Source organism: Pyxidicoccus trucidator (assembly GCF_010894435.1).
GTDB lineage: Bacteria > Myxococcota > Myxococcia > Myxococcales > Myxococcaceae > Myxococcus > Myxococcus trucidator.
Genome location: NZ_JAAIXZ010000017.1, coordinates 57,672 through 114,703, shown reverse-complemented (window position 1 = coordinate 114,703; position 57,032 = coordinate 57,672). Strand labels below are relative to the sequence as shown.

At 70.8% G+C, this 57,032-nt stretch carries 48 protein-coding genes (2 of these 48 cut by a window edge); 23 read left to right on the top strand and 25 right to left on the bottom strand.

What is annotated here, in order from left to right; all coding sequences use genetic code 11:
• Positions 1-584: the 5' portion of an ankyrin repeat domain-containing protein gene (locus G4D85_RS36595; protein WP_164018741.1), read on the bottom strand. 37 nt of this gene lie to the left of the window's left edge; only the first 584 of its 621 coding nucleotides appear in the window; it begins with the start codon at positions 582-584; the stop codon falls past the left edge of the window.
• A gap of 112 nt (positions 585-696) precedes the next feature.
• A complete protein-coding gene (locus tag G4D85_RS36590; RefSeq protein WP_164018740.1) occupies positions 697-2,232 on the bottom strand; it encodes a catalase in 1,536 nt (511 codons plus the stop codon).
• 263 nt (positions 2,233-2,495) lie between these two features.
• Here G4D85_RS36590 and kamD point away from each other — a divergent pair, with 263 nt between their 5' ends.
• From kamD to G4D85_RS36550, 8 genes are all read left to right on the top strand, one after another.
• The gene (gene kamD / locus G4D85_RS36585) at positions 2,496-4,046 is read left to right on the top strand and encodes a lysine 5,6-aminomutase subunit alpha (RefSeq protein WP_164018739.1); all 1,551 of its coding nucleotides are present in this window, start codon (positions 2,496-2,498) and stop codon (positions 4,044-4,046) included.
• Positions 4,043-4,519, top strand: a complete 477-nt coding sequence (locus tag G4D85_RS36580) for a hypothetical protein (protein ID WP_164018738.1) — start codon at positions 4,043-4,045, stop codon at positions 4,517-4,519. The genes kamD and G4D85_RS36580 overlap by 4 nt, the downstream gene beginning before the upstream one ends.
• Before the next feature lie 4 nt (positions 4,520-4,523).
• Entirely contained in the window at positions 4,524-5,309 is a 786-nt protein-coding gene (kamE, locus tag G4D85_RS36575) for a lysine 5,6-aminomutase subunit beta (RefSeq protein ID WP_164018737.1), read from the top strand.
• Positions 5,306-5,704, top strand: a complete 399-nt coding sequence (gene kal / locus G4D85_RS36570; protein ID WP_205525860.1) for a 3-aminobutyryl-CoA ammonia lyase — start codon at positions 5,306-5,308, stop codon at positions 5,702-5,704. The genes kamE and kal overlap by 4 nt, the downstream gene beginning before the upstream one ends.
• Positions 5,701-6,528, top strand: a complete 828-nt coding sequence (gene kce, locus G4D85_RS36565; protein WP_164018736.1) for a 3-keto-5-aminohexanoate cleavage enzyme — start codon at positions 5,701-5,703, stop codon at positions 6,526-6,528. The genes kal and kce overlap by 4 nt, the downstream gene beginning before the upstream one ends.
• A gap of 162 nt (positions 6,529-6,690) precedes the next feature.
• Positions 6,691-7,467 (top strand): SDR family NAD(P)-dependent oxidoreductase, encoded by a 777-nt coding sequence (locus G4D85_RS36560; RefSeq protein WP_164018735.1) that lies wholly within the window; start codon positions 6,691-6,693, stop codon positions 7,465-7,467.
• Positions 7,457-8,242 (top strand): class I SAM-dependent methyltransferase, encoded by a 786-nt coding sequence (locus G4D85_RS36555; RefSeq protein WP_164018734.1) that lies wholly within the window; start codon positions 7,457-7,459, stop codon positions 8,240-8,242. Before G4D85_RS36560 ends, G4D85_RS36555 begins: the two co-directional genes overlap by 11 nt.
• A gap of 167 nt (positions 8,243-8,409) precedes the next feature.
• A complete protein-coding gene (locus G4D85_RS36550) occupies positions 8,410-8,802 on the top strand; it encodes a hypothetical protein (protein WP_164018733.1) in 393 nt (130 codons plus the stop codon).
• A 54-nt stretch (positions 8,803-8,856) separates the two neighbouring features.
• Here G4D85_RS36550 and G4D85_RS36545 read toward each other — a convergent pair whose 3' ends face one another.
• The 3 genes from G4D85_RS36545 to G4D85_RS36535 form a co-directional block, all read right to left on the bottom strand.
• Positions 8,857-10,449, bottom strand: coding sequence for a ChaN family lipoprotein (locus G4D85_RS36545; protein ID WP_164018732.1), 1,593 nt, complete (start codon positions 10,447-10,449; stop codon positions 8,857-8,859).
• Positions 10,450-10,597: 148 nt separating this feature from the next.
• Positions 10,598-10,873, bottom strand: coding sequence for a TIGR04563 family protein (locus G4D85_RS36540; RefSeq protein WP_164018731.1), 276 nt, complete (start codon positions 10,871-10,873; stop codon positions 10,598-10,600).
• 7 nt (positions 10,874-10,880) lie between these two features.
• Entirely contained in the window at positions 10,881-11,084 is a 204-nt protein-coding gene (locus G4D85_RS36535) for a TIGR04563 family protein (RefSeq protein ID WP_002638649.1), read from the bottom strand.
• Positions 11,085-11,538: 454 nt separating this feature from the next.
• On the opposite strand from G4D85_RS36535, the gene tilS reads away from it, so the two are divergent.
• Complete coding sequence (tilS, locus tag G4D85_RS36530; protein ID WP_164018730.1) at positions 11,539-12,894, top strand: tRNA lysidine(34) synthetase TilS; 1,356 nt, start codon at positions 11,539-11,541, stop codon at positions 12,892-12,894.
• 180 nt (positions 12,895-13,074) lie between these two features.
• A complete protein-coding gene (ftsH, locus tag G4D85_RS36525; RefSeq protein ID WP_164018729.1) occupies positions 13,075-14,991 on the top strand; it encodes an ATP-dependent zinc metalloprotease FtsH in 1,917 nt (638 codons plus the stop codon).
• A gap of 85 nt (positions 14,992-15,076) precedes the next feature.
• Here ftsH and G4D85_RS36520 read toward each other — a convergent pair whose 3' ends face one another.
• On the bottom strand, positions 15,077-15,772 hold the full coding sequence (locus G4D85_RS36520) for a pirin family protein (RefSeq protein WP_164018728.1): 696 nt from the start codon (positions 15,770-15,772) through the stop codon (positions 15,077-15,079).
• 179 nt (positions 15,773-15,951) lie between these two features.
• Between G4D85_RS36520 and folP the strand changes: the two genes are divergently transcribed.
• The 6 genes from folP (at position 15,952) to tsaE (ending at position 22,122) form a co-directional block, all read left to right on the top strand.
• On the top strand, positions 15,952-17,190 hold the full coding sequence (folP, locus tag G4D85_RS36515; RefSeq protein WP_164018727.1) for a dihydropteroate synthase: 1,239 nt from the start codon (positions 15,952-15,954) through the stop codon (positions 17,188-17,190).
• 296 nt (positions 17,191-17,486) lie between these two features.
• Positions 17,487-18,881 (top strand): phosphoglucosamine mutase, encoded by a 1,395-nt coding sequence (gene glmM / locus G4D85_RS36510; protein ID WP_164018726.1) that lies wholly within the window; start codon positions 17,487-17,489, stop codon positions 18,879-18,881.
• A gap of 106 nt (positions 18,882-18,987) precedes the next feature.
• Positions 18,988-19,713: a pyridoxine 5'-phosphate synthase gene (locus G4D85_RS36505; RefSeq protein ID WP_164018725.1), complete on the top strand. Its 726-nt coding sequence runs from the start codon at positions 18,988-18,990 to the stop codon at positions 19,711-19,713.
• Positions 19,714-19,719: 6 nt separating this feature from the next.
• Positions 19,720-20,100: a holo-ACP synthase gene (gene acpS, locus G4D85_RS36500; protein ID WP_164018724.1), complete on the top strand. Its 381-nt coding sequence runs from the start codon at positions 19,720-19,722 to the stop codon at positions 20,098-20,100.
• Between the two features lie 4 nt (positions 20,101-20,104).
• On the top strand, positions 20,105-21,640 hold the full coding sequence (locus G4D85_RS36495; protein WP_164018723.1) for an NAD(P)H-hydrate dehydratase: 1,536 nt from the start codon (positions 20,105-20,107) through the stop codon (positions 21,638-21,640).
• On the top strand, positions 21,637-22,122 hold the full coding sequence (tsaE, locus tag G4D85_RS36490) for a tRNA (adenosine(37)-N6)-threonylcarbamoyltransferase complex ATPase subunit type 1 TsaE (protein ID WP_164018722.1): 486 nt from the start codon (positions 21,637-21,639) through the stop codon (positions 22,120-22,122). Before G4D85_RS36495 ends, tsaE begins: the two co-directional genes overlap by 4 nt.
• Before the next feature lies 1 nt (position 22,123).
• Here tsaE and G4D85_RS36485 read toward each other — a convergent pair whose 3' ends face one another.
• The 6 genes from G4D85_RS36485 to G4D85_RS36460 all read right to left on the bottom strand — a co-directional run bounded on the left by G4D85_RS36485 (position 22,124) and on the right by G4D85_RS36460 (position 29,346).
• Positions 22,124-23,284 carry a pentapeptide repeat-containing protein gene (locus tag G4D85_RS36485; RefSeq protein ID WP_164018721.1) on the bottom strand — a complete coding sequence of 387 codons (1,161 nt, stop codon included), beginning with the start codon at positions 23,282-23,284 and terminating at the stop codon, positions 22,124-22,126.
• A gap of 96 nt (positions 23,285-23,380) precedes the next feature.
• Positions 23,381-24,244 carry a class II glutamine amidotransferase gene (locus tag G4D85_RS36480; RefSeq protein ID WP_164018720.1) on the bottom strand — a complete coding sequence of 288 codons (864 nt, stop codon included), beginning with the start codon at positions 24,242-24,244 and terminating at the stop codon, positions 23,381-23,383.
• A gap of 88 nt (positions 24,245-24,332) precedes the next feature.
• Complete coding sequence (hutI, locus tag G4D85_RS36475; protein WP_164018719.1) at positions 24,333-25,598, bottom strand: imidazolonepropionase; 1,266 nt, start codon at positions 25,596-25,598, stop codon at positions 24,333-24,335.
• A gap of 3 nt (positions 25,599-25,601) precedes the next feature.
• Positions 25,602-26,336 carry a hypothetical protein gene (locus tag G4D85_RS36470; RefSeq protein WP_205525859.1) on the bottom strand — a complete coding sequence of 245 codons (735 nt, stop codon included), beginning with the start codon at positions 26,334-26,336 and terminating at the stop codon, positions 25,602-25,604.
• A 14-nt stretch (positions 26,337-26,350) separates the two neighbouring features.
• Complete coding sequence (hutU, locus tag G4D85_RS36465) at positions 26,351-28,006, bottom strand: urocanate hydratase (RefSeq protein WP_164018718.1); 1,656 nt, start codon at positions 28,004-28,006, stop codon at positions 26,351-26,353.
• A 173-nt stretch (positions 28,007-28,179) separates the two neighbouring features.
• A complete protein-coding gene (locus tag G4D85_RS36460; RefSeq protein WP_164018717.1) occupies positions 28,180-29,346 on the bottom strand; it encodes a BON domain-containing protein in 1,167 nt (388 codons plus the stop codon).
• A 267-nt stretch (positions 29,347-29,613) separates the two neighbouring features.
• On the opposite strand from G4D85_RS36460, the gene G4D85_RS36455 reads away from it, so the two are divergent.
• Both G4D85_RS36455 and G4D85_RS36450 read left to right on the top strand, forming a co-directional pair.
• Complete coding sequence (locus G4D85_RS36455; RefSeq protein WP_164018716.1) at positions 29,614-31,989, top strand: FdhF/YdeP family oxidoreductase; 2,376 nt, start codon at positions 29,614-29,616, stop codon at positions 31,987-31,989.
• Between the two features lie 15 nt (positions 31,990-32,004).
• Positions 32,005-34,311, top strand: a complete 2,307-nt coding sequence (locus G4D85_RS36450) for a hypothetical protein (protein ID WP_164018715.1) — start codon at positions 32,005-32,007, stop codon at positions 34,309-34,311.
• A gap of 26 nt (positions 34,312-34,337) precedes the next feature.
• Here the strand turns inward: G4D85_RS36450 and G4D85_RS36445 are convergent, their stop codons facing one another.
• The 3 genes from G4D85_RS36445 to G4D85_RS36435 form a co-directional block, all read right to left on the bottom strand.
• On the bottom strand, positions 34,338-35,147 hold the full coding sequence (locus G4D85_RS36445) for a pilus assembly protein PilP (protein WP_164018714.1): 810 nt from the start codon (positions 35,145-35,147) through the stop codon (positions 34,338-34,340).
• A gap of 167 nt (positions 35,148-35,314) precedes the next feature.
• On the bottom strand, positions 35,315-37,069 hold the full coding sequence (locus G4D85_RS36440; protein ID WP_164018713.1) for a choice-of-anchor X domain-containing protein: 1,755 nt from the start codon (positions 37,067-37,069) through the stop codon (positions 35,315-35,317).
• A 38-nt stretch (positions 37,070-37,107) separates the two neighbouring features.
• Positions 37,108-39,993 (bottom strand): SBBP repeat-containing protein, encoded by a 2,886-nt coding sequence (locus G4D85_RS36435; protein WP_240359715.1) that lies wholly within the window; start codon positions 39,991-39,993, stop codon positions 37,108-37,110.
• Positions 39,994-40,258: 265 nt separating this feature from the next.
• Between G4D85_RS36435 and G4D85_RS36430 the strand changes: the two genes are divergently transcribed.
• Positions 40,259-40,606, top strand: a complete 348-nt coding sequence (locus G4D85_RS36430) for a hypothetical protein (protein WP_164018712.1) — start codon at positions 40,259-40,261, stop codon at positions 40,604-40,606.
• Positions 40,607-40,624: 18 nt separating this feature from the next.
• On the opposite strand, the gene G4D85_RS36425 is transcribed toward G4D85_RS36430, so the two are convergent.
• Positions 40,625-41,263 carry a glutathione S-transferase family protein gene (locus G4D85_RS36425; RefSeq protein ID WP_164018711.1) on the bottom strand — a complete coding sequence of 213 codons (639 nt, stop codon included), beginning with the start codon at positions 41,261-41,263 and terminating at the stop codon, positions 40,625-40,627.
• 46 nt (positions 41,264-41,309) lie between these two features.
• The gene (locus tag G4D85_RS36420) at positions 41,310-45,830 is read right to left on the bottom strand and encodes a hypothetical protein (protein WP_205525858.1); all 4,521 of its coding nucleotides are present in this window, start codon (positions 45,828-45,830) and stop codon (positions 41,310-41,312) included.
• A 223-nt stretch (positions 45,831-46,053) separates the two neighbouring features.
• Here G4D85_RS36420 and G4D85_RS36415 point away from each other — a divergent pair, with 223 nt between their 5' ends.
• Positions 46,054-46,584 carry an RNA polymerase sigma factor gene (locus tag G4D85_RS36415; RefSeq protein WP_164018709.1) on the top strand — a complete coding sequence of 177 codons (531 nt, stop codon included), beginning with the start codon at positions 46,054-46,056 and terminating at the stop codon, positions 46,582-46,584.
• A gap of 31 nt (positions 46,585-46,615) precedes the next feature.
• Here G4D85_RS36415 and G4D85_RS36410 read toward each other — a convergent pair whose 3' ends face one another.
• The 5 genes from G4D85_RS36410 to G4D85_RS49875 all read right to left on the bottom strand — a co-directional run bounded on the left by G4D85_RS36410 (position 46,616) and on the right by G4D85_RS49875 (position 49,089).
• Entirely contained in the window at positions 46,616-47,233 is a 618-nt protein-coding gene (locus tag G4D85_RS36410) for a DUF417 family protein (protein WP_164018708.1), read from the bottom strand.
• A 208-nt stretch (positions 47,234-47,441) separates the two neighbouring features.
• Entirely contained in the window at positions 47,442-48,350 is a 909-nt protein-coding gene (locus G4D85_RS50435; protein WP_164018707.1) for a peptidoglycan-binding protein, read from the bottom strand.
• Positions 48,351-48,446: 96 nt separating this feature from the next.
• A complete protein-coding gene (locus G4D85_RS49885) occupies positions 48,447-48,626 on the bottom strand; it encodes an MBL fold metallo-hydrolase RNA specificity domain-containing protein (RefSeq protein ID WP_240359714.1) in 180 nt (59 codons plus the stop codon).
• A complete protein-coding gene (locus G4D85_RS49880; protein ID WP_338052929.1) occupies positions 48,623-48,745 on the bottom strand; it encodes a hypothetical protein in 123 nt (40 codons plus the stop codon). Before G4D85_RS49880 ends, G4D85_RS49885 begins: the two co-directional genes overlap by 4 nt.
• 26 nt (positions 48,746-48,771) lie before the next feature.
• Complete coding sequence (locus G4D85_RS49875) at positions 48,772-49,089, bottom strand: MBL fold metallo-hydrolase (RefSeq protein ID WP_240359712.1); 318 nt, start codon at positions 49,087-49,089, stop codon at positions 48,772-48,774.
• Positions 49,090-49,123: 34 nt separating this feature from the next.
• Between G4D85_RS49875 and G4D85_RS36395 the strand changes: the two genes are divergently transcribed.
• Positions 49,124-50,503 (top strand): sigma 54-interacting transcriptional regulator, encoded by a 1,380-nt coding sequence (locus tag G4D85_RS36395; protein ID WP_164018706.1) that lies wholly within the window; start codon positions 49,124-49,126, stop codon positions 50,501-50,503.
• A 45-nt stretch (positions 50,504-50,548) separates the two neighbouring features.
• On the opposite strand, the gene G4D85_RS36390 is transcribed toward G4D85_RS36395, so the two are convergent.
• From G4D85_RS36390 to G4D85_RS36380, 3 genes are all read right to left on the bottom strand, one after another.
• Positions 50,549-51,895 (bottom strand): serine/threonine-protein kinase, encoded by a 1,347-nt coding sequence (locus G4D85_RS36390; RefSeq protein ID WP_164018705.1) that lies wholly within the window; start codon positions 51,893-51,895, stop codon positions 50,549-50,551.
• Between the two features lie 51 nt (positions 51,896-51,946).
• Positions 51,947-55,780, bottom strand: coding sequence for a serine/threonine-protein kinase (locus tag G4D85_RS36385; RefSeq protein WP_164018704.1), 3,834 nt, complete (start codon positions 55,778-55,780; stop codon positions 51,947-51,949).
• Positions 55,781-55,951: 171 nt separating this feature from the next.
• The gene (locus G4D85_RS36380) at positions 55,952-56,188 is read right to left on the bottom strand and encodes a helix-turn-helix domain-containing protein (protein ID WP_164018703.1); all 237 of its coding nucleotides are present in this window, start codon (positions 56,186-56,188) and stop codon (positions 55,952-55,954) included.
• Between the two features lie 259 nt (positions 56,189-56,447).
• Here G4D85_RS36380 and G4D85_RS36375 point away from each other — a divergent pair, with 259 nt between their 5' ends.
• Both G4D85_RS36375 and G4D85_RS36370 read left to right on the top strand, forming a co-directional pair.
• Entirely contained in the window at positions 56,448-56,855 is a 408-nt protein-coding gene (locus tag G4D85_RS36375) for a (deoxy)nucleoside triphosphate pyrophosphohydrolase (protein WP_164018702.1), read from the top strand.
• 2 nt (positions 56,856-56,857) lie between these two features.
• Positions 56,858-57,032, top strand: partial view of a hypothetical protein gene (locus G4D85_RS36370; RefSeq protein ID WP_164018701.1) — the start only. It continues 755 nt past the right edge of the window; only the first 175 of its 930 coding nucleotides appear in the window; it begins with the start codon at positions 56,858-56,860; the stop codon falls past the right edge of the window.

Genomic DNA, 57,032 nt, shown 5'->3' with positions numbered 1-57,032 from the left:
GCCACGGGAGCCACGGGCGCGGCCGGTGCCTGCGTGGCCGCCCAGTCCTGGGCGGAGCGGCCACTCGCATCGCGAACCTCGGGCGAGGCGCCCTGCTTGCGCAGTTGCTCCACCACCTCCGTGCGGCCGAAGAGGGAGGCGAACATCAGCGCCGTCTGACCGAGGCCATTGGCCTGGTCCACGGCGCAGGGCTGCTGGTTGAGCAGCCCGACGATGTCCGCGTAGCCCTTGAAGGCCGCACCCATCAGCGCGGTGTTGCCCCGGTTGTCACCCGCGCAGGCATCCGCGCCAGCAGCGAGCAGCGCGCGCACTGCGTCGGTGTGGCCGTGGTACGCGGCAAGGATGAGGGGCGAGAAGCCCCGCGCGTCACGGGCCTCCACGGGGGTGCCGGCCTTGATGAGACCAGTCACGACCTCCACGTCGCCCGCGCGAGCAGCGGCGAGCAGGTAGCGCTCGGCCTCGCTCGTCGCGAGCAGTCGGCCCGCGGGCGCGGGCGCTGCGCGAAGCGACAGCCACGCGGCGGTGAGCAGCGCGCCGACCAGCATCAGCAGACCGAACGTTCCGAGCAGCAGCTTGCGAACCATGAGTCCTCCGGGTTTCCGCCCACTTCCCACCCCGGCCCTCTCTCGGACGGAGAGGCGGGAAACAGCGGGCCCCGGCCAGCGACAGCGCCGGGGCCCGGTACGACGGGGTGCTTCAGCGCGTCGCCAGCGGAGCCACGGCCGCCTTGGCGTCGTCCACCTTCACGCCCACCAGCTTCGCCAGGCGCGTGCCGTAGTCGGCGTTGGCCATGTAGAAGTGCCCCACGATGCGGGCCTTCACGCGGGCGTCACGCACCTGGCCCAGGTCCGCGGCGATGTTCTTCACCAGTCGCTCCTTCGCCCCGGCGTCGAGCGCGACATAGAAGGCGCCCGCCTGGGAGAAGTTGTCCGTCTTCTCGATGGCCCGCTGCTGCGTGGTGCCGCTCAGCGGGGCGCTCGACAGCAGGTAGGCCGGGACGTCCTGCGTCTCACGGGTGACGCTCGGCTCGTAGTTCACGTCCGACTTCGTGTTGGCGATGTTCATGGAGCCGGCCTGGCTGTTGCTGTTCACCGGGGCCTTGGCGCGGTTGACGGGCAGCGACTGGTAGTTGGCGCCGATGCGGTAGCGCTGCGTGTCCGCGTAGGAGAACAGGCGGCCCTGCAGCAGCCGGTCCTCGGAGGGCTCGATGCCCGGGGGCACCACGCCGGGGGAGAACGCGACCTGCTCGGTCTCCTCGAAGAAGTTGTCCGGCATCTTGTTCAGGGTGAACCTGCCCAGCTTGACGGACGGCGCCTTGTCCTCGGGCCACACCTTCGTCGCGTCGAGCGGGTCGAAGCTGAACTTGTCCAGCTCCTTCGGGTCCAGCACCTGCACCGACAGCTCCCACGACGGGAGCTTGCCCGCGCCGATGGAGGCGTACAGGTCCGTGGTGGCGTGCTGGAAGTCCGCCGCGACGGTGCGGGCGACCTCGTCAGGGGTGTTGAGGCCCTTCACGCCCTGCTGCGAGGCCCAGTTGAACTTGACGTACTTGTACTCGCCCTTCGCGTTGACGAACTTGAACGAGTGCACGCCGTGCCCGTTCATCTGCCGGTGGTTCGCGGGGATGCCCAGGTCCGAGTAGACCTGCGTGAGCATGTGCGTCGACTCGGGCTGGTGCGAGAAGAAGTCGAAGAAGCGGTTCGGGTCCTGCTTGTTCGTGATCGGCGACGGCTTGAGCGAGTGCACCATGTCCGGGAACTTGATGGCGTCCCGGATGAAGAAGATGGGCAGGTTGTTGCCGACCAGGTCCCAGTTGCCCTCGTCCGTGTAGAACTTCAGCGCGAAGCCGCGCGGGTCCCGCAGCGTCTCCGGCGAGCCGGACGGGTGGATGACCGTGGAGAAGCGCACGAACATCGGCGTCTTCTTGCCCTTGGCGGAGAAGATGGACGCGCGGGTGAGGCTGGAGAAGTTGTCGTAGCTCTCGAAGGTGCCGTGGGCGCCGGTGCCACGCGCGTGGACGACGCGCTCGGGGATGCGCTCACGGTCGAACCGCGCCAGCTTCTCGATGAGGTGGAAGTCCTCCAGCAGCACGCCACCTCGGGGGCCGGCCGTCTTGGAGCTCTGGTTGGTCCCCACCGGGGAGCCAGTGTCGGTGGTGAGAGGGGGCGGAGTCTCGGCCAGGGCCGGACCGCCAAGGAGCAGTGCGGACAGAAGCAAGGAGCGGAATTGCACGGGGGTCTTCCTCGTCTTTCGGGGGTGAGACGCCGCGCTCCAAAGCACGGCCCGTGCCGCAGTCCTGGGCTGAGTGTTATCAATGGCTTATGAAGTCCTATCAGCCCGCATCACCGAAATGCCGGTGTATTCACCGGCCAGGCGGTGACATTCCGCACCGTTGGGTCGGTGTGAAGTGCGGGGAACCGATAATGCGGTGCGCCAACGCCAGGTGGGTACGCTTCACCGCTTCCGACTGGCGTTTTGGCGGGTAAGGTGCGCGCATGCCAGGCCCGTTCATTGAAGACGCGCAGATTGCTCACGCGCGCAAGCTGGCGGAGGAGATCGTCAACCCGATCTTCGACCTCATCCGCCGCAACACCACTGTATCCACCGAGCGCACCGTGTTGCGCTTCTTCGGCATCTCCGGAGCCGGGGCGCGTGGCGTCCCGCTCGCCAACCTGATGGTCGACAAGCTCAAGGCCTCCGGGGTGCTCAACAAGGGCGCCGCCTACTGGTACGGCCGCGCGCTGCACCTGGGCGCCAAGAGCCCGCTGGAGGCCGTGGAGCGCCTGACGGCGCTGCCCACGGACAAGCTGGGGGCGCTGCCCCCCGAGCAGGAGCAGAACCTGAGGGAAGAGGTCCGCGCCGAGGCCCGCGCGGCCATGGAGGACATGAAGGCCCGCATCGCCCAGCGGGAGGCGCTCCGGAAGGAGTTCCCCATGTCCCCCGCACCCCACAAGTACGTGATTGTCGCCACGGGTAACATCTATGACGACGTGGACCAGGCCCGGGCCGCCGCCCAGGCCGGCGCGGACGTCATCGCCGTCATCCGGTCCACGGCCCAGTCCCTGCTGGACTACGTGCCCCACGGCGCCACCACCGAGGGCTACGGCGGCACGTACGCCACCCAGGAGAACTTCCGCATCATGCGCGAGGCCCTGGACGAGGAGAGCCGCAAGCTCAAGCGCTACATCCAGCTCACCAACTACTCGTCCGGCCTGTGCATGTCGGAGATCGCCTTCTGCGCGGCCTACGAGAAGCTGGACATGCTGCTCAACGACGCGATGTACGGAATCCTCTTCCGTGACATCAACATGCGGCGCACCTTCATCGACCAGTACTTCAGCCGCCGCATCTGCGCCATGGCCGGCATCATCATCAACACCGGCGAGGACAACTACATCACCACGGCGGACGCGTACGACGCGGCCCACACCGTCATCGCCAGCCAGTTCATCAACGAGTGCTTCGCCAAGCGCGCGGGCCTCAAGGACTGGCAATTGGGCATCGGCCACTCGTACGAAATCGACCCGTACCGTGACGACACGCTGCTGCTGGAGCTGTCGCAGGCCATGCTGGTGCGCCGCTGCTTCCCGGACGCGCCGCTGAAGTACATGCCGCCCACCAAGCACAAGGAGACGGACATCTTCTTCAGCCACGCGTACGACGTGATGGCGGACCTGGTGGCCATCTGGACGCGGCAGGGCATCCAACTGCTGGGCATGATGACCGAGGCCATGCACACGCCGCTGCTGGCGGACCGCTACGTGGCGCTCAAGTCCGCGTCGTACATCCACCGCGCGGCGCGCGGCATCGACGAGGAGTTCACCGTCCGCGAGGACGGGAAGATCGCCAACCGGGCCCGCGAGGTGTTCGGCCAGGCGATGAAGCTCCTCCAGGAGTGCCGCGACGAGGGCATGGTGGCGGCCATTGGCAAGGGTCACTTCGGCGACGTGAAGCGCGAAGAGACTGGCGGCAAGGGCCTGGATGGTGTGCTGGAGAAGGCGCCGGATTACTTCAACCCGTTCCTGGAACTCCTGGAGGCAGCGTGATGCTCGGTACGATTCTCGCCGTGGTGGTGGCCGCTGGTGGCTCGGCCGATGCGCTGGCGCAGTTCCAGGTGAAGAACGTGTCCCTCCAGGTGCCGGCGGCCTGGTCCCGCTCGGCGGAGGATGGGACCGCCAGGTTCACCGCGCCCAGCGGCGACGCCTACTTCCTGGTGGACGTGGGCTCGGTGCAGACGGCGGGCATGAAGGCCCAGACGTGCGTGGACAAGATTGTCGCCTCCATCGGCGGCGCCAACTGGGCGCGCATCAAGGTGGGCGGGCAGCCGGCGGCGAAGCGGCTGGACTCGGACAATGCGCCCAACGGCGGCGTGGTGGACACGGTGACGTACGTGGGGTGCGACGGGAAGACCACCTGGTCCATCGTCTTCCACCTCGAGCAGGGCAAGAAGGAGCGCTTCGCTCCTCTGGCCGAGAAGGTGGGCACCAGCGTGAAGCTGCAGCGGGGCGGGGGGAGATGAGCCGATGGTGAAGCCGAGCAAGCAGATCATCCGTCCCTACGGCGACCGGCGCGACGACGGCGTGGTGCAGATTTCGTTCACACTGCCGGTGCCGCTGTCGGAGAAGGCCAAGGAAGCCGCCGCCGTCTTCACGAAGAAGATGGGGTTCTCCGACGTGAAGGTCGCCGCCGCCGAGCGCGCCGCGGACAACTACACGTTCTTCGTCGTCTACGCCCGCTCGGGCATGTACCTGGACTACGCCGAAATCGACGTGCCCGAGGTCATCGTCAAGAAGATGTCCTTCGACGACCTCAACGCCTTCATCAAGGAGAAGGTGGGCCGGCGCATCGTCGTGTTCGGCGCGTGCACCGGCACGGACACGCACACGGTGGGCATCGACGCCATCCTGAACATGAAGGGCTACGCGGGCGACTACGGCCTGGAGCGCTACCCGGGCTTCGAGGCGTACAACCTGGGCAGCCAGGTGCCCAACGAGGACCTCATCAAGAAGGCGTTGGCGAAGAACGCCGACGCGATTCTCGTGAGCCAGGTCGTCACCCAGCGCGACGTGCACAAGGACAACTCGCGCCAGTTCATCGACGCGGCCAAGGCTGCGGGCATCCACGGCAAGGTCCAGCTGCTGCTGGGCGGGCCGCGCGTGGACCACAAGCTGGCGCTGGAGCTGGGCTTCGACGCGGGCTTCGGTCCGGGCACCAAGCCGTCGGACGTGGCCAACTACATCGTCCATGCGCTCCTGAAGAAGGAAGGCAAGGAGCCGCAGGGCATGCACTACCAGGGAGAGCCCACGTGAGCACCGGAACGAAGGCCGTCATCCGCCTGCGCATGAGCAGCCATGACGCGCACTACGGCGGCAACCTCGTGGACGGCGCGCGCATGCTGGGCCTCTTCGGCGACGTGGCCACGGAGCTGTGCATCCGCAGCGACGGGGACGAGGGGCTGTTCCGCGCCTACGACTCGGTGGAGTTCCTCGCGCCCGTGTACGCCGGGGACTTCATCGAGGCGGAAGGGGAGATTGTCAGCGCGGGCAACACGTCGCGGAAGATGCGCTTCGAGGCGCGCAAGGTCATCCGCCCGCGCCCGGACGTGAACGATTCGGCGGCGGACCTGTTGCAGGAGCCGGTGGTGGTGTGCCGTGCTTCGGGGACCTGCGTGGTTCCGAAGGACAAGCAGCGAGGTCAAAAATGAGCACGCCCATGGTCATCACCGCGGCGATGGTCGGCGCCGAGACGACGCGCGAGCAGACGCCGCACCTGCCGATCTCCGCCGAGGAGATCGCCGAGGACGCGGTGCGCTGCCGTGAGGCCGGCGCGGCGATGGTGCACCTGCACGTGCGCACGGCGGACGGCAAGCCCTCCCAGGACGCGGAGCTGTTCCGCGCCGCCATCCGCGCCATCCGCAAGCGCACGGACGTGCTCATCCAGACGTCCACCGGCGGCGCGGTGGGCATGAGCGTGGACGAGCGCTGTGGCCCGCTGACGCTCACGGGCTCGGACCGGCCGGACATGGCCACGCTCACCACGGGCACGGTGAACTTCGGCGAGGAGGTCTTCTGGAATCCCCGCCCGCTCGTCCGGGACATCGCGAAGCGCATCCGCGGCATCGGCCTTCGGCCGGAGCTGGAGTGCTTCGACGTGGGCATGATTGACGAGGCCCGCTACCTCGCGAAGGAGGGGCTGGTGGACCTGCCGGCGCACTTCGACTTCGTGCTCGGGGTGCCGGGCACGCTGCAGCCCCGGCCCGAGGTGCTGGACTTCATGATTGCCGCGCTGCCGGAGGGCTCCACCTGGACGGTCGCGGGCGTGGGCCGGCACCAGCTGCCCTACGTGGACGAGGCGGCGAAGCGGGGCGGCAACGCGCGCGTGGGCCTGGAGGACAACATCTACGTGTCCAAGGGCGTGCTCGCGAAGGGCAACTGGGAGCTGGTCGCCGAGGCCGCGAAGCGCGCGCGGGCCAACGGCCGTGAGCCGGCCACGCCGGAGCAGGCCCGGAAGCTGCTGCGCCTGAGCTGAGCGGCCAGGGCGGCACCCAGGGGTGGGACGCCGCCGGGCCTCGGCTGGAGGCTCGGCGGCATGCAGGTGTTCTCGGAAACGGGGTCCCCGCTGTCGGAGCCGCCGGACGCCACCAGTGTGCCCGGTCTCCGAGGACGGCTGGCCCCGGGAAGGAAGCCACGGATGGACACGGAGCTGAAGGGCAGGGGCGTCCTCGTCACGGGCGGCGCGGGTGGCATCGGCACGGCGCTGACTCGCGCGTTCTTCGAGGAGGGCGCGAAGGTGGCGGTGCACTACCACTCCAACGCGCAGGGGGCGGAGACGCTGGCGCGCGAGGTGGGTGGCGCGGCGGTGCGCGCGGACCTGACGGTGGAGGCGGACGTGGACGCGCTGGTGCCCGCGGCCGTGTCGGCGCTGGGCCGGCTGGACGTGCTGGTGTGCAATGCGGGCGTGTGGCCCGCGCCCGACGCCCCGGTGTGGCAGATGTCCCTGGAGCGCTGGCGCCGCACGCTGGCGGAGAACCTGGACAGCGTGTTCCTGTGCTGCCGTGCCTTCCTTCGGCACGTGGCCACCACGGGCACGGGCAACATCGTCATCATCAGCTCCACGGCGGGGCTGTTCGGCGAGGCGGGGCACTCGGACTACGCGGCGGCCAAGGGCGCGCTGGCGGGGGGCTTCGTCAAGAGCCTGAAGAACGAGCTGGGCCGTATCGCCCCCCTGGGCCGCGTCAACGTGGTGTGCCCAGGCTGGACGGCGGTGGACCGGCACCGCGACAAGCTGGACGACCCGGGCTTCGTGAAGCGCGTGACGCGCACCATGCCGCTCCGGAAGGTCGGTCAGCCGGAGGACGTGGCACGCGTCGTGGTGTCACTCGCCTCGGACCGCATCTCCGGCCACGTGACGGGCGAGGTCATCACCGTGGCGGGAGGGATGGAAGGACGGGTGCTTCATGACACTTGATGCCGACGTACGACGTTACAACCGCGAGGCGTGGGACCGGCAGGTGGCGAAGGGAGACCGGTGGACGCTGCCGGTGGGCCCGGAGGTCATCGCCGCAGCGCGACGCGGGGAGTGGAGCGTGGTGCTCACCCCCAACAAGCCGGTGCCGCGCGAGTGGTTCGGCGACCTGGCGGGCAAGGACGTGCTGTGCCTGGCGGGCGCGGGCGGGCAGCAGGCGCCAGTCTTCGCCGCGGCGGGGGCGCGGGTGACGGTGCTGGACAACTCGCCCGCCCAGCTCGGGCAGGACCGCAAGGTGGCCGAGCGTGACGGCCTGGAGCTGCGGCTGGTGGAGGGCGACATGCGCGACCTGTCCGCCTTCCCCGACGGCAGCTTCGACCTCGTCTTCCACCCGTGCTCCAACTGCTTCGTGGACACCATCCGCCCCGTGTGGCGCGAGGCGTACCGCGTGCTGCGTCCGGGCGGCGCGCTGCTGGCGGGCTTCAGCAACCCCGTCATCTTCCTGTTCGATCCGAAGCTGGAGCAGCAGGGAGTGATGCAGCTCAAGTACAAGATGCCGTACTCGGACTTCACCAGCCTCACGGACGAGGAGCGCGCGCGCTACGGGGACGAGCCCCTGTGCTACGCGCACTCGCTGGAGGATCAGCTCGGCGGGCAGACGGACGCGGGCTTCGCCATCACCGGCTTCTTCGAGGACAAGCACGTTCCCGGGGACAAGCTGTCCGAGTACCTCTCCGGCTTCATCGCCACGCGCGCCGTGAAGCCCATGGCGCGGTAGGACTTGGGGCAGGGGGCTGGCTCGCGAGGCCGGCACCCTGCCCGCGTCAGAGGGGTTTCCACCCCCGGATGCGGGCGGATTTAACCTTTTGGCGCGCGCGGGGTTCTCTCAGGCAGAAGACGACGCGACACCAGGTCGCGTCGCCATGAGCCGAGGAGAAGTCCACCATGCGTCTGACGTCCGCCCTGCGGTCCGCTGTCGTTGCGTCGCTGCTGTTCGCCACCCCGATGCTGGCCGCCGAGGCCACTCCCACGCCGGCCCCCGCGCCCACGCCGGAGCAGGGCCACCACGAGGGCAAGCATCACAAGCGCGGCAAGCACGGGGGGAGGATGTTCCGCCTGGAGCACCGCCTCGACCGCGCGGTGGCCGAGGGGCGCATCACCCAGGCCCAGGCCGACCTCTTCAAGACCGAGGGGCGCCAGCTCCGCGAGGAGATGAAGGCCCAGCGCGAGGCGGCGGGCGGTCAGCTCTCCGAGGATCAGCGCATGAAGTTCAAGGAGCGGATGCGCGAGTTCCGCACGAAGGTGAAGGGCGCCGTCAAGCCGAAGGACGCCCAGTAGGACGTCGTGCCCCGGAGCCCGGCAGCTCGGGCCGGCGACGACGGTGCCCGCCGCTCAGCCCTGCGTGACGGCGGACATCCTGCTCGGGGCGCCCAGGCGCTCCGTCCACGTGAAGTACGCGCCCCGCGGGTCCTCGAATGGATCGCGGAAGAGCGCCTGCACTTCCGCCTTCGCCACGCTGCCCTCGTCGAAGGCCTGGTAGAGCCTGTCGCCCAGCAGGTAGCCCAGGGCGTGGCTGACGCCGTGGAAGAGCCGGTCCTTGCGAAGGGGCAGCAGCTTCACGGCCTCCTCGGGGCCCTCGGTCTCCGCGGCCTTGTGCGCCAGCACGAAGGCGGCAATCTGCCGCTCCACGCCCCGGCCCTCGCCGAAGCGCTTCGCCCACTCGGCCAGCCCCGGGCACGTGCGGCGCGGGTTCACCAGCTTCGAGCCGAAGAAGCCGAGCGCCTCCTCCATGCAGCGCGCGTAGAACGCCTCGGACGCGCGGCGCGGCGCCTCCATGGCGTCGCCCACCGCGCAGTGCCGGACGAAGTGCGCCGCCTCCTCCGCCGCGTGGTTCAGCGAGAGTGACGCGAGGTACGCCGTGCGCGCCCGGGGGATGTAGCCGCTCTCCCGCGAGAGGATGTGCCGCCTCAGCTGTGTCAGCTCCGAGTGCGTGAAGCGCCCGCGCTGCTGGATGCGCGCCAGCACGTCGCCGTCCGCCGCCGTCGTCACCTCCACCGAGTCCAGCGCGCGCAGCACCGGCACTCCGGCCAGGCGGCCAATCAGCGCCGACATCTCCCGGAACCGCTCCGCCGCGCTCCGGTCCGCGTCCACCAGCGGCGCGTCCCCGGCCTCCGCCTCCAGGTAGTCGAGGAAGCTCTGCTGGCACACGACGGGGGAGGCGTTGAGGAGGCACAGCGCGCCGTCCGCCAACTCCACCGCCTCCGCCGCGCCCACGCGTCCCTCGCGCGCCAGCCGCCACCAGACGCCTTCCGCGTTCTGGTACACCACGAGCCCCCGCCGCGCGTCCGCGCCGAGCGCGCGCTCCACCTGCGCGGGCAGGTGGCAGGGCGCCACGTGGTACTGGCCCACCAGCACCATGACCAGCGGCCGGTCCTCCGCGCGCGCCGCGCGGGCGATGCGCTCGGCCGCGTAGGCGTCCCGCAGCGCCAGCGAGCGCTCACCCTGGGCGCGCCGGTCGATGCCCACCACCTCCAGCCGCTGCCGCCGCGCGAAGGAGAGCAGGGCGCGAACGCCCGTCCCGGCACTGAAGCCCGAGGCGCTGGCCGCGACGCCCAGCCGCTCCAGCAGCGCGCGCTCCGGCAGCCGGCCCGCGAGCCACGCGTCCAGCGCGGACTGGTGACGGCCCTCCACGCACTCGAGCGCGAGGACGACGCGGCGGCCCGACGCGAGCGCGCGCTCCACCAGGGCGAGGTACGTCTGCTGCGCGAGCGGGAGCGTGTGGTAGTCGCCCACGTACACGACGTCCGCGGCCTGCACCTGCTGGTGCACCGCGGGCAGCGTCACGATGCGCCGGTAGCCGGCGGTACGCCGCCGGTAGCGGGCCTCGTAGGCACGAAAGGCGTCGGTGTGGCCGTCCACCACGCGGGCAATCTGCGCCCTCTGGCGGCGGAACAGTGCGAGGTGCAAGGCCAGCGAGTCGCGCATGGAGTGCGCAGATCCCTCGCACGGCGCAGGAGGCCCGGCAAAAAAACGACCCTCCCGGAGGAGCCGGAAAGCGCGTTGGGGCCGCGCGCTTGTGCCCGCGCGGCCCACCGGCAGGAGTGCCGGAGGGCCGTGCGCGGGAGCCGGGGGACTACTTGGACTCGTCCGAGGACGAGGCCGCGGCTACCACCGGCACTGCGGCCGTGGGAGCCACCGCCGCGGCGACGGGCGCCGGCGCGGGACGGGGCGGCGGGCTCAGCACGTCATTCACGGAAGGCATCTTCCGGATGTCGCCGCGCGCCACCTTCCACGCCTGCTGCACGATCCACGAGAGCGAGCGGTCCTGCCGCGTCGCCTCACGCTGGATCTCCTCCAGCATGTCCTCGGGGAAGTAGAGACTCTGCTTGCGATGGTCGGTCGTGGCCATGCCCTCGCTACTCCTCCCGTGGGTCCTGGCGCTCGTCGCCAGTCACGTCGTTCACGGCGGGGAACGACTTGATGCGCTCACGGGCGATCTTCCACGCCTGCTGAACGACCCACGACAGGGAGCGGTCCTGGCGGGTCGCTTCCTCCTGGATCTCCTTCAGCATCTCCTCGGGGAAGTACAGCGACTGCTTGCGCTTGTCAGTGCCTGCCATACCTGGGTCTCCGGGGCGGATTCGAGGTGACGACCTGAACACACCAGGGTCGTTATCCGACAGACTCACAAGTGGGTCAACGGTTTCAAAGGACTGATTCCGCGTCCGCATGGTCCACACCCGGGCTCGTGCAGTCGCACGTGACGTGTGCAGCAGGGCGCGAAAAAGGAAACGCCCCGGACCTCAAGCGAGGAAGTCCGGGGCGCTTCGGAAAGAGGGACCGCCGGGAGTGGATCTCCTGGCGGACCCGTGGGCCCAGAGGGGGAGGGGGGGGACCCCTAGGCCCAACACCTTGAAATTCGACCGTCCGCTCAACAATCCCAACGAAAGCGACTATTTCCGCTTCCGCGACCACGCCCATCCGGTGTGACGATCATAAGAACCGACCCCCCTACCTTCAACCGCATGCGCCTCTGTAACCCAGCCATTCGACAATCCATTCCGCCCCTGTCAGATGCCCCGCATTGACCTCCCACCGCAGCCTCTGACGAAGACCTTGGAGGCGGCCTACAAGCGCCTCGGCCTCGAGGGGCGCTCGGTGCTGCTCGCCGTCTCAGGAGGCGCTGACTCCACCGCACTGCTGGTCGGCACCGTGCGCGTGGCGCCCCGCCTGGGGCTGCGCGTGGAGGCCGCCACGCTGGACCATGGCCTGAGGCCCGGGGCCGAGGCAGAGGTGCGGGCAGTCGAGGGCCTGGCCGCCCGCCTGGGCGTGCCGTGCCATGCGCGGGTGCTGGAGGTGGGCGCGGGCACGGGCCTCGAGGCGAGGGCGCGCGAGGCCCGCTACGCGATGCTGGAGACGGTGCGGCGCGAGCGTGGGCTGGACGTGGTGGCCACCGCTCACACGGCGAGCGACCAGGCGGAGACGCTGCTGATGCGGCTCGCGCGCGGCACGGCGCTGCGGGGCGCGGGTGGAATCCACGCCTCGCGTCCGGGGCTCGTCCGTCCGCTCCTGGACCGTACGCGCGACGAGGTGGTCGCCTTCCTGGAGGCGGAGGGTGTCGGCTTCTGGACAGACCCGATGAACTCGGACCCGCTCTTCTTCCGGACGCGCATCCGGGAGGACGTGCTGCCGGCCCTGTCGCGCGCCGCGGGCTACCGCGTGGAGGCGCGGCTGGCGGCCTTCGCCCGGCATGCGGCGGAGGACGACGCGCTGCTGACGCGCCTGGCGGAGGAGGCGTGGCGGCGGCTGCTGCTGCACGACGAAAGCCTGGATGCCGTGGGGGTGCGCGCGCTGGAGCCGCCGCTGCGGCGGCGGGTGCTCGTCCGCCTGCTCGAGAGGGACGGCCTGCCAGTGGATGACGCCACGCTGCTGCGCGTGCTGAGCGCGGTGGAGCGGGGGCGCAACACCCCGCTGGGGCAGGGCTACGAGCTGCGCGCCGTCGGCGGGCGGGTCCGCACCTTCCGTCCCCGCCCGCCCGTGGCCCCGGCGGAGCTGCACCTGGAGGGTGAGGGCGCGCGGGGAGCGCTGGACGGAACGGGCTGGCGCTTCTCCGTGGCGCGCGGACCGCCGCCGACGGGCATGCACGGGCTTGTGCTCGCCGAGGGGACGCTGTGGCCGCTCACCGTGCGGACACGCCAACCGGGCGACCGCCTCCGGATGGCGGCGGGACAACGAAAGCTCCAGGACCTGTTGGTGGACCTTCGGGTGCCGGAGGAAACGCGCGGTACGTGGCCGGTGGTGGTGGACGCCGGGGGGCAGGTGCTGTGGCTCCCCGGGTTGTGGGCACCCGCGTCAACAGGAGTTCCTTCCGGACACTCCCTGTGGGCGGCACCTCCGGGTGCGAGCATTCAGCGGCCCCCTTCGTTATAGAGTGGAACAGTGCAGAGTGAGGGGATGGCCGCGGCCCCCTAAATAGTTGAGGGCTTTTTGCTGTTGCTGATACGGTCCGACGTTGGGTTGCTCGCCTGGTGTCGGCCAAATGATGGAAATAGCTGGGGTTCTTCCCAGCGCGGCCCTCATCCCGCCGAGTACCGAAAGGGCAGCTGACACGTGCGTTCGACCTACAAGACCATCGGGCTCTGGGTCATCCTGATCGTCCTCTTCGTCGCCTTCTACAACTTCTTCTCCCAGGGCAATGACCAGGTCCAGGAGCCATCCTTCACGCAGCTGCTGTCGAAGGTGGAGGAGAAGAAGGTCAAGGAAGTCGCCGTCAAGGGCAACACCTACTCCGGCAAGTTCGTCGATACGAGTGAGAAGTTCCGTACGACGGGCCCCGCGCCGGACGCGGCCATGCTCAACCAGCTCCGCGCCAACGGCGTGGACGTGAAGTACGAGCGGGAGGAGCAGAACAGCCTCTGGCTCACCATCCTCGGCCAGTGGATGCCGGTGGTCTTCCTGTTCCTCTTCTTCATCTTCTTCATGCGCCAGCTGCAGGGTGGTAGCGGCAAGGCCATGACCTTCGGCAAGTCGAAGGCGAAGCTCCTCAGCGAGAGCCACAACAAGGTCACCTTCGCGGACGTGGCCGGCGTGGACGAGTGCAAGGAGGAGCTGGAGGAGATTGTCGCCTTCCTCAAGGACCCGAAGAAGTTCACCAAGCTGGGCGGTCGCATCCCCAAGGGCGTGCTGATGATGGGCCCCCCGGGAACGGGCAAGACGCTGCTCGCCCGAGCGGTGGCCGGTGAGGCCGGTGTTCCGTTCTTCTCCATCTCCGGCTCGGACTTCGTGGAGATGTTCGTGGGCGTCGGCGCCAGCCGTGTCCGGGACTTGTTCGAGCAGGGCAAGAAGAACGCCCCCTGCATCATCTTCATCGACGAGATCGACGCCGTCGGCCGCCACCGTGGCGCCGGCCTGGGCGGCGGTCACGACGAGCGCGAGCAGACGCTCAACCAGCTGCTCGTGGAGATGGACGGCTTCGAGTCCAACGACGGCGTCATCCTGATTGCCGCCACCAACCGTCCGGACGTGCTGGACCCTGCCCTGCAGCGTCCCGGCCGCTTCGACCGGCGCATCGTGGTGCCGCGCCCCGACCTGAAGGGCCGCCTGGGCGTCCTCAAGGTGCACACCCGGCGCGTGCCGCTGGCTCCGGAAGTGGAGCTCGAGGTCATCGCCCGCGGTACGCCGGGCATGACGGGCGCGGACCTGGAGAACCTGGTGAACGAGTCGGCGCTCATGGCCGCGCGGCAGAACAAGGAGCGCGTGGACCTGAGCGACTTCGAGGCCGCCAAGGACAAGGTGTTCATGGGCCCGGAGCGCCGGTCCATGATCATGACCGAGAAGGAGAAGCGGAACACCGCCGTCCACGAGGCGGGCCACGCGCTGCTGGCCAAGCTCCTCCCGGGTTGTGACCCGCTCCACAAGGTCACCATCATCCCGCGCGGCCAGGCCCTGGGCGTCACCTGGAGCCTGCCCACCGAGGACAAGATCAACGGCTACAAGAAGCAGATGCTCGACCAGATCTCCATGGCCATGGGCGGCCGCATCGCCGAAGAGCTCATGTTCAACGAGATGAGCAGCGGCGCGGCGAACGACATCGAGCGCGCCACCGAGACGGCGCGCGCCATGGTGTGCCGCTGGGGCATGAGCGAGAAGATGGGCCCGCTGGCGTTCGGCAAGAGCGACGGTGAGGTGTTCATGGGCCGCGACTTCAACTCGTCCAAGGACTACTCCGAGGACACCGCGCGGCAGATCGACATGGAGGTCCGCTCCATCGTCGTGGGCTGCTACGACAACGGCAAGCGCCTGCTGACCGAGAACCTCGAGGCCCTCAAGCGCGTCGCCGAGGCGCTGGTGGAGTACGAGACGCTGGACGCCGAGGACGTGAACATCCTCCTCCAGGGCGGCCAGCTCACCCGTGAGCGTCCGCCTCCGCGCGTCAACGCTCCGCCGAAGGCGACGGAGAAGAAGGACAAGCGGAAGATCCTCGACGCGCTCGATGCGATTCCGACGATGGAGCCGAAGAAGGCGTAGTCCCACCGTCACCGTGGAAATGACGAAGGCCCTTCCCAGCACACCGGGAAGGGCCTTCTGCTTTGCGGGCCTCATGCCCGGCCGCTCAGGCCAGGTCGAAGAGCAGCGCCTCGACGGGCTCGGTGGCGGTGAGGACCAGCCGAGACTCCTCGGACACGGCCACGCCGTCACCGGCCTTCAGCTCCAGGCCGTTGAGCGTGCCCTTGCCGCGGGCCAGCTGCAGCCAGGCGTGGCGGCCGGGGGCCAGCGTGTACTCGGCCTGCTCGCCCACGCCCAGGAGCGTGCTGTGCAGCGACACGTCCTGGTGCACGGTGAGGCTGCCCTCGCGCGCGTCGGGGCTGGCCACCACGCGCCAGCGTCCCTGCCGCTCGGACTCCGGAAACGCCTTCTGCTCGTAGCCGGGCTTCAGGCCGCGCCGCTCGGGGATGATCCAGATCTGCAGGAAGTGCAGGTCCTGGTCCGAGCCGTTCATCTCGCTGTGCATGACACCGGTGCCGGCCGTCATCCGCTGCACCTCACCCGCGCGCAGCAGCCCGTCGCCGCCCGTGCTGTCACGGTGGGCAATGGCCCCGCTGAGGGGGTAGGTGATGATTTCCATGTCGCGGTGGGGGTGCGTGTCGAAGCCCTCGCCGGCCGTGACACGGTCCTCGTTGATGACGCGCAGGGCGCGGAAGCCCATGTTGTCGGGGGCGTAGTAGCTCCCGAACGAGAAGGTGTGGTGGGAGTCCAGCCAGCCGTGGTTGGCATGTCCGCGGGCTTCAGAGGGTCGAACGGTCATCATGGAGTGCTCCTTTTCTTCCGGGGGCGGCGGCCCTCAGGGCCTTCCGTCCTCCGCACTCAATATGCGCCCCCGAACCGTCACCACCAGCCGCGAGGGATGGGACGCATTGTTCTACCCATGGGACGAAGGGCGGAGCGGGCGGTAGGGTGCGCGAACCGCGCCGCAGGAGCCGCCTCCCCATGCCTCGTGCCCGTCCGATTGTCGCCGACCGTCCGGAGGATCTGCTGCTCGCCTTCCGGCGGCTGGGGCTGCCCCCGTCCGCCCGCGAGTACCTGCTGGAGAAGCTCCCCCACGCCCAGCTGCTCCTCACAGGGCTGGCGAAGGAGGAGGGGCACTTCCTCCAGTCCCTCCACGCCACCGCCACGGCGCCCGGGCTGGAGGAGTACCCCGCCTGGATTCCCGGTGACGCGAAGGCGCGGCCAGGCACGGGGCTGCTCACGGGGCGCAAGGAGCAGTTCGACCGGCTGCTGGCCACGGCACGCTTGGAGTCGCCCCCGCTGACGGCACTGGCCGCCACGGTGGAGCGGGCACTGGAGGCGGGGAAGGCCTCTGGCGCGCTGGAGCTGGGTGGGCGCACCTTCGCGTGGGGCACGCGCACCTACGTCATGGGCGTGGTGAACGTGACGCCGGACAGCTTCTCCGACGGCGGGCGCTTCTTCGACGCGGAGGCCGCCATTGCCCACGGCGTGGCGCTGGCGGAGGCGGGCGCGGATCTGCTCGATGTAGGTGGAGAGTCCACCCGTCCCGGCTCCCAGCCGGTGGACGCGGAGGAGGAGGTGGCGCGGGTGCTGCCCGTCATCCAGGGCCTGCGGGCGCGGACCTCCGTGCCCCTGTCGGTGGACACCACCAAGGCGGCCGTCGCCCGCGAGGTGCTGAAGGCGGGCGCGCACCTCATCAACGACATCACCGGCTTCCGCTCCGACCCCGACTTGCCGCGCGTGGTGGCCGAGGCGGGGGCGGCCTGCTGTCTCATGCACATCCAGGGCACTCCGGCCACCATGCAGCAGTCGCCGCGCTACGACGACGTGGTGGACGAGGTGCTGGCCTTCCTGGAGGACGCCCTGGCGCGGGCGGAGGCGGCGGGGGTGCCACGCGGGCGCATCCTCCTGGACCCGGGCATCGGCTTCGGGAAGACGGTCGACCACAACCTCTTCCTGCTGCGCCGCCTGGGCGAATTGCGCGTGCTGGGGCTGCCGCTGCTGGTGGGCACCAGCCGGAAGGGCTTCCTCGGCAAGCTGACGGGGGGCAAGCCAGCCACCGAGCGGCTGGCGGCGACGCTGGGCTCCGTGGCCGCCATGGCCGCCCTGGGGGGCGCTGACGTGGTCCGGGTGCACGACGTGGTGGAGGCCCGGGACGCCCTGGTCGTGGCGGATGCGATCCGGCAAGGAATGGAGGGTGGCCTGCTGTACGGGCGGTAATTTGGTGTGGCTTTCAGTCCTCGCTGTGTGGACTGCCGGGCACCGCCGGGGGGCAGCCAGGGAGGCACTGTGCGGCGCCCATCGCTCTCATGGGACTCGTGGCGCGATGCATCCGAGACCCTCCGGCGGCGTTGGTACTGATTTCGCAATCTCGTTGAGGCTGATAAGCCTGCACGCCTGGGAGGTTGCCCAGGGAACACCGGGTCCGTCACTTCGGGCCCGTACTGAGGGCGGGGTATAAGCCCCGACGTCGAAGGCCGGCGCAGGCCCGGCGTGGGAAAGGTGGAGCGGCACACATGGCGTACAGGATGAACATGCCTCCGAAGGAGGAGCGGGCGTCGCAGAAGCTGTTCGGCACGGACGGCGTGCGCGGCAAGGCGAACGTCTACCCGATGACGGCCGAGGTGGCGATGCAGCTCGGGCGTGCGCTCGCGTTCCTCATCCGCAACGGGCCGCACCGGCACCGCGTCATCATCGGCAAGGACACGCGGCTGTCGGGCTACATGCTCGAGCAGGCGCTGGCCGCCGGCATCATCTCCATGGGCGTGGACGTGGAGCTCGTGGGCCCGCTGCCGACGCCGGGCATCTCCAACCTCACCACCTCCATGCGGGCGGACGCGGGCGCGGTCATCTCCGCTTCCCACAACCCGTACGAGGACAACGGCATCAAGTTCTTCTGGCGCGACGGCTTCAAGCTGCCGGACGAGACGGAGGGGAAGATTGAAGAGCTGGTGTCCAGCGGCTCCATCGACTCCATCCGCCCCACGGCCACGAAGATTGGCCGGGCGTTCCGCATGGAGGACGCGCGCGGCCGCTACATCGTGTTCCTCAAGGCCACCTTCCCGCGCGAGCTGACCCTGGAGGGGATGACCGTCGTCGTGGACTGCGCCAACGGCGCGGCCTACAAGACGGCGCCCGCCGTGCTGGAGGAGCTGGGCGCCAAGGTGATTACCCTCGGCGTGAACCCGGACGGCAAGAACATCAACCACAAGTGCGGCGCGCTCCACCCGGAGGGCCTGGCTCGCGCGGTGGTGAAGCACGGTGCCCACATCGGCATCGCGCTGGACGGCGACGCGGACCGCCTCATCGTCGTGGACGAGAAGGGCAAGGTGGTGGACGGCGACGCCATCATGGCCATCTGCACGGACGAGCTGGTGGCCCGCAAGCTGCTCAAGAAGAAGACGCTCGTGACGACGGTGATGAGCAACATCGGCCTGGAGCGCGCGGTGTCCAAGCTGGGCGTCAAGGTGGCCCGCACCCGCGTGGGCGACCGCTACGTCGTCGATGAGATGCGCCGCAACGGCTACAACCTGGGCGGCGAGCAGAGCGGTCACCTCATCTTCCTGGACCACACCACCACCGGCGACGGCACCCTGGCGGCGCTGCAGTTGCTGGCGGTCATGTGCCGCTCGGGCAAGCCGCTGAGCGAGCTGTCCTCCATCTTCGAGCCGGTGCCCCAGACGCTGCTCAACGTGGTGGTGAAGCAGAAGAAGGAGCTCGGCGAGATGCCGGAGGTGATGAAGGCCATCAAGAGCGTGGAGCAGCGGCTGGGCAATGCCGGCCGCGTGCTGGTGCGCTTCTCCGGCACGGAGCCCAAGGTGCGCGTGCTCATCGAGGGCGAGGACGCCGTCCGCAACGAGGCGTACGCCAGGGAGATCGCCGCGGCGCTCTCCAAGACACTCAACGGCTGAGTCACCGCTCACGGCGGTTGACTTCCGGACGCCGGCCGCGAAAAGAAGGGCCGGCGCGTCCCGGGGCCATCGACAATCCCGTGCCCGCGCAAGCGAGGTGCGGTCGATGGGACAGCGACTGGGTGTCAACGTGGACCATGTGGCGACGCTGCGGCAGGCGCGGCGAACCACGTACCCGGATCCGGTGACGGCGGCGGCCATGGCCGAGCTGGCCGGCGCGCAGCAGATCACCATCCACCTGCGCGAGGACCGGCGCCACATCCAGGACCGCGATTTGCGCATCCTCCGCGAGACGGTGCAGACGCTGCTCAATCTCGAGATGGCGGCCACCGCGGAGATGGTGAAGATCGCCTACGAGCACAAGCCGGACGTGGTGACGCTGGTGCCCGAGCGGCGCGAGGAGCTCACCACCGAGGGTGGCCTGGAAGTCGCGGGCCAGCGCGAGCACGTCGCGAAGATCATCAAGAACCTCAAGGACGGGGAGATTGTCGTCTCGCTGTTCATCGACCCGGACCTGGACCAGGTGCGGGCGTCGCACAAGGTGAACGCGGACCGCATCGAGCTGCACACCGGCCGCTACTGCGAGGCGCGCAACGAGAAGGAGCGTGCGCGGGAGCTGGCGCGAATCGTGGACGCGGCCAAGGCGGGCACGAAGCTGGGCATGGGCGTGGCCGCGGGCCACGGGCTCAACTACGACAACGTGCAGGCCATTGCCCGAATCGCTGAAATCGACGAGCTGAACATCGGCCACGCGATTGTGGGGCGCGCGGTGCTGGTGGGCTTCGACCGCGCGGTGCGGGAGATGTTGGACCTGATGCGCAACCCGGGGTAGCGCGGCATGGGAATCGTCGGCCTCGGCCTGGACATCTGCTCCATCTCCCGCATCCAGCGCATCATGGAGGGGCCGCGCGCGGAGGCCTTCCTGAACCGCGTGTACACGGCGGAGGAGCGGGCGCTGTGCGGCCAGCGGCATGACGCGGCCAGCGCGTACGCGGCGCGCTGGGCGGCCAAGGAGGCCCTGGTGAAGGCCCTGGGCGCGCCTCCGGGCATCCGCTGGAAGGACATGGAGGTGCGGCGGGACGGTGGCCCGCCGTACTTCGCGCTGTCCGGGGTGGCGTTGGAGGTGATGGAGGCGCGGGGGTTGGAGGCCTTCCTCGCGCTGTCGCATGACGCCGGCGTGGCGGCAGCCACGGTGGTGCTCCAGAAGAAGGGGGAGTGAGCGCATGTTGCGAGTCCTCACCGCGGCCCAGATGCGTCAGGCCGAGCTGGATGCGGAAGAGCATCACGGGATGCCCTCCGCGCTGCTGATGGAGAACGCGGGGCGGGGGCTCGCCGAGGTGGCCCGGAGCGTGGCCGGCCCGGAGGGGCGCGTCACCGTGCTGTGCGGCCCTGGGAACAACGGCGGGGACGGGCTGGTCGCGGCGCGCTTCCTCCAGGAGGGTGGGGCGCGCGTGCTCGTGGCGCTGGTGGGGGACGCGGCGAAGCTGACCGTGGAGTCGAAGCGGAATCTCGCGGCGCTGAAGGGCTTCGGCGTGGTGCCCCGCTCGCTGGCGTCGCTGCCGGAGTTGGGGCACGGCGACGTGGTGGTGGATGCGCTGTTCGGCACGGGGCTGAGCCGTGCGCCGGCCGGGGAGTTCGCCGAGGCGATTGGCGCGATTTCCCGCTGGCGGTTCGCGGGGGCGAAGGTGGTGGCGGCGGACGTGCCCTCGGGCCTGCAGAGCGACACGGGCGAGCCCTTCTCGCCGTGCGTGGAGGCGGATGTCACGGTGGCCTTCGGCTTCCTCAAGCCGGGGCAGGTGCTGGAGCCCGGGGCCTCGCTGTGCGGGCGGGTGCGGCGGGTGGACATCGGCATGGGCGGCGAGGCCTCGAAGGACCTGTCCGGGCCGAAGCTGCTGGTGGTGGAGGAGGCGGACGCGCGCGCCACGCTGCCGGTGCGCCGGGCGGACTCGCACAAGGGCACCTTCGGGCACGTGCTGGTGGTGGCGGGGAGCCGGGGGAAGACGGGCGCGGCGGCGCTGGTGGCGAAGTCGGCGCTGCGCTCGGGCGCGGGGCTCGTCACGGTGGCGGCGCGCGGGGATGCGCTGGACACGATTCAGTCGCACTCGGCGGAAATCATGGGCACGCCCCTGGACGGCACAGGGCCGCTGGGGCTGAGCGACCTGAACGCGCTGCTGGCGGCGGCCGAGGGCAAGGATGCGCTCGTCATGGGGCCCGGGATTCCGCGCGGCCCGGAGACGGGAGCGCTGATTGGCGAGCTGCTGTCGCGGCTGGAGCTGCCGGCGGTGCTGGATGCGGACGCACTCAACGCGGTGGCCACGGACCTGTCGGTGCTGCGGAAGGCGAAGGGGCCGGTGGTGCTCACGCCGCACCCGGGAGAGATGGCGCGGCTGACGGGGAAGCCGACGAAGGAGGTCCAGACGCGGCGGCTGGAGCTGGTGAAGCAGCTGTCCTCGGGGCTCGGGGTGACGGTGGTGCTGAAGGGTGACAGGACGCTGACGGCCCATCCGGATGGGCGCGTGTTCATCAACACCACGGGGAACCCGGGCATGGCCACGGGAGGCTCGGGGGACGTGCTGTCGGGCCTGTGCGGTGCGTTCCTGGCCCAGGGCTTTCCGATGCCGGACGCGGTGTGGACGGCGGTGTATGCGCATGGGCTCGCTGGTGATATGGCGGCGGCACGGCGCGGGCAGCTGGGGCTGATTGCCGGAGACCTGGTGGAGCAGGGGCTGTGTGATTTGTGGGTCCGGTGGGGCCGATGAGCAGCGAGACCGCGACGCGAGTGAAGACGCTGCGCCTGGAGTCTCCCGAGGAGACGCATGCGCTGGGCGTGCGGCTGGGCAAGCTGCTACGGCCGGGTGACTTCGTGGGGCTGATTGGCGAGCTGGGCGCGGGGAAGACACACCTGGCGCGCGGCGTGGCCGAGGGCGCGGAAGTGCCTCGCTCGGAGGTGGCCAGTCCCACGTTTGCGATTGTGTATCCGTACTCGGGAAGAATTCCGCTGTACCACGCGGACCTGTACCGGCTGGCGAACTACGACGACCTGTACTCCACCGGCTTCCTGGACATGGTGGAGAGCGGGGACGGGGCCTCGTTGGTGGAGTGGCTGGACCGGATTCCGGCGGCTGCGCCCCGTGAGTTCCTGCGCGTGACGTTGCGGCACACAGGCGGCGATGCGCGCGAGCTCACGGCTGAGGCCTTCGGGGCACGGCCGGCAGTGTTGCTCGACGCGTGGATGTCTTGAATCACTCCGCCGCTGAATGAGGCGTTGAATGCCACTGCGCCTGGATGCGCGGGTCCACCTGTTCGTGGAGGCGCACGAGCCAGCGATGGGCGTGCTCCACCGACCCGCGCAGGCCGAGCGTCGGCAGGTGAGTGGCGGTCGTCCGCAGATGGAGTCCCCACACGAGACAGGCCCGCACCTCGCTCATGTCCGGGGTGCCAGCCTTCTCTGGGCGGGTCGGGCTGGCGGCGTGCATCCGGGCTCGCACGCGCTCCTCGAAGTCAGGGTCTCTCAGGAGTAACGCCACCGTGAGCTGAGGATGGGCCCAGCTCCACCGGTCCAGGACGTCCCACAGGGCCGCCAGGGTGTGCTCGTTCGCGCCCCCCAGCACAACGGCCGCCGCCGCGACCATGTGCATGCGCCAGTTCCGTTCCTTCAAGATCGAGCTCACTTCCGCATCCAGGTCGGAGCTGGCGTCCACCCCCGCCTCGATGTGCAGGAGGGCTCGCCGGTTCGTGAGGCGGAGGAGCCCAGCACCTCCCTGAAGCATCAGGATGGGCTCGATGAAGGACGGGTAGCCCGCCCTCCGCGCCTCACGCACGAAGTCCCGGGCCGAATACGGATACACCCGCTCCGGCTCCCACCGCGCGCACGTGAGGAGCGCGTCCTCCAGGTCGCAGAAGTACAGGCTCGTGTCCCGCAGGTCCGCGTTGCGGAGGTCCGCGAGCTGCAACGTGGCCTTGTCGAACCGGGCATCTCGCAGCTGTGCACGGCGGAAGGAGCTGCGCGTCAGGTTGGACGCCGTGAGCACCGCGCCCTCCAGGAACGCGTCGTCCCAGCTCGCGCCCAGGGCCACACACGCCGTCAGGTTCGCGCGCTCCATCCGGGCATGGCGCAGCGAGGCCCCTGACAGCGTCGCAAGCTCCAGCCGCGCGTCCTGGAGCCCGCAGTCCTCCAGCACCGCGCCCTCCAGCCGCGCCCTCACGAGGTCCGCGCCGCTCAGCTCCTGCTGCGTCAGGTCGATGCCCCGGAGTCCTCCGAGGTTGCCCCCCAGCGCCTCCGTGCCGGGGAAGCCGACCAGCACCTCTCGCCAGGGACCTCGCAGGCCCATGGCGATGAGTTGCTCGCGTCGGCGCTGGCCGTCAGGGGTGTTCCAGCGCGCGGCGAGTGCATCCGCGCGCATCACGAGAGCGGCCTCCAGCGCGCGAGGAACCTGAAGCGCATCAGGGACGCTCCCTCGCGTGTGCGGCGCTCAAGAGAGAAGCGCCACACCCGGCGCTTACGCCGCGTTTTGCGGAGCGCCCGGATTCACGGGCGGAAACAAATCCCCCCCGGCCAGCTCGGGCACGCGCCAGCGGTGGAACACGAGGCGCGCGTCCACTCCGATGACGTCCTCCTCGTCCACCGTGCCCCAGTACGGCCCACCGCACAGCGACTCGCTGGCGACGACGAACTGCGGCACCTGCGTGCCCACCGGAGGCAGCCCCGCCACCCCACCGCAGCTCGGCCCCGTGGACAGGAGGAGCGGACGGTTGCGGCGCGAGGCCACCATCACCTCGCCGTTCGTCACCAGGAAGTTCATCGCCGAGCGGTTCGGGTCCCCGGGCTGGTCCGTAATCGCCGCCACCAGCGACATCGTCTCCGCCACCGCGCGGGCCACGGACTCCACAGGGACCGGGTGCTCGAGCGAGTGCCTGGCCGACAGCCGGGTAAGGAACAGGTAGAAGCAGCGCTCGCTGTCCGTCGTCCCCTTGATGTTGGGGCGGAAGCTCGGGCTGATGAGCGCTTCCACGGCGGGCCGGTGCCTCGCGAACTCGCGCACCGTCCCGTTGTGCCCGAAGGACCAGCGGCCATGGTGGAAGGGGTGCGAGTTGCGCAGCTCCACCGCGCCCACGGACGCGAGGCGGATGTGCGCCACCACCGTGTGAGACGACACCCGGCTGCTCACGCGCTCGAAGTCAGGGTCGCTGTGCGCGGGCCCCACACCGTGGGCGACGAGAGGCAGAGGCTCCGCACCGTAGGCGGCAATGCCCCACCCGTCCTTGTGCTCACGCGACTGGATGAGCAGCGAGTTCTTCTCCGTCACCAGCGAAGGGTGAACGGCTGCGGGCGTCGATGAACGGAATCCAAAGAGTCGGCACATGGCAAGCGGCAGGTATCTATACAGCCCGGCCCCGACGAGAAGTTCTCGTGTCTCACCGGAATACGTCGCCTGTCAAAGCGACGCCACTTCACGCGCAGGAATTCATCTCCTGCCGGACGACGACACGTCCGGTCTTCACCACCACCCGCGCGTGACCTACTCCTAGATGGTAGGGCAGATGCCGGTACGAAGCACAGCTGAAGACCACCAGGTCGCCCGGGTCTCCCACGGACAGGCGCCCATGTGTTTGCAGCCCCAACGAGAGCGCGGCGCCTCGGGTAGCGGCCCAGTAGGCTTCGGCCGCGCTGAGCCCGTTCTCCAGACACGCCAGCCCCAGCGCCAAGGCCAGGTTTTCACTCATGGCCGAGCCAGGATTCACGTTTGAACCCAAAGCAACGTTGATGCCCGCATCACGCAACCTGCGCCCGGGGGCATAGGGACGCATGCGCAGGAACAGTGTGGAGGTGGGCACGAGTACGGCGGTGACGTTCGCCTCGGCCAGCGCACGCAGGCCCGACTCCGTCAGCTGCTCCAGGTGGTCGGCCGTTGCGGCTCCAAGTTCCGCCGCGAGCTCCGAGGCGCCGCAGGCGGTGAGCTGGTCCGCGTGCAGCCGGGGAATCATTCCCAGGGCGCGGGCGGTGGTGAGGATGCGGCGGGCCTCGTCCACGGTGAAGGCGCTCTCCTCCACGAAGACGTCGCAGAAGCGCGCCAGGCCCTCCTGCGCCACGGCGGGGAGGATTTCGTTGATGCACAGCCGCACGTAGTCCTCGCGCCGCCCCCGGTACTCCTCGGGCACCGCGTGCGCGCACAGCAGCGTGGGCACCAGCTCCACCGGCGTCAGCCCGTTCAGCCGGCGCACCACGCGCAGCATCTTCAGCTCGTTCTCCAAGTCGAGCCCGTAGCCGCTCTTCACCTCCGCCACCGTCACGCCATGCGCCAGCAGACGCTGGAGGCGGGGCAGGGCGAGCTTCACCAGCTCGTCCTCGCTGGCGGCGCGCGTGGCCCGCACCGTGCTGACGATGCCGCCGCCCGCCTTGGCGATTTCCAGGTACGTGGCGCCCTGGTTGCGCAAATCAAACTCCGCGGAGCGCTCCCCCGCGAAGACGAGGTGCGTGTGCGGGTCCACGAAGGCAGGGCCCACGAAGCCGCCCCGGGCGTCCACCAGCTCGGTGCTGGCGTCCACCGCGCCGTCGGGCAGCTCCGACTCCGGCCCCACATACGCGACGCGGCCCGAGCGCAGACCCACGCAGGCGCCAGGATAAGGGGTGAGGGCGTGCTCCGCCTTCTCGCGGTGCGTGCCCTCCACCTTGAGCACTTCGGAGGTGTTGCGGACCAGCAGCTCCAGCGCGTCCATGTGTCAGCGACCTCCTCGCACGCCCATGATGGGGACGTTCCAGCTCGCCCCGCTTCCGGCCTTCGCCCGGCCAAAGCCGCCGGACAGCTCCACGTTGTCCAGCCAGCCCCAGGTGAAGCGCGCCGCCACCACGCCGCCGTAGTACACCGCCGTGTCCGAGGCCTCACGCGAGCCCATGACGTGCCACGCGAAGAAAGGCACCAGGCCCAGCGACACGTTCTTCTCCGGCTGGAGCGTGAAGGCGCACGACGCCTCCGCGCCGAACATGCTCCCCGGGCCGCCCCGGGTGTTGAGCCCGAAGTCCGTGGCCCCGCGCAGCGCCATCGCGGGGGCCAGTCCCAGCCGCTCGGAGCCCACGTAGTACGAGGCCCCCGCGTAGAGCCCGTAGCCGGGGAGGGGCAGGGGGAGGAAGAACTCCCCCTGGATGCCGGTGTGGAGGTGCAGCCGCTCGGACAGGGGCCACGTTATCGCCGCGTCGAGCGCCATGCCCCACTGCTGCGTGGAGAAGCTGGCGTCGTCACCCCGGAACTGGTCTCCCTCGCCGAGGAACGGCTGGGCACCGGCGAGGGGGGCGCTGAGCCGGGGGCCCGTACGCACCCCCAGCTGGCCGAGGTTCTTGTCCGGAAACCCGGGCCCCAGGCGCATCACCATGGGGCCCATGGCCGTGGGGGCACAGCCCGCCAGCGCGGCGAGCGCGGCGATCAGCACCAGGAGGGACCTCGAGCGCGTGCGGTGCATGGCGGCCTCCAGGCTCAGACGGTGATGCCGGGAATCTTCACGCCGCGCTGCTTCGCCACCTCGATGGCTTCCGGGTAGCCCGCGTCCGCGTGGCGCAGCACGCCCATGCCGGGGTCGCTGGTGAGCACGCGCTCGATGCGGCGCGCGGCCTCGGGCGTGCCGTCCGCGACGATGACCTGGCCGGCGTGCAGCGAGTAGCCCATGCCCACGCCGCCGCCGTGGTGGAAGGACACCCACGAGGCGCCATTCACGGCGTTCACCAGCGCGTTGAGGATGGGCCAGTCCGCCACCGCGTCCGTGCCGTCCTTCATCGCCTCCGTCTCACGGTTGGGCGACGCCACCGAGCCGCAGTCCAGGTGGTCCCGGCCAATGACGATGGGGGCCTTCACCTCGCCCTTGCGCACCATCTCGTTGAAGGCGAGGCCCGCCTTCGCGCGCTCGCCGTAGCCGAGCCAGCAGATGCGCGCCGGCAGGCCCTGGAACGCGATGCGGTCTCCCGCCATGTCCAGCCAGCGCTGGAGCGACGCCTTCTGGGGGAACAGCTGGCGCACCACGCGGTCCGTGGCGCGGATGTCCTCCGGGTCTCCGGAGAGGGCCACCCAGCGGAACGGGCCCATGCCCTCGCAGAAGAGCGGGCGGATGTACGCGGGGACGAAGCCGGGGAACTCGAAGGCGTTCTCCATGCCGCCGAGCTTCGCCTGGCCGCGCAGGTTGTTGCCGTAGTCGAACACGTGGCTGCCGGCGCGCTGGAAGTCGTTCATCGCCTCCACGTGCATGATCATCGACTCGCGAGCGCGGCGGACGTAGCCCTCCGGGTCGCGAGTGCGCAGCTCGGCGGCGGCCTGCAGCGACAGGTCCGTGGGGATGTAGCCATTGAGCGGGTCGTGCGCGCTCGTCTGGTCCGTGACGAGGTCCGGCTTGATTCCACGGCGGTACAGCTCGCGGAACACCGAGGCCGCGTTGCCGATGATGGCGATGGAGCGGCCGATGCGCTTCTGCTGGGCGTCCTTCGCCAGCGCGAGCGCCTCGTCCAGGTCCTTGGCGACGACGTCCAGGTAGCGCGTCTCCACGCGGCGCTGGGCGCGGGTGGGGTCGATCTCCACGCCGAGGAAGACGGCGTTGTTCATGGTGGCGGCCAGCGGCTGCGCGCCGCCCATGCCACCCAGGCCGCCGGAGAGGATGAGGCGGCCGCCCAGGTCCTCGCTGCCGAAGTGGAAGCGGCCGGCGGCGGCGAACGTCTCGTAGGTGCCCTGGAGGATGCCCTGCGTGCCGATGTAGATCCACGAGCCTGCGGTCATCTGGCCGTACATCATCAGGCCCTTCTTCTCCAGCTCGTTGAAGTGCTCCCAGTTGGCCCAGTGGCCCACGAGGTTGGAGTTGGCGATGAGCACGCGCGGCGCGTCCGGGTGCGTGCGCATGACGCCCACGGGCTTGCCGGACTGGACGAGCAGCGTCTCCTCGTCACCGAGGCTCTGCAGGCTCGACACGATGCGGTCGAACGACGGCCAGTCGCGGGCGGCCTTGCCGGTGCCGCCGTAGACGACGAGGTCCTCGGGGCGCTCGGCGACGTCCGGGTCGAGGTTGTTCATCAACATCCGGAGCGCGGCCTCCTGGACCCAGCCCTTGCACGAGAGGGTGGAACCACGGGTGGCACGGATGACGCGGGACATGTACAGGCTCCTGGGGTGTGGCTGGCGGAAAGGCCCGGCACACTACCCGAACCCGCGCGGCGGGGGCACAGCGCGGTGAGGCCTGTTCGCGGGGTGTCTTCCGGCGCGCGGACACACCCCCCCGGGAGGGCGGCGGCGATGTGGCGCCCTCTCCGGGGAGGTGGGACTTCACGTCACGAGTGCAGCCCGCGGTCGTCACCCGTGTCCGCGCCGGGCTGCTGCACCGGTTCCTGGGAGGCCTGATGACGCAGGGCGCCCTCGGCCCGGTTGATGCGGAGGTTGTTGATGACCTCCTTCACTCCGAGCACTTCCTCGGCCGCGTCCTCGATGGCGCGCTTCTCGTCGCGGCCGCGCACCGTGCCGGACAGCGTCACCTCGCCGTCCTTCACCTTCACGTCCACATCCGAGGAGTCCATCCACCCCTGCATCAGGCGGTCGCACAGGTCCGCGCGGAGGCGGTCGTCCCCCCGTTGGTAGTTCCTGGGGCCCCGGCCGGGGGAGGAGGGGCGCGTGTGGGCCTCCTGGCGGGAGCGGTAGGTGCCACCCAGGAAGCCGCCGTGGCCCATCTCATGGTCGTCCTGGCGGGACGGGCTGGTGCCGTAGCCCACCCGGGGCGGCGCCATGTTCTCGATGCCCGGTCCATGGCCCCCGGGTTGTCGGCCACCGTAGCGCGCGTCGTCCTCGGAGAAGCGGTCGGTGCCGCCCCGGAAACCGCGCTCGCTGAAGCGGAAGTCCCGCCCGACGGGGCGCCGGGACTCCCGCTCATCCCGTCCTACGGGGCCACGCGGGCCGGAGCCATACCGCCCGCGCTCGGGACTGCTCCGGACCCCTTCGTCTCCGTAGCGGCGGGGACGCTCACGCTCCGCTCGCGGCTCGTCCTGGTAGGCGCGGTAGTTGCCGCTCGGGCTGTACTCGGGCCGGCGGGAGATGCGCTCGGGGTCGAACTCGCGCGCGCGGCGGTCCAGCTCGCGGTCGCGGTTGAAGTCCCGGCCCGGCTCTCGCGCACGGTCCAGCTCCCGGGCCGCGCGGCCGAAGTCCCGGTCCTGCTCGTAGTCGCGCCGGTCCCTGTCACCCTCCAGCGAGCGGAAGTCCCGGTCGCGGTCGAAGTCGCGGGAGGGGTGCTCGTAGTCGAGCTCCTCGTCCCAGTCCGCGCGCACCGTGTCACGGTCATCCAGGCCCAGTCGCTCGGGGCCGCGCTCGTACCCGTGCTCGTCCCAGTCCCGCTGGCGCTCCCTGTCGTCGTACCCGCGCCGGCCTGCCTGGTATTCCACCTGCTGGCCCCTGCGCAGCTCCCTCTCCCCGGGCCGTTGCCCACGGCCATCGTCACGCCTGCCGTTCATCGCGTTGCCTCCTTACGTGTCGCGTTCGCTCTGGCCTCGACTGAGGTTTTTGACCCCGAGTGGTCCTGGCAACGCGCCCCTGCCATGCCCGCTGTCCCGCCAGGCGGCACGGCCCCCGGAATGCCTCCGGGCCCTGGACCACACCCCGGGTATGGGCGACCGCTCGGGCCCTGGCGTGTGGCTGGGGCCCTCGAACCTGCCCGGTAGGGGTAGACTCGCGCCCGCCACGGCCGGGTCGCCGGCCGCCTGGCGCCTGGAGGGCAAATCATGGCTGGCGGACATGGGAACGAGCAGGAGCCTCAGGAGGCGCCGGGAGCGACGCTCGCCCCCGTGCCGCCGAGCGCCCAGCCGCCCGAGGAGCCGCGCGCTCCCCACGTCGGTCCGGTGGCCGAGGTGGCTGGCGGCCTCCCCGCCGTGGTGTCTTCGCTGAAGCACGCCTGGGGCGAGATGGGCCCGGTGCGCGGCACCCGGCTGTTGCTCAAGGTGAACCAGCAGCACGGCTTCGACTGTCCGGGCTGCGCATGGCCGGACCCGGGGCACCGCTCGGTGGCCGAGTTCTGTGAGAACGGCGCCAAGGCCGTGGCGGAAGAGGGGACGACGGCGCGCGTGACGCCGGACTTCTTCCAGCAGTGGAGCGTGGCCGAGCTGTCCCACCAGACGGACCACTGGCTGGGCAAGCAGGGCCGCCTCACGCACCCCATGGTGCTGCGCGAGGGCGCCTCGCACTACACGCCCATCTCCTGGGACGACGCCTTCGCGCTGGTGGCCGAGGAGCTGGGCGCGCTCGGCACCCCGGACGCGGCGTGCTTCTACACCTCTGGACGCACGAGCAACGAGGCCGCGTTCCTCTACCAGCTCTTCGTGCGGCAGTTCGGCACCAACAACCTGCCGGACTGCTCCAACATGTGCCACGAGTCCAGCGGCACGGCGCTCTCCGAGACGATTGGCATTGGCAAGGGCACTGTCACGCTGGAGGACTTCGACCAGGCCGACGCCATCTTCGTCATCGGCCAGAATCCGGGCACCAACCACCCGCGCATGCTCACGTCGCTCCAGGCCGCCGCGCGCCGGGGCTGCGAGATTGTCTCCATCAACCCGCTGCCGGAGACGGGGCTCAACCGCTTCAAGCACCCTCAGGACGTGCTGCACCTCATCGGTCCTGGCACCGCGCTCAACACGCTGTTCCTCCAGGTGCGCATCAACGGCGACGTGGCCCTGCTCCAGGGACTGGGCAAGGCGCTGCTGGAGATGGAGGACGCGCGGCCCGGCACGGTGGTGGCGAAGTCCTTCATCGAGGACCGGACGCTCGGGTTCGAGGCGTGGGCGGCCCACGTCCGCGCGGTGCGGTGGGAGGACGTGGTGGAGGGAAGCGGGGTGCCTCGCGAGCAGATTGTCGCGGCGGCGGAGATCCTCGCGCGCTCCGAGCGCACCATCTACTGCTGGGCCATGGGGCTCACGCAGCACAAGAACGCGGTGGGCAACATCCAGGAGATCGTCAACCTGGCGCTGGTGCGCGGAAGCATCGGCAAGCCGGGCGCGGGCCTGTGTCCGGTGCGTGGGCACAGTAACGTGCAGGGCGACCGCACCATGGGCATCTGGGAGCGGCCGAAGCCCGAGTTCCTGGACGCGCTGTCGCGGGAGCTCGGCTTCGAGCCTCCGCGCCACCATGGCATGGACGTCGTGGACACCATCCACGCCATGCACGACGGGCGCGTGAAGGTGTTCTTCGCGATGGGCGGCAACTTCCTGTCCGCCACGCCGGACACGGAGCTCACCGCCGAGGCGCTGCGACGTACGCGGCTCACCGTGCAGGTGTCCACCAAGCTCAACCGCGCGCACCTGGTCCACGGGCGGCGGGCGCTCATCCTCCCGTGCCTGGGCCGCACCGAGCGCGACGTGCAGGCGGGTGGAGCGCAGTTCGTCACGGTGGAGAACTCCATGGGCGTCGTCAGCGCGTCGCGTGGCGCGGTGGCTCCGGCGTCGGAGCACCTGCTCAGTGAGCCTGTCATCGTCGCGCGGCTGGCCGCGGCGGTGCTCGGTGGGCGCTCGGCGGTGCGGTGGTCGTGGCTGGTGGAGGACTATGACCGCGTGCGCGAGCTCATCTCCCGCGTCATCCCCGGCTTCGAGGACTTCAACCGCCGCGTGCGCGAGCCTGGAGGCTTCTACCTGCCCAACGGCCCGCGCGAGGCCCGGTTCACCACGGCGAGTGGCAAGGCCCACTTCACCGTGCACGAGCTGCCCCGGCTGGAGCTGGCACCCGGGCAGTTGCTGATGATGACGATTCGCACCCATGACCAGTTCAACACCACCGTGTACGGACTGGACGACCGCTACCGGGGCATCCGCAACGGGCGGCGCGTGGTGTTGCTGCATCCGGCGGATGTGAAGGAGCTGGGCCTGTCGGAAGGACAGGTGGTGGACCTGACGAGCCACTTCCAGGGCGAGACGCGCGTGGCCCGGCGGTTCCGCGTGGTGCCGTACAACATCCCTCGCCGGTGCGCGGCCACGTACTTCCCGGAGGCCAACGTCCTGGTGCCCGTGGACAGCTTCGCGGAGAAGAGCCGCACGCCCACGTCGAAGTCCGTGGTCATCACCCTGTCCCCGTCCACCGAGGCGGCGCTTCCCTCGGGTGCGGTAACGTGAAGCACGTGAGAGACCATGCAGCCGTCCGGTGAGGCCGGGTGGCCGGAGTCGCTCCGGCCGCTCTACGAAGGCGTGACAGGGACTCCGGCGACGGAGGCCGTGGCGGCGTCCGCGCAGTGGCGCGAGTCCTTCGCGCAGTGGGTGCGCGGAGCCTCGCTGGAGGAGCGCACCCTGGCCCAGGTCGCCGCGTGGACTCGGCTGGACTCGGGAGCACGGGCTCCGGGGGAGCTGCTGTTCCTGCTGTCGTCGTGCGGTGAGCTGCTGTGGCCGTATGCGGCTCCGCCGGTGGGACTGTTGCAGCGGTTGTTGTGGCGGCAGGAGTCGGTGCTCGGGGCGTTGCAGGAGGCGGGGGAATCGGAAGGCGCGGAGCGAGTGCTGCGGGAGACGGATGCCATCGTCTCCACCGTGCTCACGCGCTACCTGAAGCGGCATCCGGAGTCGCTGCTCGCGCTGGTGGGGGACACGGCCTGCACGTTCGATGGCCGGGCGCTGCGCTTCCAGGGAACGGTGGAGGTGGACCTCAAGCAGGTGCTTGGGCCGGGGGCGAAGTCGATTGGGTTGCTGGAGCAGCTCCGAGCGCTGCTGCCGACGACTCCCGAAGAGGGACGGGACAGGCTGGCGGACTTCATCCGCTCGCGGGCCGCGCGGATTCCGTGGCGGGAGGCCTCGGAGGTGCTGGCGGAACGGCTGTTCTCGCTGGCGACGTCACCCGAGGGGCGGAGCGGGATGAGCGGGTTCCTGGCTTGCTACCCGAGCGGGCGCAGGGAGCCGGACTGGTGCGCGCGGGCGGGGATGTTGCTGTCGCGCACGCTGGAGGTGGGCGGGCCGCCGACGGTGGTGGAGAACCTGTGCGAGCTGCTGGCGCGCTTCGATGCGCCGCCGGTGGATGGCTTGCGTGGAGCCCTGGGCGCGCTGGTGGGCGGCGACTTCGAGTCCTCGTCGGACCTGGGGCCCGTGCGCTTCGTCCTGGACCACTGCCACGCGACGCTGCGCAAAGGTGAGCCGGGCCTGGTGCTGGCGCTGCTGTGGCTGGAGGAACGGCTGTTCCGCGCGGCGGTGCGCAGGGGACTGGCGGATGCGTTCGAGCGACGCAGCCGGGTGCGCGTGAAGCTGAAGCCCTGGGCGCCGGAGTTCGACAACCTGTGCTGGCTGGCGGAGGAGTGCGCGGAGCTGTGGCCTCGCTTCGGCGCGGGCGGGGTGCGGCCGGGGATGGATGAGCTGGCGGCGTGGCGGCAGGAGATTGCAGCGCGGATGGGGCGCAAGCCCGTGCTGCGCAAGGCTGCGATTGAGTTCTTCCTGTGGTGCGCGCCGGAGGCGGCCTCGTCCGAGGCGGAGCTGACGGTGCTGGCGCTGGTGCGGACGGAGACGGACCGGCGGCAGGTGCGGAAGCTGAAGGAGCACCCGTCGTCTCGCGTGCGGTTCCGGGTGAGGACGCTGCAGACGTGGTTGCAGGGGACGGGGAAGGGCGGGGCGGCGCCTTCGGGAGAGCCCTCCGGAAGCGTGGGGCCGTCCTCGCTGACCGAAGCGCTGCGGCATCTGCATGTGACGCGGGCCGTGCCGCTGGGTGGGCGGACGTGGCTGCGTGACAGGGACCTGGAGGAGCTGTTGTTCGGGGCCGTGGCGCGAGTGGAGTCTGACTTCGTCACGCGCTACCCGGAGCGGTTCCGTGAGGACACGGCGGAGCTGGTGGCGGGGTTGCTGGAAGGACTTCGCGCCGAGCTGGAGCGCGTGAAGGCGGACCTGTCCACGCTGCTGGCACAGGGACAGGCGGCTCCGCTGGAGCTGGGGTTCACGGTGCGGCGGACGCGTCCGGCGGTTGATGACCTTGGAGTCGGAGAGGACGCGGTTCCCTCACAGGAGGCACCTCCCGCGCCGCGGCCTCCGGGCGTGGAAGTAGCCTTCGTCCTCAAGGTGAACGTGGACGGCTTCATCCGCACGGAGCGGGTTGCCTTCGTTCAGGTGGTGAAGCTGGAGCAACGTGGGGAAGGGCAGTGGCTGCCGACGTTCCGCCTCGGGCGTGAGCACCTGGACGCGCTGCTGCTGCGGACCGACGCGGCATTCTGCCTGTTCCTGGCACCGCCGTTCCCCCGGGCGGAATGCTGGATGGTGCCGGCGCGCCTGGTGCGCGGGATGACGGAGACCCAGCGCTCGTTGTCTGGCGTTCCGCGTGAGGGCGTGCAGCGCGTGGCCCGCTCACTGGCTCAATGGCTGGTGGGCGAGTTCATGGGCCTGTGGGCAGGCGACGAGCGTCCCGAGGCGCTGGCCCGGGCCAGGGCGGAGCAGGAGGGGCCGGACTTCGTCGTGGAGTGGGTCCTCCGCTGAGAGCGTCGGCCGCACCTGGAAGGCCGTCACTGGCGGATGCGCACCTCGCGCACCTGGGGCTGGCCCCCGCTGTCGTAGACGGTCTCCTGGAAGGTGACCTCGGAGTCACCGATATGGGTGACGCGGGCGGCGGCCTCCTTGACCTCCATGCCCTGCTTCACCACCAGCTCGCGCCCATCCGGTAGCTGGAGGATGGCGTGGCGCGTCTTGCCGCTCGCCATCGTTCCCTTGAGCAGCAGCTCGCCCGCGCTGAGCGTCGTGGTGGCCACCGGCGAGAAGCGCACCGGAGGGGCCAGCTTCGTCTCGGCGGGGGGCTCGTAGTAGGTGCCCGCCTCGACCTTCGCCAGCCGCGCGACGAGCCGCCCATAGAAGCTCTTCACCTCCTTGTTCAGCACGGAGACGCTGGAGTTGTAGCGCATGCGCTGGTCGGCGAGCCGGTCCTCCGTGCTGGAGAGCTGCCGCATCATCTCGGTGAAGTGGGTGTCCGCCTTGAGGTTCGGGTGGACCTGTCCCCAGAGGGCGAGGCTGCGGAGCTGGCGCTCTGTCTCGTACGAGGCCTCGATTTTCTGGGGGATGGTGGAGGCGCGGGTATAGCCGCTGTAGGCCTCGGCCACCTGCACCAGGGTGGACTGCTCGTGGCCCGCGTAGCCCTTCACTGTTGCCACCAGGCGCGGGATGAGGTCGTACCGGCGATTCAGCAGCACGTCGATCTGCGCCCACTCCCGGTAGGTGTCTTCCCGGAGGCGCACCAGTTCGTCATTCCTGGACACGAGCGGACGAAAGACAATGAAGGCCGTCACGGCGACGACGGCGAACACGAGCAGCTTCTTCTTCATCGGGTGGACGTCCCCCCCTTCGCCGCGCGAGGTCTGGCCGGCGCGCGCTTCCGGACACACCCAGTATGAAGGAACTGTCCCGCGATGAAATGGGTGGGCCCTGACCCCAAGACCTGCCCGGCCGCCCGTGTAGGACGGGCCGCCGGGCAGGCGCGGGTGCTCTGGCCTTAGTGGCCGAGGATGGGCACGTTGAAGATGCGGAACGAGCACGGGTTGCGGATGAGGTCGTCCATGTTCGCGGCGCGGCGGTCCAGGTCTCCGTACGTGTAGAAGCTGGAGACGGCCGGGCCGCCGCTGGCATTGATGCGGGCCTGCTCGGGGTCCGGGAGGCCGGAAGCGGTGGGCCAGCCCGTGCCCGTCAGGAAGCGGGACGGGGCGCCGGTCTGCACGTCGATGTGCGTGAAGTCCGTGCCCGTCTCCCCCGAGTGGCACCCGTTGCAGGTGTTGAGCGAGAAGTGGTGCCGGGTCTCGTTGTTGTGGATGCCCGTGGCACGCCAGAAGAAGTTGAACGGGTTGAGCGACGAGCCGCCGAGGAAGTCCGTGCTGTCGAACATGGCGGGGACGACGTTCCGCTCGAGGAGGATGGCGAACTCCCTGTCGTTGACGTAGTCCCTCAGCAGGTTCGTGTTGTGGTGGGTGATGTCCGGAGTCTGCGCCACGGGGACCTGGGTCAGCCTCCCGTCGCCGTCAATCTTGAACTCGCGCTGCTCCCATTGCTCGCCCCCACCCAGCGCGATTTCATTGGTGCGGAGTTGGTTGAGCGCGCTGCCGTTGGGCCGCTCCGGCATGGCGTCCTTCTTGGCGAACTGCTCGGTGATGAGCTCCAGCTTCGCGTTGTAATCCGGTGTCCCCACCTCGTGCTCGTCCAGCTCCTTCCACTGCCGCGCCCAGTCCTTGAGGGCGAAGCAGCCCTGCACCGGGATGAGGTACTCGAAGATGACGGTGAACTCCTGCGTCTGGCACGAGTCATCCACCCAGGCGAAGACGAAGCGGCCCTCGCCGGCGCCGGTGCCGCCGTAGAAGGAGCTCTCCGCCAGGTCGAGCCGGTTGACGATGGACAGCAGCCTGAAGGGCGCCATGTCCATGTCCAGCGTCTCCCCGCCGCTGAGGTTCTCCCACTGCGCCAGGAGACGCTCCACGTCAGGCCTGCCCTGCACCGACCAGCCGTTGACGAACTGCTCCTCCTTCAGCTGGAGCAGCCACTCCCGGGTGAACTCGGACGGGTCCCTCGGGCCAGCCATCTCGCGCATCAGGTAGCCGAAGGCCCACTTCTTGTCCGCGTCGCCGGCCTGCGGGAGGCACGGGTCCGGGATGCGCTCCAAGTCCTCCATGCCCACCATGTTGATGAGCAGCGAGTGCTCCTTGGAGATGGCGGCGGAGATGCCGTTGGCGAAGGGAATCTGGAAGCGCTCGAAGGGACGGCTCAGCATCTCCAGGTCCAGGCGGAAGGGCTCGCGCTGCTCCACGACGGAGCGGCCGGACACGAGCGGCACCCGGGCTTCGTCGCCCAGCTCGCCCTGGAGCTGGTCCACCAACTGGTCGGTGAGGATGAGCTCCTCGAAGTCGAAGTCGAGCATCGCGCTGTAGATGCCGTCTCCCGAGGACAGGTCGCCGTCCTGACCGTCATCCCGCAGCGTCGTCTGCTGGAAGTCGCTCGGGAAGATGTCGATGACCTGGGGCAGGTCGGTGCCGTCGACGAAGCGGACCTCCAGGAGGGTGGGGGTGGAGGAGCTCAGGGCGTCGTACGGGGTGATGAACAGCTCCTCCACCCGGGGAGGAAGCCGCGCCAGCTCCTCCTGGAGCGCCGAGCTCCGGACGGCGGGTGAGGCCGGTGGGGTCGCGGGGGGCGTCTCTTCGGTCCGGGTGCATCCCGTCCCCAGCGCCGCGACGAGGAGCGCCGTGGAAATCTTCAGCTTTCGCATGTGTGGGTTCCTCATGATGTCGATGGTGCCGCGAGTGGCTACTTGACCTGCACCTGCACGTTGTCGAGTCCCCAGGCTTCGCTGGTGAGGCCCTGCAGGCCGACGGCGGCGAAGTCCACGTCCAGCACGGAGGACGTATGGGCGAAGGTGAGCTTGAGCGCGTAGCGCGAGTCGCCGTCCGGGTAGAGCATGTCGCCGTAGCCCTGGGAGCCGGTGCCGGCGTTGCTGCCCGGCACGGGGTAGGACTGCGTGCTGCCGGTGTTCGAGAAGGTGGTGTGCAGCAGCGTGCCGGCGGTGGTGGCCGCCACGCTCCACGTGTTGGGGCCGGAGGGGCCGTCACCGTCCCACCCCTGGAGGAGGAGCAGGTCGAAGCTGACGGTGACGCTGGTGTGCGCGGGCAGGCCCGTCAGGTGCAGGCGCACCGTCTGGTTCCCGAACTCGCCGAGGAAGTTCCGGTCGCCCAGCGGCGTGCTGCTGGTGACGGTGGTGGACCACTGGACGCCCGCGCCGGCCTCGAAGCCGGAGGAGTAGACGGTCTGCGCGGCGGGCTGGGGCGGGCTGCCGCCGCCGGTGCTCGCCGTGTCCTGCGCCTGGGTGGCGGAGGCGCCCGTGGCGAAGGTGGAGTTGCCGGTGAGGGCCACGTCCAGGATGCAGCCGTCCAGCAGCGCCGCGCCCGTCACGCCCGCGGACTGGCACGTCGCCTGCGCGGACGCGTACTGGGCCGGCGTGAGGTGTGTGGTGGAGGTGGCCTCGCTGGGGAAGCCCGGGAGGTCGAAGGACGCGCTCGTCTGCGAGCCGATGTAGTCGAACAGCGACTCCGCCGGGGTGATGCGCCAGCTTGCCGCCATGCTGTTGGAGTTGGTGTAGAGCTGGGAGAAGGACAGCGGGGCTACCAGCGCCGTGCCGTCGCGCAGGGCGAAGTCGTCATTGCGGTTGCCGTTGAAGTTGCCCAGCAGGCCGCGCACCGCGCCCTGTCGCGACACGGGCAGGGTGACGTGCGGGTCCAGATAGGCGCCGTTGGACTGCACGCGCATCCGCTCCTGGCCCTGGTACAGGACGACGTAGCTGTTGGCCGTCGCGCGGTGGAGGCGGCCGCCGGAGGGCAGCGTCACCAGTTCTCCCTCCGCCAGCGTCACCGCCACGCCGTTGACCTTCACCGGCTGCGAGCCCAGGTAGAAGCCCACGCGATCCGTGCCCACCTGCGTGGCCACGGCGGTGAAGACGGACAGTCGGGTGGAGCCGACCCACGACTCCATCCGCCCCTGCACCACGAAGGGCGAGGGCACGGAAGTGCTCTCCACCAGGATGAACTCGCCGGCCCCCTGGAAGTCGTAGGCCACGCGGTCGAACGTCACCAGGTGCGGGTCTCCCCAGCCGTAGCCCAGCCCGCACTGGCCCGGCGCGCTGGCCTGGCACCCGTCCGAGTACTGCGCCACGAAGAGGTCCTTGTCGCCCGCGCTGGCCGTCGAGGTGAACTGGCCCTCCGTGTAGCCGGCGATGTAGACGCGGTCCGACGTGTCCGCGGCCACCGCGAAGCCCAGGTCGTCCTGCGCGGTGGGCGTGGTGGGATTGGTGGAGCCGAGCTGGCGGGTGAGCAGCAGCGTGCCGTCCGAGCGCAGCTTGCGCAGGAAGGCGTTGTTGTTGCCGGCCGCGGTGTTGGTGTCCAGGTCGTAGTTCGTCGTGCCGGTGATGTAGAGGTTGGCTCCGCCGTCCGACGCCAGGCCATACACGTAGTCGGCGCCCGCGGTGCCAATCTGCCGCACCCACTGCCGGGTGCCGGCCGCGTCGTACTTGAAGACGAGGCTGTCGTAGCTGCCCTGGCTGACGAGGGGGGCGAAGGAGCCCAGGGTGTAGCCCGCGAGGTAGACGTCCACCTCGCTGGTGCCGCTGGTCGTCAGCCGGCGCGAGGTGGCGAGCCCCTGGAGGGTGTCCGCCGCGCTGGTGCCCATCTGCCGCGTCCACAGCCGCGCGCCGGCCGGGCTGACCTTGACGAGGAACAGGTCATAGTTGCCCGCGCTGGGGTTGCCGTCGAGGCTGCCCGCCGTGTAGCCCGCGACGTAGATGTTGCCCTGGATGTCCGTGGCCACCGCGCGCGCGAGGTCGTTGACGCTGGTGCCGTGCTGGAACGTCCACTGCTTCACCCCGGACGCGCTGTACTTCACCAGGAAGAGGTCCTGCCCGCCCACGTGGGGCCGCCCGTCGAGGCTGGCGGAGGTGTAGCCCGTCACGTAGACGTTGCCGGCCTGGTCCGTGGCCACGCCGGTGGTCTGCTCCACGCCCGCCGTGCCGAGCTGCCGCGTCCACAGCTTGTTGCCACTCTCATCCAGCCTGGTGACGAACAGGTCGAAGTTGCCCGCGTGTGGCTGCCCATCGAGGCTGGCGCCGGTGTAGCCCGCCACGTAGATGGAGTGCGGACGGGTCGCCGTGTAGGTAGCCACGCCCACCGCGTAGTCGGAGGACGCCGTGCCGTACTGGCGGGACCAGAGCTTCGCCCCGGCCGTGTCGTGCTTGACGACGATGAAGTCCCGCAGGCCCAGGAAGGGGTGCCCGTCGAACGAGCCCTGGGTGTAGCCCACCGTGTACGTGCCGTCCTGCGTGGCGGCGATTCCCTGGGCCTGGTCAATGACTGTCGTCCCGTGCTGGGCAATCCAGCGCAGTGTGTCGCCGGGGCCCGACGCCACCAGCTCCGCCGGGGCGGACGGCGTTGGCTTGCGCACCTGGAACTGCGGGAAGCGCGGGTCCACCGGGAGCTGGGACAGCGGGCTGTCCTCCGGCTCCGGCAGCGGCTTGCGGGCGTGCTCCCGGTGCTCGCGGGCCCGTGTCTCGGCTCGTGTCTCGGCCCGTGTCTCGGCCCGTGTCTCGGCTCCAGCAGCTCGCGCCGTACCCAAGGCGAGCATGCACAGTGAAAGGATTGCTGTACGCATCAAGTCCCCTCCGTTGGTTGTGAAGGTGCCGGCCCCCAGGGGCTCGGCACCGTCCACAGCTTCTCTCCGGGGCTCGACGAGAAGTCTCTTTTTCTCAGGTTTAAGGCAATAACTGGGGCTGCGCGGTGTACTGGGATTGCCCTGACCCGGGGTGGGTCGCGCGGGAGCCTCGGCGCGGCGGTCCCGAGGCGCTCCTCCATCTCGCGGGAGTCCAGGGTGAGCCACGCACCCAGCAGAGGCACTCATCCTGAGCCCCGGGGCCGGAATGGCAGTCGAGGCGCCCCCACGGCTCCTGCGCTCCGCGGCCTACCTCGAAAAGCGCGTCGCGTTGGCACAACAGACCCACGCCCTCTATGAGCGGGAGTTCGGGGACGCTGCTGCCGCTGCGTGGTCGGGGACCGAAGCGAGCCAGGCCCAGGCGGCGTACTGCACCGTCTCCGACACGGTCGTGAACGATGCGAACGAGGCCTCCCTGGGATTGGACATCAAGGCCCTGAACGCCGCTTATTGCACCGTGTCCGTCGGACCTGAGGACGCTGAATCCTCCACCCTGGGCATCACGGCTGAACGCGCGGCGTATTCGAGCGTGGCCTTGCTTCCGCTCCGACGGTGATGACGATGCGCCCCGCTCTCAGGCCGCTTCGACGCGGTCGCAGTAGGCGTCGAACGCCTTCTTCCAGGCCGGGCGCGCGATGCAGCGCCTCTGGAAGGCGAGCACGTTTGGATGGTCCTTGACGACACTCTCGTCGGTGCCGGCGCCCAGCACATGCGTCATCAAGAGGTCCGCGACGGTGAACTCGTCGGTCGCGACGAACTCTCTGCCCGCGAGCCAGCCGTCGAGCTGCTTCAGGCGCATGCCTCCCCACTGGTGAAGCGCATCGCTTGCCTGGGTGCCCTTGCCGCCGTTCAGGTCGACGAACCACGCGGTCAGGATCGGGACTTCGATCGTGTTCAGCGCCGCGACGCACCAGCGCAGCACCTGCGCTTCGCCGGCGAGGTCGCGCGGCATCAGCTTGCCGCTCTTGCGGGCGAGGTAGAGCAGGATTGCGCCCGACTCGGTGACGACCACGCCGTCGTCGTCGATCACCGGAATCTGTCCGAACGGATTGAGCGCGCGATACGCGGGCGTATCGAGGTCGTGCCGCGGATGATCCATCCCCACGACCTCGTACGGCAGCCCCATCTCCTCCAGCGCCCACAGCACGCGCAGGTCGCGGGTCTTGCCGCGCGCCATCTTGTTCACTCGCGAGAAGCCGTAGACCTTGAGCATGCGCGCATCCTACTTCGCGCAGATGGAGCGTCCAGGTCTCGCTGGGCTACAGCCCCGGTGGCTCCTCGTCCCTCTCGCCCAGCGCGGCGGCCAGCCAGCGGCTCTGAAGGTCCTGGTTGCGCTCCTCGCGCGAGGTGCCCGCCAGCTTCTCGCGCAGCGTGGGGAGCGTGGCGAGCATGCGGTCCAGGAACCTCGACGCCGCTCCCGGGCCTGGGAGCACGTCGTAGAGCCCGAGCGAGACGCGCACACCCTGGGTCAGGGCCGCTCTCTCCATCGCATCCCTCAGCCCGGGAGGAAGCCAGGTGTCGTGGTGGACGAAGTCCGAATCCCCGATGCGCCGGACCCACTCCGCGCAGACCTCGTCCAGGAGCGCGCCGACGTCCCGCCCGAGTGCCCTCGCCGCGTGCTGGAGGCGCGCGTGAGCGCCGCCCCACGAGCCCGAGTCGAACCGGCCCAGGGCCTCCACGACGACGCGCCGCGCGGCGGGCAGCCCGGCAAGCCGGACCATGAGCCCCTCCGCGTCCTGCGGCTGGCCCCAGCTCAGCGTGGAGAAGGCCGCCTTCGCGGCCCGTGCCACCAGTGCTTCCGGCGCATCCCGGTCCAGCAGCTGCTCCAGCAGAGGGATCCAGCAGTCCAGGGGTGTGTTCGCCTGGGCGAGCAGGTCGATGCATCGTGCCAGCCGCTCCCCGCTCCCGTCCGCCGACGCACCAGGGCGGGTGCCCGCGTCGAGCTCGCGAAGCACGCCGCGCAGCAGCACGGGGTCCACCACCTCCGGGGGCTCGGTTCCCTCGAACCCGAGCCGCGCGTCCAGGGCCTTCGCTCCGGCGGACACCTGACGCGCGACGAGGTCGGCGAGGCGCAGCGCGTCCCTCTTGCCCTCCGTGCACGCGGGCGCGAATGGCCCCGTCTCCTGCTCCGGGTCGGAAGCGGGCTGCTCGAAGACCTCCCCAAGGCCCTTCGCGTCCCCCAACACCGCCAGCCAGTTCCGCCTCGAACGCAGCTTCGCGGCGCCGGGCCGGACGAGCGCGCGCTTCCAGGCCGTCGCGTGCCGCCGGTGGAAGTAGAGCGCCCAGACCGAGGGCTTGTGCTCTCGCGGCACTCCGTCCCAACACGACAGCAGCACCCGCGTGTGCTCGGGCAGGTGGAGTTGCAGGTCGGCGAGCGCCGCGAAGGGCTCGGCGCCGGGACGAGGAAGCGAGTCGGAGGCGATGGGCGCCTCCGGCCCGGACTGTCTGAGCAGCGCCGCCGCCATGTCCGGGAGGGCGGCGAGCTCCGGGTCCCGGGCGCAGCGCTCCCGCAGCACGCGCAGGGCGGGAGGACAGCCGAGGGGCACCCCCTCGAGCCAGGTGAGTCCGTGGGGCGCCGGGGCGGGAGCGCGCGGGCTCCAGGGGAAGGGAAAGCGCGCGGCCAGGTGCAGCGCCACCCGGTGCACGGCCGGATGGCGGCGCGCGTCCGCGAGGCAGTGAATCACCGCCGACGGGGAAGGCCGCCGCGCGTAGGCGCGCACGCAGGCGTCGGTGGCCTGGCGCCAGGCGTCATCGCGGCAGGCCGCGCACTGGTTGGCGGCCAGCCAATCCCAGACGGGCGCAATCCGCTCGCACAGCTCGAGCGCCGTGGCGACCTCCAGCCTCGAGAGCATGGGCGGCAGCGCGTAGACCGTGCCGTGCTCGATGCCGTGCTCGTCGAAGCGGACACTCCGGGCCCACTGGCGCCGTGCCACGTCCACGAGCATCCGTGCCGCGGCCTCGGAGGGCGCCGCGAGCGCGAGGAGCGACTGCGCCTCCGTCCAGTGCGTGTCCTCCACCTGCGGAAAGCGCGCCAGCATCGCGAGCATCCGCTCGGCGTCGGGCGTGAAGGCGCGATGGAGGAGCGCCGCTCCCAGCGCCGCATGTGAAGCCGTGAGCCGCAGGCACTCCACCTCCCCCAGCTGCTCGACGAGCCAGTGCGCCGCCTCCAATTCCACCTCGCCGCCGCGGCGGCGGCGCCCGAGGGCCGCCAGCGTGGCCGCGACGTCCCCGCGCTGGCGGGCGAACCACACTGCCGCCTCGGACCGGAGCTCGTCCGAGGCGACGACAGGCCGCCCCAGGTGCTGGCAGTACGCCGTCACGGCGGCGCCCTCCGTGCTCGCCTCCGTACTGGAGAACGGGACGGTGCCGTCGTCGTACCAGAAGCCCGGGTGGAGGGACTCCGGCTCGCCCAGGTCCGAGAGGGGCAGGCGCGCCTCGGCGGCCAACTCCGCGCAGAGGCCGTGGAAGGCGCGCTCGACGTCCGGACGGAGCCCGGTGGCCAGCGCGAGGTAGAGCCGGTAGCCCACGAGCGTCCAGTCCCGCGAGACGCCGATGAGCTTGCGCGCGACAATCTGCCCGGCCTCGTCGCGCAGGTAGAGCACGTGCTTGTTCGCATCCAGCGCGTTGAGCACGGTGGAGGCGGCATTGCACCCGTTCGTGAGGGACAGGCACGTGTCGAAGGGAATGCCCATCCGCAGCACCTGGATGGGGTCCTGCTCCACGGAGAGGACATACCGGCGGCCCTGGAGGCTCACCTCGGCGCGGCGGGGCGCGAGCCAGGCCTCGACGTCCATCCGCTTCGCGGCGCGCTTGAGCCACGCCACGTTGGCGGGCAGGACGCGGACCAGGGGCTGTCCCGGATGGGCCGCCGCGTGGCGCAGCAGCATGCCGAGCAGCTCTCCGTTCTTCTCCGTGGAGAGGTGGAAGCGCACCGCGTCGCGCCACGCGGGCGTCAGCGTGGGCAGGCAGATGCCCCAGCCGGCGCGCAGCACGGCGGAGAGCGCGGCGTCCAGGCGGACCTCGAAGGCGCGGGCCTGCGCGGCCTCCAGTCGCTCCCGCAGGCGCCGGAGCGTCCAGTCCGACGAGGGCGGCGCGTCGTCGGGGGCGTGCCGCTGCTCCAGCCGCTCCAGCCGGCGTTGCTGGGCCTCCGTGAGCCCCTCGCGCGAGGCCAGGTGCTCGCGCTCGCGCTGGCGCTTCCCGGCATGGTCGAAGTCGCGCAGCAGCGCCCGGGGCAGTCTCGGCGCCTCACCCGCGAGCCGCTGCAGGTGGCAGTAGCGGTCCAGCAGCGCCTCGTCCCCGAGCCAGGCGGCGAACTCCGGGAAGAGGCGCCGCCCGAGACCGGGCGTGGTGCCCATCAGGTCCGCGTGCAGGGTGCGCGCCTGCTCCGGCGCGGAGCGCACCAGGCTGAGCGTCGCGTCGAGCCACCCGAGCAGGGCCTGGGGATTCTTCGCGGAGTGGTGGGCGAGCAGGCACCGCCCGAGGAGGACGAGACCCCTGGCCCGGCCCCGGGCGATGCCCAGGAAGGCGGCGGCCGTCAGGTACAGCTCGTGTCCCGACTTCCTCAGCCGGGGGCCCAGCCGCAGCACCCACTGTCCCCAGGTGCGCGCCGCCTCCACGTCGTCCTTCAGCTCGATGAGCCCGTGCCCGTGATTGTTCCGCACCAGCTCGGAGACGAGGGTGGACTCGAGGCCGTCGGCCACGAGCCTTCCGAGCGGGCCGAGCAACTCGAGGTGGGCCTTGCCGTGGTCCTTGTCGAGCCGCAGCAGCTCCAGCACCTGCCGCACCGTGAGGCGGACCCCGACGAGGTGCTCGCGGAGCTTCTCCACGCTCCGCAGCGTGAGTGAGACCTCGGAGGGGGTGAGGCGGTCTTCCGGCTCCGGGAGGAACATCAGCCCGAGCACGCCCAGCGCGCGGCCGAGCCGCTCCGGGGCCTCGTGGTGCGTGGTGGTGCGCAGCGCCGCGAGCGCCTCCTCCCCCGCGGCGCGCACGGCCTCATTCAGTGCCTGGGGCAGCGGAGCGGCGTTGGCGTCCCGCTCCGTGTCCGCCGGTGGCGCGGGCCACGCCATCAGGGCCTGGACGGTCCGCCGCAGGCGGCGCTCGAAGGGACGGCCTCTCGCGCGGTCGGCCTGGAGCAGCTCCCGGGCGAAGCCGTCCAGGGCGTCATCGGGCACCTCGCACGCGTCCAGCCGCGCGGGGCTCGGGTCCGGGGAGAGACGGGCCACGAGCGAGGCGATGCGCCGCCGCCCCTCCGCACGCCGGGCGCGGCCATGCTGGCGGCTCCGGACCTCGAGCCGCTCCAGGGCCCGGGCGGCGCCGGGTCCGTGGAGGGCCTCGGCCAGGGCGTGGAGGCCCGCCGTCCCTTCCGGGGGCCCGGCCGCGAGCTGCCGGGAGAGCACGTCCAGGGCGTGCTGCCGTGCGTCGAGCCACGCCGCGTCCACCCGGCCTTGCCGGCGGAAGGCGCGGGGGGCTTCGGCGATGAGCGTGAGCGCGGCGGGATGCCGCCGCAGCGCCTTGAGGTCGCGCTGCACGGCGCCGAGCCACCGGGCATCCACCGCATGGGGTGGGCGCAGCATGCGCGCGGCGCGCTGGAGCCCGGCCACCGTGGGACATCCCCGCCGCCCGAGGTCCTCGAGCAGCGCGAGCGGGTCCTGCACCGCCTGGAGCCAGGTGAGGTGCGGCCCCTCCGCGCACCACACCAGCCGTCCGTCGAGCAGGCCCAGGCGCAGCAGGAGGCGCTTGAGGTCGGAGATGTGCTCTTCGTACGGGCGTCGCATGGGCACGGAGGGACAGGGCTCTCGGGACGAAGGTGTCGCCGCCGGCATGGACGCAGCCGAGCCCCCAGCCTGACCGTCACTGTCGACCCCGCGCCATGGAGCCGGTGACCCTCCTCATCATGGGGAAAGTCAGCGGAATCCTTGAGCGGGTGTTCTCGGGTTGACGACGGGGGCGTGAGCCACGAACCGGATGGGAAGGATGCTGGCGCGCGCTTGTTCGGAGGAAGCCATGACACAGTCTGCTGAAAGAGGGTTCTTTGCCTGGGTCACCCGGTTGGTGCGGGAGCACCGGCGCGAGCTCGTTGCCACGGCGAAGGCGGAAGGGCTGCTCGCGGAGGACGCACTCGACGCAGTCCAGGAGGCGCTCACGACGTTCCTGGACCTGCCCCATTCGCGGCGACTCGCGGACGAACACGCCGACAGTCTTCGGCTGATGACCGCGCTGGTCCGGAACCACGCGCGCAACCGTCGCCGTCGCCATGACCGCTCGCGACCTCATGTCTCCGAGCCCGAGGTGCTGGACGCGATACCCGACGACCAGCAGGACGTGGACTCCCTCCTCAGCGAGGCGGAAGCCCACGTGATGGCGTTCGGATGCGTGCAGCGGCTCGGTGAGGTCCAGCGGAGGGTCGTGACGCTCCGGCTCCTCCAGGACCAGCCCGGCGAGCAGGTCGCGGCGTTGCTGGGGACCACTCCCGGCAACGTCGCGGTGCTCCTTCATCGCGCGAAGCGCGAGCTGCGTGAGTGCATGACCGACTGAACCCGCGACAGAGGAAGAGGTCAGGCAGGCGTCACACCGCTTCGACCCGGGTGCCCAGTCCGCTGGGGCCTCTGGCCCGCACGGTGACGGAGAGGGCCGCCCGGGCTGAGTCGGACATGGTGACGAGGGCCGCACCGAGCATGATGACGTCCTTGATGACCAGTCGTCCGCGGGCGCTCAGGTATGGAAAGCCATGGTGGGCATCTCCCAGGTTGGGAACCCAGCTCTCTGGCGTCGTCACCAGGAAGGACAGCGTGACGACGGACATTCCCGCCACGAGGAAGCTCCCGAGCGCGCCAACCCCGGGCCGCCACCAGTGCGCCGCGACGAGCAGCCCCAGGAGGACGATGACGCTTCCGAGCAGGTACGAGAACCCGTACGTCCCGTTCTCCTGATGCCAGGCGCGGTTGGCCGGCACGAGCTCGCCCTCCCGGTTCAGGTGTTGCCGGTATTCGGGCGCGTCCTGGGTGTAGGAGAAGCTCATCGCGGGGCTGTTCGCCACGAAGGGGACGATGCCATCCGCCTCGTAGGGCGTCGCCTTCAGCGCGCCAATCCACAGCAACACCACGACCAGGCCAGCACGAGCGGCGTTCGTTCCGAGCGCCTGCGCGCCCGCCGCCATGCGAAGAAGTGAGTCGATACGAGACACGGCACAGCTCCTGGGTCCGGATGAAGGAGCGTCGGCGGATGGAGCTGGATTGGCTCCACTGACGCCGACGCACTGGCTCTCGCCACTGCTTCAGGTCTTCAGGAGGACACGCATTACAGGCGCCCGCGCAGGTTGCTCGCCTGCCGGGCACCGGCACGCATGGCCGCTTACCTCGTCTACCGGAGTCGCCGCGGGCCCCTGAGACGGCTCAGCGACGGTACTCCCAGTGCCACGGCTCGGAAGGCACGGTGCGCGCGAAGCCGTACTTGCTCGCGTTCGCCGCCAGCCACCGGTACGTCGAGGTGCCGGTGCCGCCCACGTTGATGTCCACGGCGATGCCGCCCTGGTGGTTGGAGTAGCCGGGCTTCGCCGCGAGGTTGCCCGTGCCGTTCTGGTAGGCCCGGTACAGCGCCTGCTGCTCCGCCATGGTGCGGAAGCCGCTGTTCACCTTCAGGGTGATGCCCGCGGCCTTCGCATCCGCATACATGCGGTTGTAGGCCGCCGCCGCATCCGAGCGCATCACCTTCCCGTTGGGAACGGCGGCGACGGTGATGTTCCGGGGCGTGCCATTCACATAGCCGGTGACGACCTTCCCGCCACCGCCCGGCCCCTGCGTCACGGGCCCCGACACCTTGATGCCCAGCTTGTCCCACGTCTTGGGACCCACGACGCCGTCGGCCGTCAGGCCCTTCGCTCGCTGGAAGGCCTTCACCGCGGCCTCCGTCTTGGGACCGAACGCGCCGTCGGCGGTGCCAGCATTGAAGCCGAGCGTGTTGAGGCGGCTCTGCAGTGCACGCACCGGCTCACCGCGCGCTCCCGGGCGCAGCGTCGGACCGGAACCGCCCGAAGAGGCCGGCGCGTTGAGCGCGCTCCACGTCTTGGGCCCGACGACGCCGTCGGAGGTGAGGCCACGGGCCCGCTGGAAGGCCTTCACCGCGGCCTCCGTCTTCGGACCAAAGGCGCCATCCGCGGCGCCGGGGTTGAAGCCCGCTGCCTTGAGCTTGTTCTGCAGTGTCACGACGGAGGCGCCCTTCGAGCCCGAACGGAGCGTGGGCGGGGCGAGGCTGGCCGTCTGACGGAGGGCCGTGGCGGAGGATGCGCGGGCGATGGCGACCATGGGGGGCTGGTCCTTTCCCTGAAATTTGAGAGAACGGACCTATTCTCTGAGGCTCAAAGGGAAAGTTGCCTTGCAACGCGTCGGAAAACGCGGATTTCAGGCCGTCCGTTCCAGCTCCACTTTTTCCAGGTAGGCCGGCACGTAGCTCTTCCAGCCCTTCGCGCGCACCCGCTGACTGAGCCCCTCCAGGGCCTCCGGCTCGCCGTGCACCAGCAGCGTCTGGCGGGGCGGGGACTCGATCTCCGTCCAGTCCGCGTGTGCGGAGAAGCCGCTCACCGTTTGAATCTCCGCTGCGACTGGTCGCCCACGAGCAGCACCGTGTTGCGCGGGTCCGGCAGCCGGTGCTTCAGGTGGTGCAGCACGCGCCCGCCCGTGGCCATGCCCGACGCGGAGATGATGACCGCCGGGCCCTCGTGCTGGTTCAGCCGCTTGCTCTCGTGGGGCTCAGCGACTCAATCGGCTTCGTCTCACGGTGCTTTCGGTCGCCGTAGGTGCTCTTCACCACCAGCGTCGTGGCCGAAGCCACGTTCTGTGGGTCCCTGAGGATGGGCGCGTGCGTGAGGACGATGGCATCCAGGCTGGAGGCGGGGGCGGGCAGGGGCTCCCAGTTTCGCTGGCGGAGCGTCTTCTGTCCTTGAAACAAGCCGCAGTCCACGAGCACCTTCCGACCGTCGTGCTCGAGGAGGAGCTTGGAGCCGCTCACCGTGCCGGCGGCACTGAGGAAATGGAGCGAAGCCATGGCCCTGACTCTAGCGTGATAACGTGGCTCACCCATGAGCATCTCCGAGCGACCGCCGGGAGGGGGCCGTCCATCCGAGGGCCCCGAGGACGTCCAGCAGACCCGCCCCGTTGGGACGGGCAGACCGGGCTTCACTGGCGCCGTCCGCCGCTTCCGTTTCACCCTCCTGGAGGGGCCCCAGCCTGGCTTCGCCAAGGACTCCAACGCGGACACATTCTCCATCGGCTCGCACGCGCTCAACGACCTCGTGCTCGACGAGCCCACCGTGTCGCGCTTCCACTGCGAGGTGAAGCTCGACCGGGATGGCGCCCGCGTGCGCGACCTGGACAGCCGCAATGGCACGGTGCTCGACGGCGTCCACGTGCGCGAGGCGTTCCTGCGCGGCGGCAGCGTGCTCCGCCTGGGCCGTGTCAGCGTGCGCTTCGACTTCAGCTCGGAGAGCAACCGGCTCCTCATCTCCGAGCGCACCACCTTTGGTGATCTGGTGGGCCACTCCGCGGTGACACGCGCCAGCTTCGCGCTGATGGAGCGCGCCGCGGCCAGTGACGCCACCGTGCTGCTGGAGGGCGAGACGGGCACCGGCAAGAGCCGCGCGGCCCTGGCCATCCACCGCGCGAGCGCCCGCGCCGCCGGGCCCTTCCTCACCGTGGACTGCGGCGCCATCCCCGGCAACCTGCTGGAGAGCGAGCTGTTCGGCCACGAGAAGGGCTCGTTCACCGGCGCGCTCCAGCGGCGCGTGGGCGCCTTCGAGGAGGCGGATGGCGGCACCATCTTCCTCGATGAAATCGGAGAGCTGCCGGCGGAGCTGCAGCCCAAGCTGCTGCGCGTGCTGGAGGACCGGGAGATCCGCCGCCTGGGCGCGAATACGTATCAGCCCATCAACGTGCGCGTCATCGCCGCCACCCACCGGGACTTGCGCGCCGAGGTGAACGCGGGCCGCTTCCGGCCGGACCTCTTCTTCCGGCTCGCGGTGGTGCGCATCGTCATCCCCGCGCTGCGCGAGCGCCCCGAGGACATCCCCTACATCGCCCAGCGCATCCTCGCGTCCTTCGGTGCCGACGCCGCCCAGGTGGAGTCGCTGAGCACGCCCGACTTCATCGCCCAGCTCCAGCACGCGGCCTGGCCCGGCAACGTGCGCGAGCTGCGCAACCACCTGGAGCGCTGCCTCGTCTTCCAGGACGCCATGCCTCCCGTCAACGAGGACGTGAGCCCCCAGGGCGTCATGCGCAGCCTGGTGGACCCGAAGCAGCCCTATGCCGAGGCCCGCCGCCGCGTCCTGGAGGCATTCGAGCGCGAGTACCTGGACGCTCTCCTGAAGCTCCATGGGGGCAAGGTGTCCCAGGCCGCCACCGCCGCGGACATGGACCGCGTGTACCTGTACCGGCTGCTGCGCCGGCATGGACTGCGGACGTAGCCGGGCCCGCTCGATGTGCCCCGCCTCGCCGGGTGAGCGCTCAGCTCAGCGGGGAAGCGCGCCTGCGGACCACGTCACCGTGTTGGCCGCGCCTCCCTGGGTCCACAGGTCCAGCCGCAGCAATTCACCCCCAGCGAGCCTGGGCCGCCCCTGCGCATCGCGGGTGATTTCGCACGGTGCGCTGTGGGCGTAGACCCGGACCTGGACCCGGGTGCCAGCCGCCTCGCACGTCTGGGTGAGGACGTCCTTCGCGAGCGCTCGCGCCGTGTCCATGGCACGGGGCCGGGCGTGCGCCTCCTCGGGCAATGAGTGCCAGGCCAGCAGGACGTTGCCGCCGTCCACCGCGAACCCCCAGCCCGCCGCTTCCAGCGCGCCTCGGGCCGTGTCCAGCGCCGCTTCCTTCGCGTCGAGGTCCTCGTCCGTCGGCTCCTCGCAGGACTCGGGGAACCGTGCGTCCACGTAGATTCCCACGGCCCACGGCGGTGACGTGACGGGAGCGAGCGCCGCGCGCAGGGCTTCGAGGAAGGCGGGCACGTCCGGCCAGCGCTCCTCGGGGCGCTTCGCGAGACAGCGCTGCACCACGGCCTCCAGCGCGGGAGGCACCTGGACCCGCTCGCCCAGGCGCGGGGGCGGGGCGTGCAGGTGCTGCTCTTCCACCTCCACCGCGCTCGTGCCCTCGAAGGGGAGCCGCCCCGTGAGGAGCTGGTAGAGCAACACTCCGAGGGAATAGAGGTCCGTGCGCGCGTCCACGGCCTGTCCGCGAATCTGCTCCGGCGCCATCGCCACCGGCGTGCCCATCACCGCGCCCGCGCTCGTCAGGCCGGACAGGCCCTCCGGCGGTTGGACCCGGGCGATGCCGAAGTCCACGAGCTTCACCGTGAAGCCCTCCGCGCGCGGGATGACCATCACATTCTGCGCCTTGAGGTCCCGGTGCAGCACGCCCTGGCGATGCGCGAGGTGCAGCGCCCCGCCGAGCTCTTCCATCACCGTGAGCGCCTCGGGGGCGGAGAAGGGCCCCCGGTGCGCGAGCCACCGGTCCACGCTCTCTCCGGGCAGCCACTCCATGGCCAGCCACGGGCGGCCGTCGCGCAGCTCGCCGTACTCCAGCACCTCCACGATGTTCGGGTGACGCAGCGCCTGGAGCGTGTCCGCCTCCTGCTTGAAGCGGCGCAGCACCTCGCTCACGTGGTTGAGCTCCGAGCGCACCACCTTCAGGGCGGCGGGGGCCCGGGTGGAGATGTGCGAGGCGCGGTAGAGCCACGCGGTGACACCGGAATGGACGCGCGCCTCGACCACCCACGGGCCCACGAGTGCTCCGGGCTCCAGCTCGTCGCCGTACAGGGACACCTCCGCCCCGGGAGAGGCGTCGTCACGTGGGGGTGTTCCGGCCATGGACCCTCCGTCTTCGCGGCAGCTCGCTCCTGCTATCACGGGCCGGGCCTTCTACGACGTTCCGCGAGCCTCCTGCACCACCGCACGCACCCGGTCTGTCCACAGGGGCGCCTCGCTTGCGGTCTCCTCGACCTCTTTCGTCCAGGCCCGCGCCGTCACGTCATCGCCCGCTGCCCGGGCAGCGCGTGCCGCCCAGACGAGGATTTCCAACCGCTCGTCGGGTGTGGACTGTTGTCGCGCGGACTCCACCAGCCCGGCCCACTCCGCCGCGCCGTAGGACAGCCTGCCCTGTGCCTCGCCCACCACGCGGTGGACCACCGACAGCATCAGCGGGTCTCCGGGCGGCAGCCGCGCCTGTGTGGCGGGTTCCGACAGCCACGTGAGCTGTCGCGCCGCTTCCGCCATGTCGCCCAGCTCGCAGCACAGGCGCGCCACCAGCAGCGCGTCCTGCGCCATGGAGCCGGGGAAGAAGCGCTGGCTCAGCACTCCGGCCCGGCGCGCGAGGGCGAGCGCCTCCGCCGCCCGGCCCTGGTAGCCGAGCAGCAGCGCGAGATTGAAGGCCGAGGTCCGCTCAATCTGCACGTTGCCCAGCTCACGTCCCAGGGACACCGCGCGCTCCAGGTCCGTGCGGGCCCCCGCCACGTCCCGGCGCTGCACGTGCAGCACCATCCGGTTGTTGAGCGCCACGCCCAGGTGCAGCGTGTCGCCCGTCGCCTCGCACAGCGCAATCGCCTCGTCGAAGCGCCGCGCCGAGTCCTCCAGTCGCCCCGTCCACGCCAGCATGGCGCCGAGCATCGCCAGCGCGATGGCCTCCGTCTCCGAGTCGCCACAGGCCCGTGCCGCCGCCACCGCGCGCTCCAGCGGTGGCACCGCGCCCGTGATGTCCTCACGCCTCACGACGACTCGCGCCTGGGCCAGCGCATGGCGCGCCGCCAGCTCCGGAGGCACCGCGTCTCCCAGACAGCGCAGGGCCTGCTCCAGCAGGGCCGTGGAGCCGTCCGGGTCATCCCGCCAGTCCAGCGCGGTGGCTTCCTCCAGCAGCAGGTCCGCCTCGCGCACCACGTCGCCACGGGCCTCGGCCAGCGCCCGCGCGGCGCGCAGGTCCTCCAGTGCGTCGTCGATGCGCTGCAGCCGGTAGCGCACCCGGCCCCGGCCCGACAGCAGCTCCAGGCGGAAGCCGTCTTCTCCCGCGGGCAGCAGCTCCAGCGCGGCGGAGTAATGGCGCTCCGCCTCCAGCAGTCGGTGCGCGCGGCGACTGGCCTCGGCCAGCCCCCGGTGGAGCCCGAGCGCCTGCGCCACGTCCCCCGCGGCCTCGGCCAGTCGCGCCCTGCGCGCGGCGGGCGCATCCGGCAGGGCCCGCAGCGCCGCCGCGCAGATGCGCCGCCTCAGCGCCGTGGGCAGCAGCGCGCCGAAGGCCTCGCGCAGGGTGGCGTGCTCGAAGCGCCAGCGCCGGGGGCCCCGAGGCTCCAGCATGCCCGCGCGCGCCAGTCGCTCCAGGGCCACGCCCGGGTCCAGCGACAAATCCAGCGCGTCATCGGACTCCAGGTGCGCGAGCGTGGCGGACAGCTCCTCCAGCCGCACCTCGTCTCCCAGCAGCGCCCCCACCTGGAGCAGGGAGCGCAGCCCCGAGGGCAGCGCCGCGAGGCTCCGCTCCGCGAGTCGCTCATCCGGACGCGGACTGTCCGAGGCCAGGCCATTCAGCGCGTCCGCCGCGAGGTAGCCGCCTCCACCTGCCTGCGCGCGGATGGCCCCGGCCGCCCGCAGCGCGCGCACCGTCTCCATCATCCGCAGCGGCGAGCCACCACAGCGCTCCACCAGCTCCCGCAGCACCCCTTCCGCGAGCAGGTCCACCGGGCGCAGGAGCCGCCGCAGCAGCTCGCGGGCGGCGTCCTCACCCAGCTGCGGGAGGTCCCACTGCGCCGCGTCCCGCGCGCGCTCGCCCAGGTACGGTCTCAGCCCCAGCAGCCGGTGCCTGCCGGCGAGCACCACGCAGAGCGGGGAGCGGACTCCGGCCAGCGTGGCCAGCTCCAGCGCGTCGAGCGCGGTGGGGTCCAGCGTGTGCGCGTCATCCACGAGCAGCGCCAGCGGCCGCTCCGCCGCGAGCCGCCACAGCCGCGAGGCCAGCGCCCGGGCGATGAGCTGTCGCCGCGCGGCGGGATGTGCGGGGACCGTGTCGCCGGAGGGCCCGGCGTCCGAGAGGAGATGGAGCACCGCCTCGTCCGGAGGCGTGTGCGACGGCAGCCCGAGGATGGTGGTGATGAGGTTGCGCAGCCCGCTCTCGCTCGCGCTGCCCTCGTCGAGCTGGGACTCCACGAAGAGGGCGGACACGCCTGGGGTGCTCCGCAGCTCGCGGTGCCACTCCGACAGCAGGCGCGTCTTGCCCAGTCCTTCCTCGCCCAGCAGCGTCCGCAGGGCCGGAGCGCCGCTCTCCCGGATGCGCGCGAGGCCACTGCGCAGCCACGTCAGCTCCGCCTCGCGGCCCAGCAGGACGTCGATGGGAGGCAGCACTACCTCTGGAGGTGGCGTGCGGCCCACGTCGGCGTCGCCCAGGTGGGCGCGGGCCTCGGAGGTAAGGGTGGGGGACTCGGCGGAGCCGGGCCACCAGCGCTCGGGGCGCTCCAGCGCGGCGCCCCCCACCGTCAGCCGGCCCGCGCGCTCGCGAACGCGCAGGGGCGCGCAGTGGATGGCGCGTTGCGAGCCGGCGGGCAGCAGCGGCCCCAGCGCTTCCGCCGCCTTGAGCGCGGCGCGCAGGCCGGCCTCCACGGTGGCCGCATGGGGGAAGGCGAAGACGGCGAGTCCGGCCTCCACCCGCGCCAGCTCCGCCCCCGAGGCCGCGAGCTGCGCCAGCAGGGCGGGCACGTCCAGAGACGTCTTCACGCCGAGCAGGGCCACCTCCCTCGGGCCCTGGCCCTCGCGCGCCGGAGCCTTGGCCGCCGGAGGGAGCGTGGAGGGCTCCATGCGCTGTCCCGCCGTCTCTTCCAGCAGCCGCCGCAGGGTGTCCGCCAGCTCCTCCGCGCTGTGGAACCGCTCCTCCGGGGCCTTCGCCAACAGGCGCTGGACGAGGGCCTCCAGCGACGCGGGCACCGGCCACGGGGCCAGCTCCCTCAACGCGGGCGGCCTGCGCGACACATGGGCTTGCAGCACCGCGGCCGTGTCACCCACGAAGGGGGGCCGGCCGCACAGCAGCTCGAAGTAGACGACTCCCAGGCTGTACAGGTCCGCCCGCGCGTCGATGGTCCTCGCGTCGCGGCACTGCTCGGGCGACATGTACTCGTGGGTGCCCAGGCGCTGGCCGGTGCGGGTGAGGGTGATGGCGGGCGCCGCGACCTCCTCCGTCGCGCCCAGCCGGGCCAGGCCGTAGTCCAGGAGCACGAGCCGCTCGTCGGCGAGCATCATGTTCTCCGGCTTCAAGTCCCGGTGGACGACGGCCGCGGCATGCACGTGCCTCACGGCCTCCGCCAGCGACAGCATCAGCGGCGCGGCCTCCGCCCAGGGCAGCGCGCCCGGCCCGGGCAGCTCCGCCAGCCTTCGCGCCAGCGTCAGCCCGTCGATGCGCTCCATCACCACCAGGGGCTCACCGAGGGCGCTGATGCCCTGGCCCAGCAGCTGCGGCGCGGCAGGCGGGCCGATGCGGCGCAGCGCCTCCACCTCCCGCTCCAGGCGCTCGCTGGCCAGGGGTTCCAGCACCTTGAGGGCCACCTCGCGCCCGTCCTCCTCCCGAATCGCGGAGAAGACGCGCCCGAAGCCCCCGCGCCCCAGGGGGCCTCGAAGGGTGAAGCCCGTCACCTCCGGAGGCCGGGCTGGCGCAACCGGTGGACGCGGCTCTGCCGTGGGGTGGAGGGGACAGCGCTCCGCCACGCGGCGGTGACAGGTGGGACAACGCATCGAGGAGGGAAGCGGAGCCCCGGAAACTGCGACGTCCGCTTAGACTCGGGAAATCATCGCCGGTTGGCCACGCGGACGAAAGGAGGGCCTGCGTCACGTCTTCGGGGCAGCCCGGAGGGGAGGGGGGCGGCCAGGGCAGGGGCCCCGGCCCGCGGACCCTCCCGGGCGGGCTCAGTCCGTCATCTCCGGCAGGTCGGGCAGCGTGTCCGGGTCCAGCTTCAGAATCACACACAGCCGCGTCAGGGTGGAGATGGTGGGCACCATGACCCCCCGCTCCACCCGGGCGAGGACCTCCACGGGAATCTCCAGCCGCTCGGCGACCTCCTCCATGCCGAGCCCCGCCTGCTGGCGGGAGGCCTTCAGTGCCGCGCCGAGCACCTCGGCCTTTTCCCTCCGACTCGTCGTCATACCCCCGAGCATGACGCCATCCGGCCCGCCCGTCATCCAATTCACCACATGCCCATGAGTCGACGCACGGCCTCGAACACTGGCGCCTAGTGCATGCCGGACGTGCGCCCCCGGAAGGCGTGCGGCCCCCGAAGCCAGGGTTGGCCGCCCCAGCAGGTCGTGTGCACGGTGCTGGTAGGGGGCTGTGGCATTGGTACCGGGGGGTGTGTTAGGTCGCCCCCTCCCCGGTACCTCTCTGCGCAGGAGACAGGAGAAGCGAATGTCCCGTCGCCACGTCCGCGTCGTCGGAGCCATGCTCCAGAACGAGCAGGGGTGCTACCTCATCACCCAGCGTCCCCCCACCGCGTCCCTGCCCCTGCTGTGGGAGTTCCCCGGCGGCCGCGTGGAGGAGGGTGAGGACGATGCCACCGCGCTCGCCCGTGAGATTCAAGAGGAGATGGGCGTGGACGTGCACGTGCTCGAGCAGGCCATGCACACCCGGCACGAGTACCCGACCTACGACATCGACTTCCGCGTCTTCCACTGCCGGCTGGCCGAGCCGGAGGCCCACATCCAGCACCTGCGCGTGCATGACCACCGCTGGGTGTCGCTGGAGGAGATGTCCGGCTACCGCTTCCCGGACGCGGACGCCAAGACGCTGGCGAAGCTGCTCGACCTGGACAACTGAACGTGTCGGCCCGACTGGCCCTGGCCCTGCTCGCGGGGCTGCTCGCCGCCTGCTCGCGCCCCAAGCCCGTTCCCGCCACGGACACCCCCCCGGACGCCGGCTCGCAGGTGCCCGCGGTGGGTGTTCCCGGCTGCACCCTCTATGGCGAGCCCCGGCAGACAGGCACCGTGCCGGACG

Coding starts and splice junctions, on each gene's coding strand:
- G4D85_RS36535 (WP_002638649.1), bottom strand. CDS start 11,084: ATGGCAGGCACTGACAAGCGCAAGCAGTCGCTGTACTTCCCCGAGGAG.
- G4D85_RS36480 (WP_164018720.1), bottom strand. CDS start 24,244: ATGTGCCGACTCTTTGGATTCCGTTCATCGACGCCCGCAGCCGTTCAC.
- hutU (WP_164018718.1), bottom strand. CDS start 28,006: ATGTCCCGCGTCATCCGTGCCACCCGTGGTTCCACCCTCTCGTGCAAG.
- G4D85_RS36485 (WP_164018721.1), bottom strand. CDS start 23,284: ATGCGCGCGGATGCACTCGCCGCGCGCTGGAACACCCCTGACGGCCAG.
- kce (WP_164018736.1), top strand. CDS start 5,701: ATGAGCACGCCCATGGTCATCACCGCGGCGATGGTCGGCGCCGAGACG.
- G4D85_RS36385 (WP_164018704.1), bottom strand. CDS start 55,780: ATGCGTTGTCCCACCTGTCACCGCCGCGTGGCGGAGCGCTGTCCCCTC.
- G4D85_RS36540 (WP_164018731.1), bottom strand. CDS start 10,873: ATGGCCACGACCGACCATCGCAAGCAGAGTCTCTACTTCCCCGAGGAC.
- G4D85_RS36555 (WP_164018734.1), top strand. CDS start 7,457: ATGACACTTGATGCCGACGTACGACGTTACAACCGCGAGGCGTGGGAC.
- G4D85_RS36440 (WP_164018713.1), bottom strand. CDS start 37,069: ATGCGAAAGCTGAAGATTTCCACGGCGCTCCTCGTCGCGGCGCTGGGG.
- G4D85_RS36375 (WP_164018702.1), top strand. CDS start 56,448: ATGTCCCGTCGCCACGTCCGCGTCGTCGGAGCCATGCTCCAGAACGAG.
- G4D85_RS49875 (WP_240359712.1), bottom strand. CDS start 49,089: ATGGCTTCGCTCCATTTCCTCAGTGCCGCCGGCACGGTGAGCGGCTCC.
- glmM (WP_164018726.1), top strand. CDS start 17,487: ATGGCGTACAGGATGAACATGCCTCCGAAGGAGGAGCGGGCGTCGCAG.
- G4D85_RS36430 (WP_164018712.1), top strand. CDS start 40,259: ATGGCAGTCGAGGCGCCCCCACGGCTCCTGCGCTCCGCGGCCTACCTC.
- G4D85_RS36495 (WP_164018723.1), top strand. CDS start 20,105: ATGTTGCGAGTCCTCACCGCGGCCCAGATGCGTCAGGCCGAGCTGGAT.
- G4D85_RS36395 (WP_164018706.1), top strand. CDS start 49,124: ATGAGCATCTCCGAGCGACCGCCGGGAGGGGGCCGTCCATCCGAGGGC.
- G4D85_RS36435 (WP_240359715.1), bottom strand. CDS start 39,993: ATGCGTACAGCAATCCTTTCACTGTGCATGCTCGCCTTGGGTACGGCG.
- folP (WP_164018727.1), top strand. CDS start 15,952: ATGCCTCGTGCCCGTCCGATTGTCGCCGACCGTCCGGAGGATCTGCTG.
- G4D85_RS36450 (WP_164018715.1), top strand. CDS start 32,005: ATGCAGCCGTCCGGTGAGGCCGGGTGGCCGGAGTCGCTCCGGCCGCTC.
- G4D85_RS36560 (WP_164018735.1), top strand. CDS start 6,691: ATGGACACGGAGCTGAAGGGCAGGGGCGTCCTCGTCACGGGCGGCGCG.
- G4D85_RS36470 (WP_205525859.1), bottom strand. CDS start 26,336: ATGCACCGCACGCGCTCGAGGTCCCTCCTGGTGCTGATCGCCGCGCTC.
- G4D85_RS36380 (WP_164018703.1), bottom strand. CDS start 56,188: ATGACGACGAGTCGGAGGGAAAAGGCCGAGGTGCTCGGCGCGGCACTG.
- hutI (WP_164018719.1), bottom strand. CDS start 25,598: ATGGACGCGCTGGAGCTGCTGGTCCGCAACACCTCCGAAGTGCTCAAG.
- G4D85_RS36550 (WP_164018733.1), top strand. CDS start 8,410: ATGCGTCTGACGTCCGCCCTGCGGTCCGCTGTCGTTGCGTCGCTGCTG.
- G4D85_RS36425 (WP_164018711.1), bottom strand. CDS start 41,263: ATGCTCAAGGTCTACGGCTTCTCGCGAGTGAACAAGATGGCGCGCGGC.
- acpS (WP_164018724.1), top strand. CDS start 19,720: ATGGGAATCGTCGGCCTCGGCCTGGACATCTGCTCCATCTCCCGCATC.
- kamE (WP_164018737.1), top strand. CDS start 4,524: ATGGTGAAGCCGAGCAAGCAGATCATCCGTCCCTACGGCGACCGGCGC.
- tsaE (WP_164018722.1), top strand. CDS start 21,637: ATGAGCAGCGAGACCGCGACGCGAGTGAAGACGCTGCGCCTGGAGTCT.
- G4D85_RS36445 (WP_164018714.1), bottom strand. CDS start 35,147: ATGAAGAAGAAGCTGCTCGTGTTCGCCGTCGTCGCCGTGACGGCCTTC.
- G4D85_RS36390 (WP_164018705.1), bottom strand. CDS start 51,895: ATGGCCGGAACACCCCCACGTGACGACGCCTCTCCCGGGGCGGAGGTG.
- G4D85_RS36520 (WP_164018728.1), bottom strand. CDS start 15,772: ATGATGACCGTTCGACCCTCTGAAGCCCGCGGACATGCCAACCACGGC.
- G4D85_RS36455 (WP_164018716.1), top strand. CDS start 29,614: ATGGCTGGCGGACATGGGAACGAGCAGGAGCCTCAGGAGGCGCCGGGA.
- G4D85_RS36460 (WP_164018717.1), bottom strand. CDS start 29,346: ATGAACGGCAGGCGTGACGATGGCCGTGGGCAACGGCCCGGGGAGAGG.
- G4D85_RS36545 (WP_164018732.1), bottom strand. CDS start 10,449: ATGCGCGACTCGCTGGCCTTGCACCTCGCACTGTTCCGCCGCCAGAGG.
- G4D85_RS36505 (WP_164018725.1), top strand. CDS start 18,988: ATGGGACAGCGACTGGGTGTCAACGTGGACCATGTGGCGACGCTGCGG.
- kamD (WP_164018739.1), top strand. CDS start 2,496: ATGCCAGGCCCGTTCATTGAAGACGCGCAGATTGCTCACGCGCGCAAG.
- G4D85_RS50435 (WP_164018707.1), bottom strand. CDS start 48,350: ATGGTCGCCATCGCCCGCGCATCCTCCGCCACGGCCCTCCGTCAGACG.
- tilS (WP_164018730.1), top strand. CDS start 11,539: ATGCCCCGCATTGACCTCCCACCGCAGCCTCTGACGAAGACCTTGGAG.
- G4D85_RS36415 (WP_164018709.1), top strand. CDS start 46,054: ATGACACAGTCTGCTGAAAGAGGGTTCTTTGCCTGGGTCACCCGGTTG.